At 44.4% G+C, this 52,622-nt stretch carries 50 protein-coding genes and 4 riboswitches (1 of these 54 only partly in view); of the genes, 32 read left to right on the top strand and 18 right to left on the bottom strand.

Going from position 1 to position 52,622, the window contains the following annotated elements; genetic code table 11:
- Positions 1-681 precede the first annotated feature (681 nt).
- The 5 genes from glgB to SLH55_RS17840 are packed head-to-tail and all read left to right on the top strand — an operon-like array spanning position 682 to position 8,614.
- Entirely contained in the window at positions 682-2,532 is a 1,851-nt protein-coding gene (gene glgB / locus SLH55_RS17860) for a 1,4-alpha-glucan branching enzyme (RefSeq protein WP_257475219.1), read from the top strand.
- Between the two features lie 16 nt (positions 2,533-2,548).
- Positions 2,549-3,706 carry a glucose-1-phosphate adenylyltransferase gene (locus tag SLH55_RS17855; protein ID WP_257475218.1) on the top strand — a complete coding sequence of 386 codons (1,158 nt, stop codon included), beginning with the start codon at positions 2,549-2,551 and terminating at the stop codon, positions 3,704-3,706.
- A gap of 42 nt (positions 3,707-3,748) precedes the next feature.
- Positions 3,749-4,777 (top strand): sugar phosphate nucleotidyltransferase, encoded by a 1,029-nt coding sequence (locus tag SLH55_RS17850; RefSeq protein WP_320324154.1) that lies wholly within the window; start codon positions 3,749-3,751, stop codon positions 4,775-4,777.
- Positions 4,774-6,219 carry a glycogen synthase GlgA gene (gene glgA, locus SLH55_RS17845; RefSeq protein ID WP_219170583.1) on the top strand — a complete coding sequence of 482 codons (1,446 nt, stop codon included), beginning with the start codon at positions 4,774-4,776 and terminating at the stop codon, positions 6,217-6,219. The genes SLH55_RS17850 and glgA overlap by 4 nt, the downstream gene beginning before the upstream one ends.
- Entirely contained in the window at positions 6,209-8,614 is a 2,406-nt protein-coding gene (locus SLH55_RS17840; protein ID WP_219170581.1) for a glycogen/starch/alpha-glucan phosphorylase, read from the top strand. Before glgA ends, SLH55_RS17840 begins: the two co-directional genes overlap by 11 nt.
- A 37-nt stretch (positions 8,615-8,651) precedes the next feature.
- Here the strand turns inward: SLH55_RS17840 and SLH55_RS17835 are convergent, their stop codons facing one another.
- On the bottom strand, positions 8,652-9,413 hold the full coding sequence (locus SLH55_RS17835) for a TraR/DksA C4-type zinc finger protein (protein ID WP_320324153.1): 762 nt from the start codon (positions 9,411-9,413) through the stop codon (positions 8,652-8,654).
- A 288-nt stretch (positions 9,414-9,701) separates the two neighbouring features.
- Positions 9,702-10,625 (bottom strand): 1,4-dihydroxy-2-naphthoate polyprenyltransferase, encoded by a 924-nt coding sequence (locus tag SLH55_RS17830; RefSeq protein WP_219170577.1) that lies wholly within the window; start codon positions 10,623-10,625, stop codon positions 9,702-9,704.
- 303 nt (positions 10,626-10,928) lie between these two features.
- Here SLH55_RS17830 and SLH55_RS17825 point away from each other — a divergent pair, with 303 nt between their 5' ends.
- The 7 genes from SLH55_RS17825 to SLH55_RS17795 all read left to right on the top strand — a co-directional run bounded on the left by SLH55_RS17825 (position 10,929) and on the right by SLH55_RS17795 (position 18,896).
- Entirely contained in the window at positions 10,929-12,335 is a 1,407-nt protein-coding gene (locus SLH55_RS17825) for an isochorismate synthase MenF (RefSeq protein ID WP_257475217.1), read from the top strand.
- Positions 12,328-14,082, top strand: coding sequence for a 2-succinyl-5-enolpyruvyl-6-hydroxy-3-cyclohexene-1-carboxylic-acid synthase (menD, locus tag SLH55_RS17820; protein WP_219170575.1), 1,755 nt, complete (start codon positions 12,328-12,330; stop codon positions 14,080-14,082). Before SLH55_RS17825 ends, menD begins: the two co-directional genes overlap by 8 nt.
- Positions 14,063-14,872 (top strand): 2-succinyl-6-hydroxy-2,4-cyclohexadiene-1-carboxylate synthase, encoded by an 810-nt coding sequence (menH, locus tag SLH55_RS17815; protein WP_219170573.1) that lies wholly within the window; start codon positions 14,063-14,065, stop codon positions 14,870-14,872. Before menD ends, menH begins: the two co-directional genes overlap by 20 nt.
- A gap of 15 nt (positions 14,873-14,887) precedes the next feature.
- On the top strand, positions 14,888-15,706 hold the full coding sequence (gene menB / locus SLH55_RS17810; RefSeq protein WP_044340358.1) for a 1,4-dihydroxy-2-naphthoyl-CoA synthase: 819 nt from the start codon (positions 14,888-14,890) through the stop codon (positions 15,704-15,706).
- Positions 15,707-15,878: 172 nt separating this feature from the next.
- Positions 15,879-17,369, top strand: a complete 1,491-nt coding sequence (locus tag SLH55_RS17805; protein ID WP_320324152.1) for an o-succinylbenzoate--CoA ligase — start codon at positions 15,879-15,881, stop codon at positions 17,367-17,369.
- The gene (gene menC, locus SLH55_RS17800; RefSeq protein ID WP_219170569.1) at positions 17,359-18,468 is read left to right on the top strand and encodes an o-succinylbenzoate synthase; all 1,110 of its coding nucleotides are present in this window, start codon (positions 17,359-17,361) and stop codon (positions 18,466-18,468) included. Before SLH55_RS17805 ends, menC begins: the two co-directional genes overlap by 11 nt.
- A 56-nt stretch (positions 18,469-18,524) precedes the next feature.
- The gene (locus SLH55_RS17795; protein WP_320324151.1) at positions 18,525-18,896 is read left to right on the top strand and encodes a VOC family protein; all 372 of its coding nucleotides are present in this window, start codon (positions 18,525-18,527) and stop codon (positions 18,894-18,896) included.
- A 467-nt stretch (positions 18,897-19,363) separates the two neighbouring features.
- Here the strand turns inward: SLH55_RS17795 and SLH55_RS17790 are convergent, their stop codons facing one another.
- The 5 genes from SLH55_RS17790 to yidD form a co-directional block, all read right to left on the bottom strand.
- On the bottom strand, positions 19,364-20,083 hold the full coding sequence (locus tag SLH55_RS17790; RefSeq protein WP_320324150.1) for a 3-ketoacyl-ACP reductase: 720 nt from the start codon (positions 20,081-20,083) through the stop codon (positions 19,364-19,366).
- Between the two features lie 115 nt (positions 20,084-20,198).
- Entirely contained in the window at positions 20,199-21,230 is a 1,032-nt protein-coding gene (locus SLH55_RS17785; protein WP_320324149.1) for a cytochrome d ubiquinol oxidase subunit II, read from the bottom strand.
- A 24-nt stretch (positions 21,231-21,254) separates the two neighbouring features.
- Positions 21,255-22,613, bottom strand: a complete 1,359-nt coding sequence (locus tag SLH55_RS17780; RefSeq protein WP_219170561.1) for a cytochrome ubiquinol oxidase subunit I — start codon at positions 22,611-22,613, stop codon at positions 21,255-21,257.
- Between the two features lie 198 nt (positions 22,614-22,811).
- Positions 22,812-23,747 carry a metal ABC transporter substrate-binding protein gene (locus tag SLH55_RS17775; protein WP_320324148.1) on the bottom strand — a complete coding sequence of 312 codons (936 nt, stop codon included), beginning with the start codon at positions 23,745-23,747 and terminating at the stop codon, positions 22,812-22,814.
- A 150-nt stretch (positions 23,748-23,897) separates the two neighbouring features.
- Entirely contained in the window at positions 23,898-24,137 is a 240-nt protein-coding gene (gene yidD, locus SLH55_RS17770; RefSeq protein WP_219170559.1) for a membrane protein insertion efficiency factor YidD, read from the bottom strand.
- Between the two features lie 191 nt (positions 24,138-24,328).
- Between yidD and SLH55_RS17765 the strand changes: the two genes are divergently transcribed.
- Complete coding sequence (locus SLH55_RS17765) at positions 24,329-24,802, top strand: S-ribosylhomocysteine lyase (RefSeq protein WP_219170557.1); 474 nt, start codon at positions 24,329-24,331, stop codon at positions 24,800-24,802.
- 41 nt (positions 24,803-24,843) lie between these two features.
- On the opposite strand, the gene ytzI is transcribed toward SLH55_RS17765, so the two are convergent.
- A complete protein-coding gene (ytzI, locus tag SLH55_RS17760) occupies positions 24,844-25,017 on the bottom strand; it encodes a YtzI protein (RefSeq protein WP_320324147.1) in 174 nt (57 codons plus the stop codon).
- 180 nt (positions 25,018-25,197) lie between these two features.
- Between ytzI and SLH55_RS17755 the strand changes: the two genes are divergently transcribed.
- On the top strand, positions 25,198-25,371 hold the full coding sequence (locus SLH55_RS17755; RefSeq protein ID WP_219170555.1) for a hypothetical protein: 174 nt from the start codon (positions 25,198-25,200) through the stop codon (positions 25,369-25,371).
- A 67-nt stretch (positions 25,372-25,438) separates the two neighbouring features.
- Here SLH55_RS17755 and SLH55_RS17750 read toward each other — a convergent pair whose 3' ends face one another.
- Positions 25,439-25,684, bottom strand: coding sequence for a DUF6154 family protein (locus tag SLH55_RS17750; RefSeq protein ID WP_044340349.1), 246 nt, complete (start codon positions 25,682-25,684; stop codon positions 25,439-25,441).
- A gap of 217 nt (positions 25,685-25,901) precedes the next feature.
- Between SLH55_RS17750 and SLH55_RS17745 the strand changes: the two genes are divergently transcribed.
- From SLH55_RS17745 to ytkD, 3 genes are all read left to right on the top strand, one after another.
- Positions 25,902-26,291, top strand: coding sequence for a holin family protein (locus tag SLH55_RS17745; RefSeq protein WP_257475215.1), 390 nt, complete (start codon positions 25,902-25,904; stop codon positions 26,289-26,291).
- Between the two features lie 56 nt (positions 26,292-26,347).
- The gene (locus SLH55_RS17740; protein ID WP_206851787.1) at positions 26,348-26,686 is read left to right on the top strand and encodes a hydrolase; all 339 of its coding nucleotides are present in this window, start codon (positions 26,348-26,350) and stop codon (positions 26,684-26,686) included.
- A gap of 96 nt (positions 26,687-26,782) precedes the next feature.
- On the top strand, positions 26,783-27,256 hold the full coding sequence (ytkD, locus tag SLH55_RS17735; RefSeq protein ID WP_308807588.1) for an RNA deprotection pyrophosphohydrolase: 474 nt from the start codon (positions 26,783-26,785) through the stop codon (positions 27,254-27,256).
- Here ytkD and SLH55_RS17730 read toward each other — a convergent pair.
- The 3 genes from SLH55_RS17730 to SLH55_RS17720 all read right to left on the bottom strand — a co-directional run bounded on the left by SLH55_RS17730 (position 27,246) and on the right by SLH55_RS17720 (position 29,842).
- Positions 27,246-28,046 (bottom strand): ABC transporter permease, encoded by an 801-nt coding sequence (locus tag SLH55_RS17730; protein WP_320324146.1) that lies wholly within the window; start codon positions 28,044-28,046, stop codon positions 27,246-27,248. The two genes, ytkD and SLH55_RS17730, sit on opposite strands and share 11 nt — an antisense overlap.
- Positions 28,027-28,803 carry an ABC transporter ATP-binding protein gene (locus SLH55_RS17725; RefSeq protein WP_226673638.1) on the bottom strand — a complete coding sequence of 259 codons (777 nt, stop codon included), beginning with the start codon at positions 28,801-28,803 and terminating at the stop codon, positions 28,027-28,029. Before SLH55_RS17725 ends, SLH55_RS17730 begins: the two co-directional genes overlap by 20 nt.
- 67 nt (positions 28,804-28,870) lie before the next feature.
- Positions 28,871-29,842: an ABC transporter substrate-binding protein gene (locus tag SLH55_RS17720; RefSeq protein ID WP_413787116.1), complete on the bottom strand. Its 972-nt coding sequence runs from the start codon at positions 29,840-29,842 to the stop codon at positions 28,871-28,873.
- Positions 29,843-30,072: 230 nt separating this feature from the next.
- Here SLH55_RS17720 and SLH55_RS17715 point away from each other — a divergent pair, with 230 nt between their 5' ends.
- Entirely contained in the window at positions 30,073-30,855 is a 783-nt protein-coding gene (locus SLH55_RS17715; protein ID WP_219170545.1) for an alpha/beta hydrolase family protein, read from the top strand.
- A gap of 44 nt (positions 30,856-30,899) precedes the next feature.
- A complete protein-coding gene (locus tag SLH55_RS17710) occupies positions 30,900-31,142 on the top strand; it encodes a DUF2584 domain-containing protein (protein WP_219170544.1) in 243 nt (80 codons plus the stop codon).
- 32 nt (positions 31,143-31,174) lie between these two features.
- Here SLH55_RS17710 and SLH55_RS17705 read toward each other — a convergent pair whose 3' ends face one another.
- Positions 31,175-31,507 (bottom strand): hypothetical protein, encoded by a 333-nt coding sequence (locus SLH55_RS17705; protein ID WP_219170542.1) that lies wholly within the window; start codon positions 31,505-31,507, stop codon positions 31,175-31,177.
- A 138-nt stretch (positions 31,508-31,645) separates the two neighbouring features.
- Here SLH55_RS17705 and SLH55_RS17700 point away from each other — a divergent pair, with 138 nt between their 5' ends.
- The 4 genes from SLH55_RS17700 (at position 31,646) to SLH55_RS17685 (ending at position 38,393) form a co-directional block, all read left to right on the top strand.
- Positions 31,646-32,338 carry a copper homeostasis protein CutC gene (locus SLH55_RS17700; RefSeq protein WP_219170541.1) on the top strand — a complete coding sequence of 231 codons (693 nt, stop codon included), beginning with the start codon at positions 31,646-31,648 and terminating at the stop codon, positions 32,336-32,338.
- 71 nt (positions 32,339-32,409) lie between these two features.
- Positions 32,410-32,525, top strand: a riboswitch (TPP riboswitch).
- A 150-nt stretch (positions 32,526-32,675) separates the two neighbouring features.
- Positions 32,676-34,430 (top strand): phosphomethylpyrimidine synthase ThiC, encoded by a 1,755-nt coding sequence (gene thiC, locus SLH55_RS17695; RefSeq protein ID WP_219170540.1) that lies wholly within the window; start codon positions 32,676-32,678, stop codon positions 34,428-34,430.
- 271 nt (positions 34,431-34,701) lie between these two features.
- Positions 34,702-34,809, top strand: a riboswitch (SAM riboswitch).
- A gap of 74 nt (positions 34,810-34,883) precedes the next feature.
- Positions 34,884-35,069, top strand: a riboswitch (cobalamin riboswitch).
- A gap of 157 nt (positions 35,070-35,226) precedes the next feature.
- On the top strand, positions 35,227-37,500 hold the full coding sequence (gene metE / locus SLH55_RS17690) for a 5-methyltetrahydropteroyltriglutamate--homocysteine S-methyltransferase (protein ID WP_307514256.1): 2,274 nt from the start codon (positions 35,227-35,229) through the stop codon (positions 37,498-37,500).
- Between the two features lie 332 nt (positions 37,501-37,832).
- A complete protein-coding gene (locus SLH55_RS17685) occupies positions 37,833-38,393 on the top strand; it encodes a biotin transporter BioY (RefSeq protein WP_320324145.1) in 561 nt (186 codons plus the stop codon).
- 42 nt (positions 38,394-38,435) lie between these two features.
- Here SLH55_RS17685 and SLH55_RS17680 read toward each other — a convergent pair whose 3' ends face one another.
- Positions 38,436-39,224 (bottom strand): GNAT family N-acetyltransferase, encoded by a 789-nt coding sequence (locus tag SLH55_RS17680; RefSeq protein WP_219170535.1) that lies wholly within the window; start codon positions 39,222-39,224, stop codon positions 38,436-38,438.
- 167 nt (positions 39,225-39,391) lie between these two features.
- On the opposite strand from SLH55_RS17680, the gene SLH55_RS17675 reads away from it, so the two are divergent.
- The gene (locus tag SLH55_RS17675; RefSeq protein ID WP_106298475.1) at positions 39,392-39,541 is read left to right on the top strand and encodes a lmo0937 family membrane protein; all 150 of its coding nucleotides are present in this window, start codon (positions 39,392-39,394) and stop codon (positions 39,539-39,541) included.
- A 58-nt stretch (positions 39,542-39,599) separates the two neighbouring features.
- Here SLH55_RS17675 and pckA read toward each other — a convergent pair whose 3' ends face one another.
- Entirely contained in the window at positions 39,600-41,189 is a 1,590-nt protein-coding gene (gene pckA / locus SLH55_RS17670; protein ID WP_219170533.1) for a phosphoenolpyruvate carboxykinase (ATP), read from the bottom strand.
- 322 nt (positions 41,190-41,511) lie between these two features.
- Positions 41,512-41,658, top strand: a riboswitch (SAM riboswitch).
- Between the two features lie 211 nt (positions 41,659-41,869).
- Between pckA and metK the strand changes: the two genes are divergently transcribed.
- Positions 41,870-43,072: a methionine adenosyltransferase gene (metK, locus tag SLH55_RS17665; protein WP_320324144.1), complete on the top strand. Its 1,203-nt coding sequence runs from the start codon at positions 41,870-41,872 to the stop codon at positions 43,070-43,072.
- A 231-nt stretch (positions 43,073-43,303) separates the two neighbouring features.
- Here metK and SLH55_RS17660 read toward each other — a convergent pair whose 3' ends face one another.
- Positions 43,304-43,819, bottom strand: a complete 516-nt coding sequence (locus SLH55_RS17660; RefSeq protein ID WP_206851767.1) for a gamma carbonic anhydrase family protein — start codon at positions 43,817-43,819, stop codon at positions 43,304-43,306.
- A gap of 84 nt (positions 43,820-43,903) precedes the next feature.
- On the opposite strand from SLH55_RS17660, the gene SLH55_RS17655 reads away from it, so the two are divergent.
- The 4 genes from SLH55_RS17655 to SLH55_RS17640 all read left to right on the top strand — a co-directional run bounded on the left by SLH55_RS17655 (position 43,904) and on the right by SLH55_RS17640 (position 49,649).
- Positions 43,904-44,707 carry an alpha/beta hydrolase gene (locus SLH55_RS17655; protein WP_320324143.1) on the top strand — a complete coding sequence of 268 codons (804 nt, stop codon included), beginning with the start codon at positions 43,904-43,906 and terminating at the stop codon, positions 44,705-44,707.
- A gap of 14 nt (positions 44,708-44,721) precedes the next feature.
- On the top strand, positions 44,722-45,795 hold the full coding sequence (locus SLH55_RS17650; RefSeq protein WP_320324142.1) for a tetraprenyl-beta-curcumene synthase family protein: 1,074 nt from the start codon (positions 44,722-44,724) through the stop codon (positions 45,793-45,795).
- 326 nt (positions 45,796-46,121) lie between these two features.
- Positions 46,122-48,539, top strand: coding sequence for an immune inhibitor A domain-containing protein (locus SLH55_RS17645; RefSeq protein ID WP_413787115.1), 2,418 nt, complete (start codon positions 46,122-46,124; stop codon positions 48,537-48,539).
- 105 nt (positions 48,540-48,644) lie between these two features.
- Positions 48,645-49,649, top strand: a complete 1,005-nt coding sequence (locus SLH55_RS17640) for an LLM class flavin-dependent oxidoreductase (protein WP_320324141.1) — start codon at positions 48,645-48,647, stop codon at positions 49,647-49,649.
- 40 nt (positions 49,650-49,689) lie between these two features.
- Here the strand turns inward: SLH55_RS17640 and SLH55_RS17635 are convergent, their stop codons facing one another.
- Entirely contained in the window at positions 49,690-50,262 is a 573-nt protein-coding gene (locus SLH55_RS17635; RefSeq protein ID WP_320324140.1) for a class I SAM-dependent methyltransferase, read from the bottom strand.
- Entirely contained in the window at positions 50,259-51,212 is a 954-nt protein-coding gene (locus tag SLH55_RS17630) for a TIGR01212 family radical SAM protein (RefSeq protein ID WP_413787114.1), read from the bottom strand. The genes SLH55_RS17635 and SLH55_RS17630 overlap by 4 nt, the downstream gene beginning before the upstream one ends.
- Positions 51,213-51,430: 218 nt before the next feature.
- Between SLH55_RS17630 and SLH55_RS17625 the strand changes: the two genes are divergently transcribed.
- The 3 genes from SLH55_RS17625 to SLH55_RS17615 all read left to right on the top strand — a co-directional run.
- Positions 51,431-51,724: a YtzC family protein gene (locus tag SLH55_RS17625; protein ID WP_219170521.1), complete on the top strand. Its 294-nt coding sequence runs from the start codon at positions 51,431-51,433 to the stop codon at positions 51,722-51,724.
- Positions 51,721-51,885 (top strand): hypothetical protein, encoded by a 165-nt coding sequence (locus SLH55_RS17620; RefSeq protein ID WP_060672924.1) that lies wholly within the window; start codon positions 51,721-51,723, stop codon positions 51,883-51,885. The genes SLH55_RS17625 and SLH55_RS17620 overlap by 4 nt, the downstream gene beginning before the upstream one ends.
- A 135-nt stretch (positions 51,886-52,020) precedes the next feature.
- Positions 52,021-52,622, top strand: partial view of an MFS transporter gene (locus tag SLH55_RS17615; RefSeq protein WP_320324138.1) — the 5' portion only. The gene runs 586 nt beyond the window's last position; the window shows 602 of its 1,188 coding nt (coding positions 1-602); the start codon lies at positions 52,021-52,023; its stop codon lies beyond the right edge, outside the window.

The raw sequence follows: 52,622 nt of genomic DNA, 5'->3' as shown, positions 1-52,622 counted from the left end.
GTCAAGCGGTTAAGACACCGCCCTTTCACGGCGGTAACACGGGTTCGAATCCCGTATGGGTCATTATGAAAAGACTATCATTGTTGATAGTCTTTTTTTTGTATTAAATTAAATAGTCTATTTGAAGAGATATCTTTGAATATGGAGCGAGAACGGGATCATCATGGCAGGTTTTATATTGATAAGTCTTTTCCTTAGGGATGACTGTGTTATCGCTTTCTCTACTTTATTATTGACCTTGAGCAGTTTATTATGGACTTACCCCATTTTATTATCAACTTCTGTACTTTTCTCTTCATTTTCATTTTCCATTCATAAGAACAGATTAAAAGAAATCCAAAATCAGATATCCATCTTTAACACCTCCATTCGACATCACCATCCCCTTTCGCAGCCAGCCATGAACCATACAAAATCCCGTAATCCTTCTGTATTTTTTGCAAAATTCATTAACTATTATTAAAAAAAATTCGACAAATTCCGCTATGAATTCTTCATGATTCCCCTATGTTTTTACAATGTAAACCTTATCATTTTGAATAAATTCCCAAATAAGCTATTTATTCATCTATGGATGTAGTAAATTGTCGTAATTGAGCGACGATTATAAGGAGGATTTTAGTGTTCTTGTTAGAAAATAGTTAAGTAGATTGAAAAAATGTAGGTGAGATGATGAACGCAATGACCATAACAGATTATGATGTTTTTTTGTTTCATGAGGGTAATTTACAGCAGGCCTATCAGTTTATGGGTTCCCATGTTAGAAGGGATTCGACAGGGACCTATACAGAATTTTGCGTTTGGGCACCGAAAGCAAGGCATGTTTCATTGGTGGGATCCTTTAATCAGTGGAACGGGAGTGGGTATGACCTGAAAAGAAGAAATAGGGAAGGTTTGTGGACGATTCGTGTGGATAAGGATTTATCGAACGAAACGTATAAGTATGAAATCACCACACCATCAGGTTCAAAGAAACTGAAGGCGGATCCTTATGGATTTGCCTCTGAACAGCGCCCTCATACGGCAAGCATCGTGTATGAGCTGGATGGCTTTTCCTGGGAAGATGAGAAGTGGATTGAGGATCGTTCAGCTAACACGATCTACGACAAGCCTATGTCGATTTATGAAGTGCATTTGGGCACATGGAAGAAGAAATCGGGAAAGTTCCTTTCTTACAAGGAATTGGCGGAACAGTTGATCCCTCATGTGAAAGAGCAGGGTTTCACTCATATAGAACTGCTGCCAGTCACGGAGCATCCTTTTGACCGGTCCTGGGGATATCAGGGGACGGGGTATTATTCACCGACCAGCAGGTATGGCTCGCCACATGAGTTGATGGCATTTGTGAATGAATGTCATTTACACAATATCGGCGTCATTTTGGATTGGGTCCCTGGACATTTTTGTAAGGATTCACATGGATTATATGAGTTTGATGGTTCGTTTGCCTATGAATATAGTCAGGAAAGGGATCGCGAGAATTATACGTGGGGAACGGCGAATTTTGATTTAGGGAAAGGTGAAGTGAGAAGCTTCCTTATTTCCAATGCCCGTTTCTGGATGGATAAGTATCATATCGATGGCTTCCGGATCGATGCAGTGGCAAATATCATTTATTGGGCAAATCAGGGACAGATGGCTCCCAATGAAGGTGCCATACAGTTCTTGAGAAACTTGAATAAGGCTGTGTTTGAATACGATTCTTCAATTTTGATGATTGCAGAGGATTCTACGGACTGGCCACAGGTGACATCTCCTGTTCATTATGGGGGTCTTGGATTTAATTATAAGTGGAATATGGGATGGATGAATGACGTCCTTAAATATATGGAAACCGATACGACTGAACGAAGGCATGTACATTCGCTCATAACATTTTCTTTGTTATATGCCTATTCAGAGAACTATGTACTTCCTTTTTCACATGATGAGGTGGTACATGGGAAGAAGTCACTATTGAACAAAATGCCGGGGGATTACTGGCAGAAATTCGCACAATATCGTTTGCTCCTGAGCTATATGATGGCTCATCCGGGGAAAAAGCTTCTGTTCATGGGAAGTGAGCTTGCCCCGTTTTCAGAGTGGAAAGATCTTGAGGAATTAGATTGGCATTTACTGGATTACGAATATCATCACAAATTCAATTCATATTTTAAAGAGCTCATGCATTTATATAAAGGTGCTGAACCATTATTCCAGATGGATCATCGTTCAGAGGGCTTCGAGTGGGTGGATGTGAATAATGCTGAACAGCAGATTTTTTCCTTTATCCGTTATGGGATTGAAAAAGAGGAGCATCTGGTGGTGATCTGCAATTTCAGTCCACATGTGTATCACCGGTATAAGGTGGGAGTAAATAAGGTTTCTTCTTATGAAGAGATTTGGAATAGTGATGATGAGCGATTTGGTGGTTCACACCAGGTCAACCCCGAGCCGCTTACCGTACACAATGAAATGTACCATGGAAGAGAAGGATATGTGGAAATGACGATTCCACCGTATGCAGCCGTTTATTTAAAACCAATCGATTGAAAGGGGAGAGAAAGTGATGGCAAAAGGTAGATGTGTGGCCATGTTATTAGCAGGTGGAAAGGGGAGCAGATTAAGTTCATTGACGAAAAGTCTGGCGAAACCCGCCGTACCATTTGGAGGGAAATACCGTATCATTGATTTTACACTGAGCAACTGTACGAATTCAGGTATCGATACGGTAGGGGTCCTTACCCAATATCAGCCACTTGTATTGAATTCTTATATTGGAATTGGGAGTGCGTGGGATCTTGACCGTAAAAACGGTGGTGTGACCGTGCTGCCACCATATGCTGAATCCTCTGAAATGCGCTGGTATACAGGGACGGCAAGTGCCATCTATCAAAATATGAATTATCTCGAGCAATATGATCCTGAGTACGTTCTGATCCTGTCTGGTGATCATATTTACAAGATGGACTATAGTAAAATGCTTGATTATCATATCGAGAAAAAAGCAGACGTATCGATCTCAGTCATTGAAGTGGGATGGGACGAAGCGAGCCGTTTCGGGCTGATGAATACGAACGAAGAGATGAGAGTCACAGAGTTTGAAGAAAAGCCGCCTTTCCCTAAGAGTAATCTTGCTTCGATGGGTATCTATATTTTCAACTATTCCGTGCTGAAGGATTATCTCGAGATGGATGAACGCAATCCTGATTCCAGCCATGACTTTGGAAAGGATGTCATCCCGCTCCTGCTTGATGAGAAGAAGAAATTGATGGCATACCCATTCGAGGGCTATTGGAAGGATGTCGGTACGGTCAAGAGTTTGTGGGAAGCGAATATGGATCTGATCGACGAGAAAAATGAATTGAACCTGTTTGATCATGATTGGAGGGTGTATTCCGTTAATCCGAACGAGCCGCCTCAATATATTGCAGGTGATGCCCTTGTAGAAGGATCACTTGTGAATGAGGGATGCACGATTGAAGGAACGATTCAGAAGTCAGTACTCTTCCAGGGCACGACAGTGAAAAAAGGGGCGCACGTCAACCGATCAGTCATTATGCCGGATGCAGTCATTGGAGAGAACGCGTATATCGAGCAAGCGATCGTGCCTTCGGATGTGAAAGTACCGAGCGGGCTGTGCATCATGCCGGAAGAGGGATCCGATGAAGTCATCCTCGTGACGGAATCATTCATTGAAACACTGCTGGAACAAGAAAGAGTGTAAGATTCAAGACCAACATTACAACATTAGAGGAGGAGAAGTGTTTTGAAAAATACAATGCTTGGTGTTATTGATGCTACGAGTTACTATGATTCGTTGGAGGATTTATTGTTGCATCGCTCATTAGCCGCACTTCCGATTGCAGGTAGATACCGTCTGATTGATTTTGTCCTTTCCAATATGGTGAATTCAGATATCGGTTCCGTTGCCATTTTTCCGAAGTTTCAATACAGATCCCTGATGGATCATCTGGGATCGGGAAAGAACTGGGATCTGAACCGGAAACGGGACGGCTTGTTTTTCTTTCCTGCACCGGGACTGGAAGCGAATGAGGAAGGGGTGGGTTCCTTTAACCACTTTGCCCATCATATGGACTATTTAAAACGCAGTACACAGGAATATGCACTGATCAGCAATTGCTTTACGTTATGTAATATCGATTATCAACCCGTACTCGAACGTCATATCCGTATAGGTTGTGATATCACGGAAATGAGACACAATGGGAACTCTCTAGACATGTACTTAGTCAAAACGACTATGCTCATAGATTTGATCGCTAAGCGCCGTGAAACGGGCTACACCTGCATGCAGGATGTCGTAGAGGACATGGACAGCGGTTTTAAGATATGCGGTTATGAACATGATGGATTTGTTCAGAAGATTGATTCCATTGAAGAATACTATGATGCCAGCATGAAGCTGATGAATCTATCATACTGGAAAGAGCTGTTCAAGAAGGAAATGCCTATCTATACGAAGGTGAAGGATGAACCGCCGACACGCTACACGTCATTGGCAAGCGTGAAGAATAGTATCATCGCCAATGGATGTTACATTGAGGGCCAAGTGAATAATTCTACGATGTTCAGAGCCGTGAAGGTTGGAAAAAACACGAAGATATCAGGCAGCATCATTATGCAGAAGAGCCAAATTGGAGATAACTGTGTACTAGAGAATGTGATCTTAGATAAAGATGTGCGAGTAGAGGATGGCGTCAAGCTTATCGGAGATCCAAACAATCCAATTGTCATTCGCAAAGGGATGATTCAAGGAGCGCTGATGAATTCGTGAAAGTGTTATTTGTCGTATCGGAGTGTGTCCCATTCATTAAATCCGGAGGCCTGGCTGACGTGGCAGGTGCTCTGCCTAAGGAGTTAAGAAGCTTAGGAACCGATGTCAGGGTGATCCTGCCCAAATACGGCGGGATCCCTCATGAGTTCCATTCTAAAATGAAGCGGAAGAAAGAATTTTTCGTATCAGTCGGGTGGCGCAATCAATATTGTGGCATTGAAGAGTACACAGAAAATGGCGTAACGTATTATTTTGTCGACAATGAATATTATTTTAACAGGGACCGGCTGTATGGATACTTTGATGACGGGGAGCGCTTTGCTTATTTTACCAGGGCTGTACTGGAAAGCATCGCTGTCCTTGATTACTTCCCTGATGTGATTCACTGTCATGATTGGCACACAGGAATGGTTCCGTTCTTACTTCGAAGCGAGTATCAGGAGAGACCGGGTTATGCATTTATCCGCAGTGTGTTCACCATTCACAATCTGCAATTTCAAGGGATTTACCCTAAACAGGTGATGACGGATTTATTAGGTATACCCGATAAGTATTTTCATCATGAATATCTAGAGTTTTATGGAAATATCAATTTCATGAAAGCCGCTCTCATTTCTTCGGATTTTGTCACAACGGTGAGTCCGACATATAAAGAGGAAATCCTTACGCCTTACTATGGGGAAAAGCTACATAATATCCTGGGTCAACGATACAACCAACTATTGGGCATCGTCAATGGGATCGATGATGAAGTGTACAACCCTGATGAGGGAGAGTTTCCATACTTCAGCGGCAATCTTCATGGGAAGAAGCAGGCGAAGCGTCATCTGCAAAAAAGTCTGGGGCTGGAGGAGAACGAAGGGATTCCTCTTGTGTCCATCATCTCAAGGCTTACAAACCAGAAGGGGCTCGAACTTGTCAGGGGCGTCTTTCATGAAATGATGCAGGAAAATGTTCAATTCGTACTGTTGGGAACGGGTGATTGGGAATTTGAGCAATTCTTCAGGGAGATGGAATGGACGTACCCCGATAAAGTGAGGGTTCAGATCGGCTTTAATGAGGAGCTGGCCAAGGAGATCTATTCCGCCAGTGATTTGTTCCTGATGCCTTCCAAGTTTGAACCTTGTGGCCTCGGGCAACTGATTGCGATGAGATATGGTGCCCTGCCGCTTGTCCGTGAAACCGGTGGATTAAATGATACGGTTCAATCCTACAATGAAGAAACGAAGACTGGCAACGGCTTCTCATTCAGGAACTTTAATGCTCACGACATGCTCTATACCTATAGAAGGGCCCTGACCTATTTCTACGAAGATCCGGAAACATGGAATCATATTGTACGAACCGCAATGAATAAAGATTATAGTTGGGCTCAATCGGCCTTTAAATATAATCAACTATATGCTGACCTGGTATCAAGGAGTGAAAGTCATGTTTTCTGATCCGATAGAATTTAAAGAGATGTTTCTAAAGAAGCTTGAGATGATGTATGGAAAGACATTTCCTGAGTCGACCAGTCAGGATCAGTTCTTCACATTGGGTCACCTGGTCCGGGAATATATCTCGATGAACTGGATCCATACGAACGAGCAGTACCGTTTCAATAAACAAAAGCAGGTATATTATTTATCCATTGAATTCCTTCTCGGGCGCCTGCTTCGCCAGAATCTGATGAATTTAGGGATTTACGATATCGTGGAAAAAGGACTCCAGGATCTTGGTATCGACCTTGCCGATATGGAAGATGTCGAGCACGATGCCGGTCTTGGGAACGGTGGTCTTGGCCGCTTGGCCGCCTGTTTCCTGGATTCACTGGCTTCCCTGAATTTACCCGGGCACGGATATGGAATCCGATACAAGCATGGGTTATTCGAACAAAAGATCGTAAACGGCTTTCAGATGGAGCTTCCTGAACAATGGCTGCGTCACGGTCACGTATGGGAGGTCCGAAAGTCGGACCTGACAGTGGAGGTGCCTTTCTGGGGGAAAGTGGAGTCGTATACGGAAAAGGACGTCTTACGGTTTCGCCATGTCGATGCAGAAGTGGTAGCCGCTGTCCCTTATGATATGCCAGTTGTGGGGTATGAAACGTCCACTGTTAATACACTTCGTCTGTGGAGTGCCGAGCCTGCTGCTTATAAAGCAGGTAAGGATATGATGAAATATAAACGTGATACGGAAGCCATTACTGAATTTCTTTATCCTGACGATACCCATGAAGAAGGTAAGATTCTGCGCCTGAAGCAGCAGTATTTCCTGGTATCCGCAAGCATCCGCTCGATTCTGGACTCCTATTTATATCGGAACGGGGACCTGAAGGAGCTGCATGAACATATATCCATTCATATCAACGATACCCACCCGGTTCTTGCCATACCGGAACTGATGAGAGTGCTTCTGGATGAATATTCATTTGATTGGGAAGAAGCCTGGGAAATCACGACGAACACATTTGCTTACACGAATCACACAACTCTATCAGAAGCTTTGGAAAGATGGCCGATCCGGATATTCCAGCCGCTCCTTCCCCGCATCCATATGATTGTCAATGAAATCAATGAGCGGTTCTGCAGGGAATTATGGAAAGAGTATCCTGGTGAATGGAAAAGAATAGAGGATATGGCGATCATCTCTCATGATGAAGTCAAAATGGCTCATCTGGCGATCGTAGGAAGCTTCAGTGTGAATGGGGTCGCAAAGATCCACACGGAAATTTTGAAGCAAAGGGAAATGAACTTATTCTATCAATATTATCCGGATAAATTTAATAGCAAAACGAATGGAATTACTCATAGAAGGTGGCTCCTGAATAGTAATCCATCCTTGGCGAACCTGATTACATCATCGATCGGGGATGAGTGGATTAAAGATCCTTCGAAGCTTGTGAAGCTGAAGGAGTATCATCACGATACAGCTTTCCTGAAGGACTTGTATGATGTAAAGCAGGAGAATAAATTGAAGCTTGCCGAACGGATCTTTGAAAGCAATGGGATCGTAGTGGATCCTTCTTCTATCTTTGACATCCAGGTGAAGCGGCTTCATGCCTATAAACGTCAACTGATGAATGTGTTGCACATTCTCCATTTGTATAATCGCTGTGTCGAGGACCCGGCGTTTGATTTCCATCCTCGGACGTTCATCTTCGGGGCAAAGGCGTCACCGGGTTACTTTTATGCTAAGAAAATCATAAAATTGATCCACTCTGTTGCTGATCTCGTCAATGATCATCCACTGGTGAAAGGGCGCATCAAAGTTGTATTCCTTGAAAATTACCGCGTGTCCCTGGCGGAAGAAATCATTCCGGCGGCTGACTTGTCCGAGCAGATTTCAACGGCCAGTAAAGAAGCGTCCGGTACAGGGAATATGAAGTTCATGATGAACGGCGCACTGACCCTTGGAACCCTGGATGGAGCCAATATCGAGATCCTGGAACAAGTCGGGAATGATAACATCTTCATATTCGGCTTGACCGCGGAGGAAGTAATGAAATACCAGCATCATGGCGGCTATTATGCCATGGAGTACTTCCACTATGATACAAGGATCAAAAAGGTGTTGAACCAATTGATCGATGATACCCTGCCGGATGCAGGTGATCATTTCGAAACCATTTATGATTCGTTATTGACGGAGAACGATCAATTCTTTGTCCTCCGGGATTTCGATTCCTACGTAAGGGTTCATGAGCAGGCCGGAAAGGCTTACGAAAACAAAGAACATTGGTCCCGGATGTGTCTTCAGAATATTGCCAATTCCGGCTACTTCTCGAGTGACCGTACCATTGAGCAATACGCGAAGGATATTTGGGGCATTGCACAGGGAAGTTTGACCAAATAAAAAAACCGTCTGGGAAAGTGATCCCAGGCGGTTTTTTCTATTTCTTCTTATCGGAGATGTAGCTGTCCCCGTCTTTATAGGGGATGTCCCCTATTGTTGATTCGATATCATTCTCATCTAGCATATCTTCATACTCTTCATGGGTCTTCGATGGATAGGCTTTACGGTTCGATCCTTCCATATCAGTGCCGACGAATGACTCGAAATCCTCGGTGAAGCCTTCTGACGTATCCTCATCCTGATACAGGTCGGAATAATCCTCGTGATCGCCTTCAAAGTCGGATGGGGTTTCGGATGTACCGAACCTGCCGACTTCCTGGAAGCTGTCCTGATCATCACGTACATTTCCGTCTGTTTCATGTCTGAATTCATTATCTACAGGAGGCTGCAGTACTTCTTCCTCCACAGGTCGATCCTGAGGGGTCGACTGCTTCGGTGTATGGTCCCGGCAATAAAGGGTCGTCGGGATGACTTCCAGACGCTCATATGGGATCTCCTTCCCGCATTCCTTACACTGACCATACGTACCGTTTTCCATTGCGTGAAGAGCCTGTTGAATCTTATCAAGCTCTAGCTTTGAATGGTCATCAATGGCGAAGTCCTTTTCCCGCTCGTATAATTCGGTTCCCATATCGGCCGGGTGATTATCGTAAAGGGAAAGTTCTCCTGAGTTATCACGTTCGTTTGTATGGTGAAGATTATCTAAATCCTGATGTAAATGTTCTTTTAACTGCTTTTCCTGTTGAACCAATTCTTGTTTGAGTGTCTGTTTTTGGCTGTCTGTTAGCAATTTCTTCACATCCTTTGTTATGTTCGCAAAAAATTTATCCTAACCATACTTTATCCGAAAGTGGGGATGTTAAAACATAAAAGGTTTATTTCGTAAATATGGCGCTGACCAACTAGTGAGTGCTGGTTGATTTCCGCTTCAATCAACAGTAGCTTTTAATTTTTAAATAATACCTAAAGTTTTAACTACCTTTTTTATGTATGTAATTTTAAAGATCATCCGATTTATTGTGAGTTATATCATCTCAAAACAAAAAAAGAGTCGACCCGTAAATGAAAGGGTCGACTCTTTGTCTTTCTATAGTATATAAGCAAGTAATAATCCAATGGATATGAGGAATCCAAAGATGGTATTGGTCTGGGCAGTGGCTTTCATGGCAGGCATCATTTCGATCGGTTGTGATTTGCCGATGAATCCTGTTGTGGCCTTGACCGCTTTCGGGATACTCAGAAAGGCTACGAACAGCCAAGGTGAAGAGATACCCGTGACGACCAACCCGATGATCCAGGCGTAGGATACGACAAACATTCCGCCTAAAAGGATGATGGCACCCTTCTTACCCAATAGGATGGCTATGGTTTTGCGGCCGTTTTCTTTATCGCCGTCCAGATCCCGGATGTTGTTGGCCAGTAGGATTGAGCCTACTAAAATGGAAACCGGAATGGAAATGAGGATGCTGTCATCGTTGATGTAGCCGGTCTGAATGTAAAAGGAAATCAGGATGATCACAAATCCCATGAAAAATCCTGCTACGATTTCACCGAACGGAGTGTATGCAATTGGCATTGGTCCGCCAGTATAAAAGTACCCGGCTGCCATGCAAACTAAGCCTATCAGTGCCAGCCACCATGTACTGCTGAGGCAAATATAAATCCCTAATAGCAGGGAGATGCCGTACAGTGAAAAGGCAAGGTTGATGACCGTTGATGGTTTGACGCCGTTACGGACGATCGCTCCGCCGATTCCGATAGAGTGTTCTGTATCAAGACCTCTTTTAAAATCATAATATTCGTTGAACATATTTGTAGCAGCCTGGATGAGCAGGCAGGCAACCAGCATTGCCAAAAATAGCATAATGTTAACGTCTGTAAATTGCAGCGCAAGTACCGTACCAAGCAATACAGGCACAAATGCAGCTGTAAGAGTGTGTGGCCTTGTGAGCTGCCACCAGATTCTCCACCCTTTATCTGATTCCAACACGTTGGATGCTTGTTGTTCCATCAATCTCTCTCCCTTACACAATAAGGAATTTTCAGATAACATTACAATTCCTTTACAGATTAAAGTGTAGGTAAAGGGAGGGGGACTGTCAATCATTTTTTACAAATCAGTGAAGGTGCTATTTTCCAGTAAATGAGGACTTTTACAACGCTTTTGGTTTCTCAAAAGGCGAAAAAGGGTTTATTATATATAATAAGGATAAATATTGTAAACATGGCTCGAACTTCGTTGACACACCATAAAGACAGGTGTATCTTATAGTAAGTTTGACTATTGTACGTGATTTTGTTTGGGGGAATTCAATTGGTTACCATCCATAAAACCAATATTGAAAAAGCATATGATTCAGCCAAAATGAAGGCTAAACAAATAGATCGTCCCGTTCTTCTGAGCATAGTGGAGGAAGTCGATGCAGTAGATCCTCTTTCCTTTTACTATGGAGGCAGTTCTTTTATTGGAGAGCGCTTTTTATGGAAGGACCGTGATCACACCATCACGCTTGTAGGACTCGGAGCGGCCCATATCGTTTCCACGGATGAGATGGAAGAGCGCTTTTTTACAATTGAGAATGAGTGGAAGCGCTTAATTGGAGAGTCCGTAGTCGTGACAGAGGACAAGTGGCCAGGAACAGGGCCATTACTATTCGGTGGTTTTAGCTTCGACCCGTTAAACGCCAGGGGAGACGAGTGGAGTCATTTCTCTGAAGGTTCGTTTCAGCTCCCGATGTTCATGTTGACCAAGCCGGGGAAAACGAATTATTTGACGATGAACGTCATCTGTCATCCGGAAGAAGATGAAAGTATATTCCATGAACGCATCCGCATAAAGGAAAGCCTTCTTGCTAACGCCCGGAAGACCATTATTCCTGAGATTGCCCATTGGCTCCGTAACCGTGATGTGAAGCCTGAAGAATGGAAGGACTCTGTTCAGAGTGTCGTGAATCGGTTACAGCAGGGGGAAATGGATAAGGTCGTTCTTGCAAGAAAATGTGAAATTTCCTTTGAAAAGCACGTGTCATCTGATTTTGTATTGGATAATCTTTGGAAGCAGCAGCCCGATAGCTTTGTGTTCAGCTTTGAAAGGGAAGAAAGCTGCTTCATCGGAGCAACTCCAGAACGACTTGTAAAAAAAACGGGAGAAGAAATCCTGTCTACCTGTTTAGCGGGATCGATTGCCCGTGGGGATACCCTTGAAAGGGATGAAAAACTGGGGGAAGAGCTCCTGGGGGATGAAAAGAACCGTTATGAGCATCAGCTTGTCGTGGACAGCATCCAGGATGCCTTGAACCCTTTTTGTAACGAGCTGTCGATCCCGACTTCCCCGCAGCTTATGAAGTTGAAGGACATCCAGCACTTATACACTCCCGTTATTGGACAGGCATCTGAGAATACATCGATTCTAAATCTTGTGGAAAAATTACACCCGACTCCTGCACTCGGCGGGGTACCAAGAGATAAGGCATTGCACGTGATCAGGCAGGAAGAACAAATGGATCGTGGACTATACGCAGGTCCTATCGGCTGGATGGATGCCTACGGGAATGGGGAGTACGCCGTCGCCCTCCGTTCCGGCCTCCTGCAAAGGGATAAAGCATACTTATATGCAGGCTGCGGAATCGTAGCCGATTCACAGCCTGAAAGTGAGTTTAAAGAAACACAAATGAAATTTCGACCAATGCTCCGTGCATTAGGGGGAACCGTACATGATTGATGAACATCAGGAGAAATTAACTCATTATTTAGCGGCCTTCATTGAAGAATTGGTTGGAAATGGAGTAGACGAAGTCGTCATCAGTCCCGGCTCTCGTTCTACTCCTTTGGCATTGTTATTTGCCCATCATCCAGGAGTCAAAACGTATACAAACGTGGATGAACGTTCAGCAGCATTCTTTGGATTGGGTATTTCCAAGGCAAAAAAGAAACCCGTAGCCATCTTGTGCAGTTCAGGGACTGCAGGAGCAAATTACTACCCTGCTGTCATTGAGGCACGCTACGGAAAGGTGCCGCTCATTGTCTTGACGGCCGATCGTCCTCATGAGCTGAGAGAAGTAGGTGCGCCTCAAGCGATCAATCAAATTGATTTATATGGAAAGCACGTGAAATGGTCCGTTGATATGGCATTGCCGGAAAGCATCCCTTCCATGGTGCAATATGCACGATCATCTGCCGCCAGGGGCGTGTCCATCTCTACGGGGTATCCACAAGGGCCGGTTCATTACAATTTTCCATTCAGGGAACCCCTTATCCCAAATCTACAGCAGGTGGAATTCACACCGTACCAATCGGGAAAGACCGTCATTCAGGGGGATCGTCAATTGCCTTCAGGATATCAGCATGACCTTCTGGACCAATTAAAGAAATCAAATCGGGGCATCGTTGTGTGTGGACCCGGAATAGGTGAAGAGGCGGTGCAGTCCATTATCGCATTTTCCGAGGGATATGGCCTGCCGATTCTGGCAGACCCGTTATCCTTTGTGAGGAATGGTAGCCACTCCAAGGAAAATATCATGGATTGCTACGACACATTCATCAGGATCGATGAGCTTAAAGAATCTTTACAGCCTGACCTTGTCATCCGGTTCGGTGCTATGCCGGTATCGAAAGCACTGATGTTGTTCCTGAAAAGCATGCCGGATATTCCGACATGGGTTGTGAGTAATGGAGAAGAATGGCAGGACCCGACTGCACGGGGAACCCACTACATCCAATGTGAGGAGAACCTTTTCTGTCAGGCCTTCATTGGGAAAAACGATAAGCCTGATAGGGAATGGCTCGAGTATTGGGTGGGTGTCAATGACAAGACAAAAGACTTGCTCGACGATGGTCATGAATCCTGGGATGAAGGAAAGGCTGTCCATCATCTGATCAGGCATCTGCCTGACGGGGCAACCCTGTTTTCAAGTAATAGCATGCCCATCAGGGATTTGGATACCTTTTTATTTACCGATGACCGTTCGATTCGGATTTTTGCCAATCGAGGAGCGAATGGAATAGACGGAGTGGTATCCACGGCCCTTGGCATGAGTACAGGGTCACAGTCCATGTATCTCCTGATTGGGGATCTTGCCTTTTTCCATGATTTAAACGGACTATTGACCGCCAGGAAATATCAATTGGATATGACCATCATCGTCATGAATAATAATGGTGGAGGCATCTTTTCATACCTGCCGCAAGCATCTGATCAGACACACTTTGAAGACCTGTTCGGTACCCCGATGGACCTGGATTTTGCTCATGCAGCAAGGCTGTACGGAGCGGGTTATTCCAAGGTATCGGAGGAGGAGGAATTTATCCCTGCCCTTTTGGAAGCCGATCAATACAAAGGGATAAGCATCATTGAAGTGATGACCAATCGAGAGGAAAATGTAGCAAATCATCGTAAATTGTGGAATTTTGTTTCCCGGGAAATGACGCGGAAAATAAAGGGTGGATATCGTGATTCTTCAAGTGAATGATATTCGGTATTTTGTAGAAGTTAAAGGGGAAGGGCAGCCTCTGGTTTTCCTCCATGGCTTCACGGGTGACACGACAACATGGTCGTCTGTCACTGATTCATTATCCGAATCCTACCAGTGCATCAGCATTGATTTGATTGGCCATGGACGCACGGATTCCCCTGAAGATGACAGCAGGTATACGATGGATCGCGTTTCCGAGGATATTTGCTGTATTCTTGATGAGCTTGACGTTGGGCCTGCCGTACTGATCGGTTATTCCATGGGTGGACGTACTGCTCTGCACTTTAGTCTGAACTATCCTGAAAAGGTGAAGGCGTTGATACTTGAAAGCTCTTCACCTGGTTTGAAGGCGGTTGAAGCAAGAGCGGAGCGAAAGAAGAAGGATGAGGTGCTTGCCGATAGAATTGAAAAAGGTGGAATCGAAGCCTTTGTCGATTTTTGGCAGGAGATCCCCTTATTTGCCTCTCAGAAAAGACTTTCGGATAAAGAGCGCTCGGAAATCCGGAAGCAGCGTCTGAGTCAATCTGTCACAGGCTTGTCCAATAGCTTGAGAGGGATGGGGACAGGCGCACAGGACTCTTTATGGGAAGAGCTTGAAGAGCTCTCTGTACCTGTCCACGTACTTGTCGGTGAGCTCGATCAAAAGTTCGTAGGGATTGCAGAAAACATGAAAAAGATCAATCCAATGTTCAATATTGTGACATTTTCCAACACTGGTCATGCAATTCATGTGGAAGAACCGCGAAAGTTTGGTACAATAATAGAGGATCTACTGTTAACTACATAAAGGAGGAACAACTAAATGGCTTTTGAATGGGTTTCAGAAAGAAACTACGAAGATATTTTGTACGAAACTTACAATGGGATCGCTAAGATTACGATCAATCGACCAGAAGTACGTAACGCATTCCGTCCTAAAACGGTTATGGAATTAATCGATGCATTTGCTTATGCACGCGACGATTCCAAAGTCGGTGTCATCGTTTTAACAGGTGCGGGTGAAAAAGCATTCTGTTCAGGTGGAGACCAACGTGTCCGCGGGCACGGCGGATATGTCGGGGAAGATGAAATTCCTCGCTTGAACGTATTGGACCTTCAGCGTCTGATCCGTGTGATTCCGAAACCTGTCATCGCAATGGTAGCAGGTTACGCGATCGGTGGAGGGCACGTCCTTCATGTCGTTTGTGATATTACGATTGCTGCTGATAATGCGATCTTCGGACAAACAGGTCCTAAAGTAGGAAGCTTTGACGCAGGATACGGTGCAGGATACCTTGCACGCATCGTCGGTCACAAGAAAGCGAAAGAAATCTGGTACCTGTGCCGTCAGTACAACGCACAGGAAGCGCTTGAAATGGGCCTTGTCAATACAGTGGTTCCATACGAGCAGCTTGAAGCAGAAACGGTTCAGTGGGCTTCAGAAATGCTTGAAAAGAGTCCGACTGCCCTTCGTTTCCTAAAAGCTTCATTCAACGCAGATACAGATGGACTGGCAGGACTGCAGCAACTTGCAGGTGACGCTACCCTTCTATACTACACGACGGAAGAAGCGAAAGAAGGCCGTGACGCATTCAAAGAAAAGCGTAAGCCGGACTTCGGACAATTCCCTCGTTTCCCTTGATTTGAGGCGGCCTGATGAATCTGATATGGATTCATCGGGCTTTTTTTTAGATGATGGTTTAGCGGGAAGTGGCACGAGTTTCAAAAAAGTGCCGCAACAAACAACCAACCATACATGAAAAAATAACAAATTCATTCAATTGAACCAACAAGAAAGGAATGGACTAGACAGGATGACAACACAGCAATTGCCCAACTGGCTGAAACAAAGAGCATTTTTAACCCCTGACCGGATGGCGTTAAGTAATGGTGATGTTGAATACACATTCAAAGAATTATGGATGAAAGCCATTTCCATTGCCGAACAGCTGCAAACGATCGTTCAATCATCATCGCATCCGTTTGTGGGTCTCATGATTAAGAATAAAGTGGAATCTGTGTTGCTTGTTCACGCCATCCAACAGCTTGGTTTCACGACTGTCTTATTGAACAATAAATTAAGTGAAAATGAATTGTCTTTCCAAATCAGAGATATGGCGTTATCAACGGTTCTGTATGATGATGAGTTTGAGGGAAAGCTTTCTTTTTTAGGAGATGACGTTGACGGGATTTCCTTCTCTCGCTTATTCAATACATCACCCACACGTTTTGAGGTGAAGGATCATTTTCATTTAGACCAAGCATGCTCGGTCATGTACACGTCGGGCACGACGGGAGCTCCTAAAGGGGTTTTACAATCGTACGGAAATCACTGGTGGAGTGCCATTGGTTCTTCGTTGAATCTCGGTATAAATGAAAATGATACATGGCTTTGTTCCGTGCCCCTTTTTCATATCAGCGGATATTCAATCCTGATGAGAAGCGTCATATATGGGATGAATGTACGCCTGTTTGAAAGCTTTGATGTGGAAGGAATCAATCGGGAATTGATATCGGGAGATGTTACGATTATGTCTGTTGTCAGTAATATGCTCACGCGTCTGATGAAAGACTTGGACGACAGGACCTATCACCCGAATTTCCGCTGTATGCTGCTCGGCGGCGGACCCGCGCCACTTCCATTACTGAAGGAGTGTAAAGAAAAAGGTGTACCCGTCTTTCAAACGTATGGGATGACGGAAACGGCTTCTCAGATCGTGACGTTATCACCTGAATACAGTTTTTCAAAGCTGGGGTCTGCCGGAAAGCCACTCTTTCCTTCTGAATTAATGATCCTGGGCAAGAATGGGAAAGCCCATGAGAATCAAGAAGGGGAGATCCTTGTGAAAGGACCGAATGTGACCAGCGGTTATTACCGGAGAGAGGAAGCGAACGCTAAAAGCTTTGATTCCGGCTGGTTTCATACGGGGGATATCGGGTACGTGGATGAAGAAGGATTCTTATTTGTATTGGACCGGCGATCAGATTTGATAATTTCAGGTGGGGAAAATGTGTACCCTGCAGAAATAGAAAGTGTACTGTTAGGCTGTAAAGGCGTGGAGGATGCAGGAGTGACAGGAATCACAAGTGACGAATGGGGGCAGATTCCCTGTGCCTTTATTGTGAGAAAGAATCATCTTCCAAAAGAAGAAATCTTAGAGCACTGTAAAAAGAATCTTGCGTCTTATAAATGTCCGAAAAAAATCATCTTTATGGATGAACTGCCACGGAATGCTTCAAATAAACTGCTGAGAAGAGTGCTCAGAGATCAGTGGGAAAAAGGAATGGTTACAGATGAAGATTAGGTCCATCACCCTGAATGTCATTTCAATGCCTTTAAAGAAACCGTTTGTGACCCATCTCCAAACCGTTGATGAACGGGAAGGGATCATTGTCGAAGTCGAGGATGATGAAGGACTGCGGGGACTTGGGGAAGGTGTCGCCTTTTCTACTCCATGGTATACAGAAGAAACAGTGAAAACATCCTACCATATCCTAAAGGATGTGTTGATTCCCCTTGTAAACAGCAAATCGTTCCATCATCCTGAAGAGATCGGGAAGCGGTTCGAAGCCGTTCGAGGAAATGCCATGGCAAAGGCCGCACTTGAAATGGCAATATGGGATCTTTATGCCAGGCGGCAACAAATGCCTCTGTGGAATTTGATAGGCGGTGTACGAGAAGAAATCCTGGCGGGAGCTGTTGTCGGTGCCGACAACGCTCAAATGATGGTCAAGCAGACGGAAGAGCTGGTGGAAGAAGGGTATCAACGAATAAAGCTGAAGATCTCACCATTGGCAGATGTAGAGATTGTCAAAGAATTGCGAAGGCATTTTCCAGCACTTTCCCTCTTAGCCGATGCCAATTCTGCGTATTCTCTCGAAGACAAAGCGCAACTCCAGGCATTGGACGAATATGATTTGGAGATGATTGAGCAGCCTCTGGGAATAGACGATCTGGTCGAACACTCTTTATTGCAAAAGGAGATCACCACCCCCATCTGCCTTGATGAAAGCATCATTACCCCTCACAATATGAAGAGTGCGATTCATTTAGGAAGCTGTGGAGTGGTCAACATCAAGCTTGGCAGAGTAGGTGGATATTCGAGTGCCCTCGAAATTTACCGGCTGTGCCAGGAGCATCATATTAAGGTATGGTGCGGTGGGATGATCGAATTTGGAGTTTCTCGTGCCCATAATCTGGCTCTGGCCACATTGAAAGGCTTCTCCATTCCCGGTGATATTTCATCTTCCTCGAAGTATTGGGAGGAGGATATTATCACTTCCCCGATCGTGGTGGAAAATGGTGTGGTGAAAAGGTTGGATGGTGCGGGAATCGGCGTGGAATTAAATCGAAAGCGTTTGAATTCAGTGACTTTGAGGAAGGAGACATTTTCGTCTGATTGATTGTTTTCCCAATCCTGTCCATATATACTTAAAGAAAAAGTCTTAGAGGAGGAACTATGAAACTAGGTGCATTTTCTGTAAGTTTAAGCGTAAAGGATATTACTGTATCTAAATCCTTTTATGAGAAACTTGGCTTTGAAGTCATGGGTGGAGATCTCAGTCAGAATTGGTTAATAATGAAAAATGAAAGTTGCATCATCGGGTTATTTCAGGGTATGTTCGAAAACAACATCCTGACCTATAATCCGGGCTGGAACCAGAATGCAGAAGAGCTCGATTCCTTTACGGATGTGCGGGATTTACAGAAGCAGCTGAAAGAAAAAGGGATTGCCATGCTGTCTGAAGCGGATGAATCGAGCGAGGGACCAGCCAGCTTTACGATTAAAGACCCAGACGGCAATATGATTCTTGTTGATCAGCACAGGTAAGAAGCTGCTGATCACAGAATCTGGGTTTAAGAGGGGTCGCACTTTTGTTTGGGGTGGGAGACCAGGTTAAGGACCAAGGCAGATCAATAGACGGAGAAATTCCGCTTAATGAGTTAATTATTATAAAAAATGACTGAAATAGGGGGAAAGATTCCGCCTATTGACTCGAAAATACAAAAAATGGATGATTTTTCAGTGCCTAAGCGGAAAATCTCCGCTTATTCACCCTCAGAACAAGTTTCGTTCAGACTTTAACAGGAGAATCTCCGCTTATTTTCCGTTTGCTGATTTTTTATATAAACGACAAGACACCTTATTTCCGCATCACTAGCATTCTAATAATGATGAAAAAAACTCGCCCACATGACTACGGCGAGTTTTACTTTTTTATATACAAATGTCATGTTTAAAAAAAGCACCTTAAAAGGGAACAGTATCCTTAAGTCCCTCTAAGATGTTTATTCCGTCTAAAAAGGGTTTGTCGCCCATTGAAGAGACTGCTTGATGAAGATTCTCGGGTGGAGCTTCAGTTGTGATACCATATGCTCCGCCAGGTCCTCCGGCTGCATGTATTTCTCCTTGTCAGCTTCATCCACGTGATCAAAAGTCAGATCCGTCGCCACCAGGCTTGGGTTCAAGGTCATGACACGGATATTATGTTTTCGGACTTCCTGCATGAGTGCTTCTGTCATCCCTTGGATGGCAAATTTGGACCCACTATACGCTGTGCTCCCTGCTGTCCCTTTCAATCCGCTGCTTGATGAAATATTGATGATATCCCCACGGTCTTTCTCGATCAATTGGGGCAGGACGGCACGGGTGACATAATATGTTACGAATACATTCACCTCAAAGGTCCGTTTCCAATCCTGGGGATCGATTTCAAGAAATGATCCGTACGTTCCGATACCGGCATTATTGATCAAGATGTCGGCAGGTCCCAATTCTTTACTGAGTTTCGCGACTGCTTGATTGACCTGGTCCATATCGGAAATATCCGCAACAGCCACACTCGCTTTCACGCCAAGCGATCTCGCTTCATCCGCCACTTTTTTAAGAGTGCTTTCTGTACGGGCGATCAACCCGACATGGACGCCTTCCCGGGCAAACTCCAATGCCGTCGCTTTTCCGATTCCCCTCGCTGCACCTGTAATATAAGCCGTTTTGCCATTGATCGGTTGTGCCATTTTAATCATCCTTTCAATTGGTTCTAAGGTAAGTGTAAAGTGATGGAGAGTGGTAGGCAACTAATATACCTGATGTGGTGGAATAAAAAAACGCTCCGGGAGTCCCGGAGCGTTCTCACTCACTTTTTTGCCTCAAGTACCGTTTGTCGTTCATGAATAAGCTCCAGAAGTAGACAAACCCCGGGAACAGGATGATGAACCCGACGATATAGGTGATGAAGACGGCCTTAAATGAATTGGGATCTGTAAATCCCGACTGAATCGTCACTTCTGGATAGATGATATAGGGCAAGTGTGCTTTACCGTATACATAACTTGCCAAAACATATTGAAAGGTTACGGCAATGACCGCGACCCGCGGCATCCCTTTCATTCCCTCTTTATTCGTAGGGAGGAACAAAGCACCTCCCGCAACGAGGAATCCGAGAAGGGAAATCAGTAAGATAGGCAGGTCTTCCATCATCTTGTCATACATCCATCCTGCCTCATTTTTCATGGTGAACATGATGAGGAAGGCCATGACAACCGAAATGGGACCAATGATCAGAGCGTCACGCCTATACACCTTGAATGCTTCGAATTCTTTTGAAGCTTTCGAGTAATCGGCAAGAAGCAGGGATGACAGAAACAATGTACTTGCGACGGCGAACCCGAAGAAAGCATATTCATGGGGACTACTGAACAGTTTCCCTAGGAGAAGGGTCTGGCCGTCTTCGAAATCGATATAAGGTCCGTGAGAGATAGGCAGAACACTGATAAGGAGGCCCGGGATCAACAAGCCGGTGATCCCCGTTACGTAAGTGAGCGGCTTCCTGTAATCATCCGCCACATGGGAGAATACAAGAAAGGCACTCCTCAGGGCCAGAAGCAATAGAATCAAGCTTCCCGGAACGAGTAATACCGTTCCTAAAGAATAGGCAGCACCAGGGAACATGCTGTATACGGCGACAACTAAGGCGACGATGAATGTGTTCGTAACCTCCCAGGTAGGAGACAGATACCGATTGGCAATATTCGTTGCTTTCGTTTTGTCATGGTTGATATAGATCATTGACCAGAAACCGGCACCGAAGTCCATTGTTGCCATGACGGCATAGATAAAGACGAATCCCCAAAGGATTGTGATGGCAATCAAAGCTTGTGTCATATCTTCACCTCCAATTCCTGCTGTTTAAGTTGACAGGGGAATATCCTTCTGATTTGATTCCGCTTTGTTAATATCCTTTTCAGGAGGATTCCGCTTAAAGTAATACAGGAGTACCAGAACGACGGAAACGGCCAAAATCGCATATACTGAGACGAAGAGAATGAAAAGAGTCCCTAGGTTACCTGAAGTGGTAACCGAATCTTCCGTACTCAGGATGCGGTAAATCGTCCATGGTTGTCGGCCAGTGCAGGCGAAGATCCATCCAAACTCGATGGAAAGGATCGACAAAGGCCCACCAGCCACGAATGCCCACATCAGCCATTTCGGGAAACGGTCCTTTTTCAGTAGCTTGTTCCACACGTAGGCGACGAGGGAAAGAAGAATGAGCAGTGATCCAATCCCAACCATTGCGTTAAATAGAGTATGAACGAATAGGGGTGGCCAGTATTCTTCAGGGAAGTCATTCAACCCGATTACCTCTGTATCAAAGCTGTTCCCGGCCAGGAAACTGAGGGCCCATGGAACTTCAATCCCCCACTTTACTTCTTTTGTAACAGGATCGGTGAATCCACCGATGGAAAGTGGAGCATGAGTCTGGGTTTCAAATAATCCCTCCGCCGCAGCCAATTTCTCAGGCTGATACTCATGGAGCTTTTGTGCGGATTCATGTCCATTGATCGCTGTGAGAAAGGCGAAGACCCCACCGACCAATAAGCAAATCATGAGCGACTTTCGATGAAAAGCATAGATTCTCGAACCGAAAGAAGATCGAAGCATTTTAAAGGCCGATACGGTCGCAATCGTAAAGGAGCCCGCTACATAAGCAGATAATGCCACGTGTCCGGCCGTCACGAAGAAGCTTGGATTAAAGAATGCTTTCCAAGGATCCACATTGGTGATTTCCCCATTGATGATTTCAAATCCGGCCGGCGTCCCTTCAAAGGCGTGTACATTGGTAATCAGAACGGCAGAAGCCAGGCCGCCGATTGCAACAAGCACCAGGCTCACAATCCGCATCCAAGGAGCGATCCGATTCGCTGCATACACATAAATGGACATAAATAACGCTTCCACAAAGAAGGCGTAGATTTCAATTTGAAACGGCAGGGCCATGACGCGCCCGATGACCTCCATGAATCCCGGCCAAAGGAGTGACAGCTGCACACCGGCGATTGTCCCAGTCGGGATGCCCACTCCTAACAAGACTGCGAACGCCTTGGTCCAGCGCTTCGCCATCACGGAATAATCAAGGTCATTGGTCCGTTGAAACATGATTTCTGCAACAAGGATCATTAACGGTATACCCACTCCAAGTGTGGCAAAAATGATATGAAACCCCATTGTAACCCCAAACATGGAACGAGCAATTACTAATTCATCCATTCTCAAATCTCCCTTACTAGTCTTTAACATTTCCTTATTGTCCACTTAATGGAAAATAATATTCATGATTTTAGGAGAAATGGATTGTATTTAGGGAGTCAAATGGCGAAGTCGATAATATAACCTGTTTTTTAAATTAGTGGGTCTGCCATGGCACCGCATCTCATCCAGAAAAAAAAAGCAGCCCCGGAGGCTGCTCTACTGTAATGCTTGTTTCAGTGTATCAATATTCCTCTTCATCAAAGAAAAATAATCCTCATCCTTTTTGCGATCTTCTGCTGTGAGGACGGATAAGTTGTGAAGAGTGAGTGATTTTGTTCCCAATTCATTTTGGACGACTTCTGTCAGGCGTGAAGAGACGTTTTGTTCAAAAAGGATGTATTGGACATTGTCGCTTTTCCCTTTTTCTATGATTTTCTTCAACTCCTGCTGGGACGGTTCGTCTGCTGAATTCAACCCGGCGATGGCTTCCTGATGGAGTCCGTAACGTTCTTCCCAATAGCTGTAGGCTGCGTGGGAAACGTAGAAGGTTTTCTTGGGCGCATTGTCCGCCATGCTTTTGAACTCAGTGTTCAGTTCGTCTAAATCACTGTTCACCGTTTCAAGATTCGCTTGGAATTCATCTTTATGCTCGGGCATTTTTTTTGAAAGAGTGTCGGCGATGTTCTTTGCCATTTCTTTCGAATAAACGGGATCTAACCAAATGTGGGGATTCACATCATGGTTATGCCCATCTTCATGATCGTGGCCATCCTCATCATTGTTTTCGTGATGAACTTCGATTCCTTTACTTGCCGCTACTACTTCAACGTCTTCATTTTCCAGTAATGATTTAGACTTTTCAACAAATCCTTCAAGACCCATTCCGACGTAGAAGAAAACATCTCCATCAGCCATCTTCATCATATCTTTCTGGGAAGGTTCAAAGGTATGTTCATCCGCACCGGGAGGATAGATGCTTTCAACCTCCACATACTTCCCGCCGATTTTTTTCGTGAAGTCCTCCAGTGGATAGACCGTCGTGTATACCTCTAGTGTATCTTTCTTTTTGTCCCCATCCTGGGCGGAATCGGTTCCACAAGCAGACAAGACGAGAATCAATAATAATAGCAAACTCATGCGAATATAGTTCAAGAGGAAGCCTCCTTTTAACGGTTTTGTTTCATAACTGTAATGATTACGATTTAGCACAAAGGTTATTTTACTACCGATATGGGGAATAAGCAAGATAAATGGGACGATTTTATTAAAAAAGACTACCTCCCGAGTTGGAGCTAGTCTGAATCAGTCTTCTTTTTCCTTGCTTGGCCATTGTTCCGGCACGTGATCGATGCCCCCGGGATGGAATGGGTGACATTTGACAATCCTCTTGATCGTCAGCCAGCCGCCTTTGAGTGCACCGAAACGGCTTACTGCCTCGACCCCGTAATGGGAACATGTAGGGTAAAACCGGCATGTAGGAGGCTTAAGGGGAGAGATGACGCGCTGGTAGAACTTGAACAGTAATAATAAAACCCTTTTCATAATCCGTCTCCTAAAAGAGATTTTCTTTTACTATATCAGAACCTGTACGGGTATTGAAAGGGATTGGCATTTAGAAGATGGTGGATAGGAGTGGAAAAACTGGTTTTTTACCTAATTCAGATTAAGTTGATGAAATAACTATGAATTTACGTTATACTATGAAGTAGAAACTAAATGGGAGTGATTTTTTAATGCCTTCAGTAGAAAGCTTTGAATTAGATCATAATGCAGTGAAAGCACCATATGTCAGACATTGCGGTGTGCATAAAGTAGGAAGCGACGGACTTGTGAATAAGTTTGATATCCGTTTCTGTCAGCCGAACAAGCAAGCGATGAAGCCTGATTCCATTCATACACTAGAGCATTTATTAGCCTTCACGATCCGTAAATATGCTGAGCCATATGCTCATTTTGATATCATTGATATTTCACCGATGGGCTGCCAAACGGGCTACTATTTAGTCGTAAGCGGGGAGCCGAAAGTAGAAGAAATCATCGACCTGTTGAATGCTACCATGGAAGAAGCGGTAGAAATCGAAGAAATCCCGGCAGCAAATGAAAAACAGTGCGGGCAGGCGAAGCTGCATGATTTAGAAGGTGCCAAGAAACTCATGCGTTTCTGGCTCAGCCAAAGCAAAGAAGAATTGAAACAAGTATTTGCATAAAAACAAGAAAATCCACCGGGAGCCGGTGGATTTCTTTATGTTTATTCTTTCTTTTCCTCTTCTTCTTGTTTCATCTTTTCAAGGTGAGGATTATTTTCAAGTGGATCGACTGTATGCTTAACGGTTGTATAGGCTTTGGAAGTCGTTAGGGCACTTAAGAAAATCACCAGAATACAAATGACAACCGCAATAATCAGAACAAGAGTCACTGACATCATGCAACCCCCTTTTTTTTCACTATTTTACCATAGAACGTTCCAGCGTTCATGGAGTAAAAATAACAATATTATGTCATTTCCTATGATTTCCAATGGATGTTTGTTATTCTGAATATAAGGAATGAATAGATTTTAGTATGCACCATTCTTAACAGTCGAAGCGAGGGGGAAGTTCCCATGGAAATCTCTTCTATGATGGGGAAACAGGTTGCTGAGCTTCAAAGGACGCTCAGTATGAATTTGCTGAAGAGCCAGATGGCCACTCAAGCGGCACAAGTCACGGTGATGATGAAGGATATGCAGCCCGCTCCGCATCCAAGTAAAGGACATGCAGTGGATGTAAAAGGATGAAAAAAAAGGCGTTCCTCCGGGTAATCGGAGCAACGCCTTTTTTTATTGTCCAGCTCCGGAGCATTTCTTAATGAAGACTTTTCTTCTCGAGTCTTACCCTTTCCTCACTATTGGACCATTTTTCTTTCAATGTTTCGAATATGTATAGGCGGAAGAAGTATTGTAATTCTTCTGTTTCCATTTCCTGTATGAGTTCTAATAATTCGTTCCTGGATGTATCTTCTAAGATTGTAAGGGCAATGAGGTCTAAGTCTTCGTCGGTACCTTTGATTCTTCCACGGTACATTTCATAAATCTCTTCGATCAACTTCATGCGCTTCACCTCCCTTTCGTTTCATTTTAACATGAACGTTTATGAATTTCTCTACATATTATGCTAGGACAACTCTTATTTGCCTTTACCCGTTACCGTCCTTTTTAACCATGGGAAGGTGTTCCGGGATGTTTTTGATTTAATCAGCCAGTTGTTCAGATACCGAGGAAAGGATTGTCAAATTCATACCAACCATTAGGAAAAGGAGATGCTTTATTTGGAGAAAAGTACGCTGTTCGTTGGGTCGGGTCTTAGTGCCATTATTCTTAACCTATTCGGTGAGTGGGACATGCTGATCACATTTCTGTTGATTGCCGTGACCCTCGATTATGTAACAGGGTTGATTGCGAGTGGTATAGAAGGGAAGCTGTCCAGTAAATTCGGAGTGAAAGGGATCGGCAGGAAAGTGCTGATTTTTTCCCTCGTCACGGTTGCCCACCTTATTGATACTATACTAACAAATCAACACTTTATTCGTAATGCCACGATTATTTTTTATTTATGTAATGAAATGATTTCGATCATTGAGAATGTCGGTCGGGCGGGAGTTCCTGTTCCGGAATTTTTAAAGAGAGCGGTTGAAGTATTGAAGAAAAAATCGAAGTGAATAGAATTCCGTCAATTGAGGAAAATGAAGGGTAAGTACATTGAAGGAGTGGGAAGATGAGCGAAGAACGTCACGATTATTATATAGAAGTAGCGACAGGAGAAATCTCAAGAAGCTCGACTGATTCCGAATGGAATTTCAAAATATCTGCAACGGATGAAGAAATCACCCAGCTTCGGGAAGTGTTCGATTCCAATCATTCCGTCGATTGGCAGAATTTCTACAGGGCTCATGTCCCGTATGTTCAATATCATTTTGACCGGGAGAATGATGCCTATGATGAAAATCTGCAGCAGGTGTACGGCATGCTGCATCGACTCGGGGATGAAGAGGTGAAGAAGTTCATTGAAAGTATCGGCATCCTGAATGATCATCCTCATGAAAACAGCGAGTAAGGACGAAAAGTGTTGGTTCAGAAGTGATTTCTGTGGACCAACGCTTTTTATTTATGGTTAGATGGAGGAAAGAACGTACGCATGGGGGGAAGTCAGGTGGAACGGTTTGTAGATGAAAACGGAAAGAAAGTGGAGATGTCGTTTGAGAAAGGACGGTTTCGAGAGGCGTCCAATCACGTCCTTGTGCTGTGCCGCTATGATGGTCATTGGCTGTTGACCCGGCATAAGAAGAGGGGCCTTGAGTTTCCCGGCGGAAAGCGGGAAGAGGGGGAGACCCTAACGGATGCTGCGAAACGAGAAACGTATGAAGAGACGGGCGGGATCATCAGGGAACTGGTATTCATTGGAGAATATAAGGTCTATGATGACCCACCGTTTGTTAAAACGATATACTTCGCTGAGGCAGAAGAGCTCATCCCCAAAGACGATTATATGGAGACGGATGGATCGGTCCTTTGGAGAGGGAATTTTAACGAAATTCAGGATGATCCTTCTTTTAGCTTTATCATGAAGGATCAAGTGGTGGAGCTGGCAGTAGACAGGTTGGCTGATCTCGATGTTACGATTTGATCCATTTCTTCTCAAGCATCTCTACCAGTTTATACATAATCGTTGCGAATACGGCAATCACGAGAAGTGAGAGCAGGACAAGGGTGAAGTTAAAGACCTGGAAGCCGTAGATGATCATATAGCCAAGACCTTTGGCGGAAACAAGGAACTCACCTACGATGACCCCTACCCAAGACAGCCCTACATTGACTTTTAATGTTGAAATGATCGTAGGGAAGGAGGCGGGAAGAATGACCTCTTTGAACATCTGTCCCCTTTTCGCCCCGAAGGTCTGCATCACCTTTAAGTAATTGGGATCAACTTCCCGAAAGGATGTATACACGACGATGGTGGTGATGATGACAGAAATGACGGTCCCCATTGCGATGATCGAGGTGAAGCCCGGTCCGAGTCCCACGATCAATATCGGGCCGAGTGCCACCTTGGGCATGGCGTTCAGGATCACGAGATACGGATCCAGTACTTTTGAGAGAAAAGGTGACCACCATAATAAGGCGGCAAGCATGGTACCAAGAAGGGTTCCTAGGATGAATCCAATGACGGTTTCCCCAAGGGTCACAGACAGATTGGCTAAAAGGCTCCCGTCTCCCACCTTTACAACGAATAATTTCCATATTTTTGAAGGTGAACTGAAGATGAGGGGATCCACCCAGCTGTTGCGACTGGCTATTTCCCATAATGAGAAAAACACGGTGAATATGAGGGCTTGATAAAACCAAACCCATCGCTGTTCTTTTTTCAGTGATAGAATATATTCCCGATGCTTTTGTTTAATGTGTTCGTGATTCAAGTTTTTCAAGCTCCTTCCATATGGATTGGAAAAATTCCGGGTATGCTGCATGGTTCCTGACTTCAAAGGGCATCAATTCTTTTAATTGTACAGGTACTTCGAAAATGGTGTGGATATGACCCGGTTTCGTCCCGAATAAGATGATTCTGTCACTCATGGAGATGGCTTCCCCGATATCATGGGTGACGAGGATGGCTGTTTTACCGAAAGATTTCAAGGTGGAAAACACCAGGTCCTCCAATTTTAATTTCGTTTGATAATCAAGGGCGGAGAAGGGTTCATCCAGGAGAAGCAGCTGAGGTTCGGTGATCAGTGTACGGATCAGCGCGACCCGCTGTCTCATCCCTCCAGAGAGTTCCCTGGGATAGGATGATCCCACTCCTTCAAGCCCCATTTCGTTCAATAGCGAGTGAGCCTCTCTTCGCTTTTCCTCAGTCAGGGTGCCCATGATGGTCAACCCCAACAATATATTCTCTTCGATTGTTTTCCAGGGAAACAGATAATCCTGCTGCAGCATATAGCCCAGTTTCTTTTTCATCGTTCTTATGGGCTTATTCAATAATGTTACCGTTCCTTCCGTCGGCTTAATGAGTCCTGCGACGATGGAAAGTAAAGTCGTTTTGCCGCATCCCGATGGACCGATGAAAGAGACGAATTCACCTTCTTCTACTTGTAATGTGATATCTCTGAGGGCATGGGTCGCGGTTTTCGGTGAAAAATAGGTGTGGTGGACAGTATCAATTTTTAGAAAATTCACTGTGGCAAGCCTCCGTTTTTCTTTTTTTACAAGGGAAGGGCTGACGTTTGAAGTCAGCCCCCGGATATTACTTTGCCGCTTTTTCAGCGATGGATGTGTTTACAAGCGTCTTATGGTCGACTGTTTGAGGGAGTTCTCCTGCTTCATCCATGATGGTTTGGAGATTATTCCACTCTTCTTCGTCCAGGATAGGATCCGTCGCATAGGAACCTTGTGATTTATAGCGGTCCACAACGGTTTCAATCAGGTCCAGTTCCGTATCTTCAAAATAAGGTTCGATCACTTTGGCGATGTCGGCTGCTGAATTTTCTTCCACCCATTGCTGCGCTTTGTATAAGGCTTTTGTAAACTTTTCTACGGCCTCTTTGTTTTCTTTCATATAGCTGTCCTTGGACATGAAGGTCGTGTATGGCACGTGTCCGGATTCCGTTCCAAAGGAAGCGACGATATGTCCTTTGCCTTCTTGTTCAAAGATGGAAGCTGTCGGTTCGAATAATTGGACATAATCTCCTGTATCGGATGCGAAGGCGTTGGCTATATTGGCAAAATCGATGTTCTGGATGAGATTTAAATCGTTTTGAGGATCGATGTCGTGATTCTTTAACACGAACTCACCGACCATTTGCGGCATTCCGCCTTTACGCTGACCTAGGAAGGTAGAACCCTTCAGCTGATCCCATTCAAAGTTCTCTACCTTTTCCCTTGAGACAAGAAACGTTCCGTCTGTTTGGGTCAATTGTGCAAAGTTGATGACGGGATCATCGGACCCTTGTGCATGGACATAGATGGACGTTTCAGAGCCGACCAAAGCGACATCCGCACCGCCGGATAATAATGTGGTCATGGTTTTATCCCCGCCCCACGTGGTGGTCAGTTCAATGTCGAGCCCCTCGTCTTTGAAAAACCCTTTTTCAATTGCGACATATTCAGGTGCGTAGAAGATCGAGCGGGTCACTTCTGCCACCCGGACCTTTTGAACTGCTTCTTCTTTTTCTCCGCATGCGGTCAAGCCGATCGTCAACGTGAGAATGAGGAGTATACCTAAACCGGTTTGAAGCCATTTTCTCAATTTAATCTTCCTCCTTTACTTATTAAGGGTGATCGATAGTTGGGATGAGTGCAGTTGTCGCCTAGTTTTATCTATAAGGCAATAGGGTAGGATGATCATAAAGCTTTTTGGGACTTTGCCTATTTCAATTAGCTAAAGTATTCTATGTAAAGTACGAAAAATGTGTGATTACCCAGTGCACGTTTTGAAAGGAAGAGAATATGAAAGACGGAAGTGTTATACAAAAAGTATTGTTTCCATCACCTAATCCACATGTGGTGTTGTTTGAAGTCACTTATATATCCTCTGGGCTCAGGGTGAAGGGGCTGCTCGCGGAACCTGTCCTGAAGGGGAAGTATGATGCTTTCTTATATTTAAGAGGGGGGATCAAAGGGGTCGGAATGGTGAGACCCGCACGGATCGCCCAGTTCGCCTCACACGGATTTATCGTCTTTGCTCCCTATTACAGAGGAAATCTAGGGGGAGAGGGGAATGAAGACTTTGCCGGGGATGACCGGGAAGATGCTCTTTCCGGAGTGGAATTGCTTAAGAACCATCCACGAACAACCCGGAATCGGATCCATGTATTCGGCTTTTCCAGGGGTGGTGTCATGGCCCTCATGACGGGTATCGAGTACACGGAGGTGACGTCCGTGGTCACGTGGGGGGGCGTGTCTGATATGTTCCTTACATATGAGGAGCGAAAGGATCTCCGCAGGATGATGAAGAGAGTGATCGGGGGGAGCCCCAATAAAGTTCCTGAAAGGTATGAATGGCGAACCCCCCTTTATTCACTCCAGAAGTTAGAGGCACCGGTTTTGATCATTCATGGTGAAAAAGACCAGAACGTTTCCGTGGAGCATGCATATAGATTAGAAAAAAGATTGAAGGAACTCGGGAAACCGGTCACGTCCCATTATTACAAAGAGTTCACCCACTATTTTCCGCCCCGAAAGAACCAACAGATCGTTTCCCTGCTCTGTTCCTGGATGAAGGACCAATAGTCAGTGGTGTATGATGAGATTAAAAAGGATTGAGGTCATACAAAATGGGCATGGGCTTAGAACTTAACACGATGATCGTGACAAAAGGGAAAGAAGAAAGAAAAGAAGGGAATCTCTTTCACCTTCAAAAATCTGGATATCGTCTATTTCCGATGCATATCCCCATTGATGTGAGAAAGTCGAAACACAGTGATCCGATTGGTTTCGGAACAATTGAGAAGATGGAGTGGAAGGATGGGGTCACGACGATCTTCTACCGGTTGATCTCCCTGAACAGGACAAATTAAATAAAACGAGTGGCTGCAGGCAGCCACTCGTTTTATTTGATTTCCTCATACAACAGATAACGGTTATCCTTCGTTTGAGCGATAAGATAATTCTTATGATCTTTCACACTATAAATGGGTGTCCCTTTTGCCAATGTATTTGCCGTAAAGTCATTCACTGGATGATACTTGGTTTCGATCTTTTCTTTGATGGAACCGATCTTTTCATTTAGGGTCAGCTTCTTCTCTACGGATACCTTCACATATTCCTTGTCGTTCACCACCATCATATCCCCATATCCGCATAACTCATAGGATGCAGGCTTTTTCTCCCCGCATGCACTCAATACAAATACGCATAATAGCAAGACAATCAGACGCTTCATATTTCTCCTCCTTCACCATAATGCACATATTCAAAAGATATTCAGGCTTGTACGTGAACATGTTTCTTTTTTTTTTTGAAGGGGTTGATTTTCCTTATGTGGTACAGTAAAGGAAATAATGAATGATTGGAGGACACCATGAGTAAACTTGAAATCATTGTCTTAAATGAAGAAGATGCAAGGGCAGCAGAAGCTTCCGGAGCAGATCGTCTTGAATTAGTATCCGCCATACATACGGGAGGATTGACACCAGGGTACCATGTCATAGAAAAGGTATTGGAAGCAGTCTCTATTCCTGTTCAGATCATGATCCGTCTGCATTCCTCATCCTTTCGGTATTCCATGGACGAGGTTAAAGTCATGGCAGACCAGGTTCGGACCATTAAGGAAATCGGTGGTGAGGGGATCGTATTTGGTGCTCTAACACATGAGGGAAAACTGGATGTGAATGCGTTAAAGGAAATTGTTCAAGCCGCGGATGGGCAATCGATCACATTTCACAGGGCAATCGACGAGGCTTTGGATCCGGTAGTCCTTTGTAAAGAAATACATCGATCGGAACTGGCAGTAGAGAGGATTCTTACATCAGGAGGTAGATCCGTGGTGAGAGAAGGGCTCGAAAACATTAAAAGCATGATAAAAGTAGAGAAGGCTGGCGGACCTCTTATCATGCCCGGTTCAGGGTTAACGCTTGATAACATCGACGAAATACACAGTGTGCTACATGCGAAGGAATACCATGTAGGGTCAGGTGTACGCCACCAGGGAAGATACGATAGGGCAATAGACCAGGAAAAAGTAGCAGCATTCAAAAAAGTGATCATGTCCTGAATTGATTCTTTCAACCTATATGAAACGGAATTCCGGTATGGTAAAAATAGTATGTAACAACTGAATATTCTTATTTCTACTGGGGGAGTCCGATACAAGCTTGGACTGAGAGAAGAACGCAGGAGTTCTTTGACCCTTTGAACCTGATCTGGATGATACCAGCGGAGGGAAGTAGTGGAGAAGTGCCAAATGTTTTTATTTAAGGCGCTTACTACTTTTTGACATGTCGGGTTCTGATCATTCAGGACCCTTTTTTGTGTCTTCATTTTCACTTAAGGATAAGTGAACTGCCTGACGAGGTAACCTTCCGGACCCAATCACAAGGAGGAGAAGGTAGATGGCAATCGAGTTAAAATCTCAATTTACAAACAGTAAAAAAGTGTACGTCAGAGGATCACGGCCGGACATAAACGTTCCGATGAGAGAAATTGAACAGAGTAAGACGAAGGCAGCCTTTGGGGAAGAAGAGAATGCTCCTGTTTGTGTTTACGATACGAGTGGGCCGTATACAGATCCACAATATCGTGTGGATATCAATAAAGGATTGCCTTCGGTGCGGAAGAAATGGATTATGGAACGAGGAGACGTGGAAGTCTACGAAGGACGTGAAGTCGTTCCGGAAGATAACGGTTATAGAAGTAAAGACCCCGGTGCCGGGCTGAAATGGTTCCCTCATGCAAACCGAAATCCTTTACGGGCAAAAAAGGGTGGTAACATCACTCAAATGCACTACGCAAAGAAAGGAATCATTACACCAGAAATGGAGTTCATCTCAATCCGGGAAAATGTGGATCCGGCTTTTGTAAGAGATGAGGTGGCAAGCGGAAGGGCAATCATACCTTCTAATATCAATCATCCTGAATGTGAGCCCATGATCATCGGCCGACACTTCCATGTGAAGATCAATGCGAATATCGGCAATTCTGCTGTATCATCCTCGATTGAAGAAGAAGTGGAGAAAATGACATGGGCAACCAGGTGGGGCGCAGATACCATCATGGACTTATCGACAGGGAAAGACATTCATACTACACGTGAGTGGGTGATTCGGAACTCTCCCGTCCCTGTAGGTACTGTACCGATCTATCAAGCTCTGGAAAAGGTAAACGGGATAGCAGAAGATCTTACGTGGGAGGTGTACCGGGATACGCTGATCGAGCAGGCAGAGCAGGGTGTTGATTACTTTACCATCCATTCCGGGGTATTGTTGAGATATATTCATTTAACCGTTGATCGTACCACAGGTATCGTGTCACGGGGAGGTTCGATCATGGCACAGTGGTGTCTGGCCCATCATAAGGAGAACTTTCTTTATACCCATTTTGAAGAAATTTGTGAAATTGCAGAGGCTTATGATATTTCGATTTCACTAGGGGATGGATTAAGACCGGGGTCGATCGCAGATGCCAATGACGAAGCCCAATTTGCTGAGCTTGAAACACTGGGCGAGTTAACGAAAATCGCTTGGAGGCATGATGTCCAGGTGATGATTGAAGGGCCTGGTCATGTCCCGATGCATATGATTAAAGAAAACGTGGATAAGCAAATGGAAATCTGTCATGAAGCCCCTTTCTATACATTGGGACCATTAACGACAGATATTGCACCAGGATACGATCATATCACTTCTGCCATTGGGGCTGCGATGATCGGCTGGTTCGGGACGGCGATGCTCTGTTATGTAACACCAAAGGAACATCTCGGGCTTCCGAATAAAGACGATGTCCGGGAAGGCGTCATTGCATACAAGATTGCCGCCCATGCAGCTGATTTAGCGAAGGGGCATCCAGGTGCACGCATAAGGGACAACGCCCTTTCCAAAGCACGATTCGAGTTTAGATGGAATGATCAATTCAATCTCTCCCTGGATCCTGAACGGGCAAGGGAGTATCATGATGAAACCCTCCCTGCCGAAGGGGCAAAGACCGCCCACTTCTGTTCCATGTGCGGACCCAAGTTTTGTTCTATGAGAATCTCACATGATATCAGGGGGATGAAGGGCAGTACTGTAGAGTCACAGTTTGAGAGGGACAAAGGGTTGAAAGAAAAGGCGAAGGAGTTTGTTGAAAATGGATCCAACCTCTACCGGTAATCAAGGTTCTCATATACTTTTGTTGCAGAAAGAAATGCTGATTCTGCACCAAAGGATCATGGACCTTGAGAAAGAAGTGAAGGGCATCCAGGCCAGGTGCAAACATGTCTTTTATGAAACTCCCGCCTCACGGAATTGCATCAAGTGCCATTATGCAGAAAGTACGTACTATTAAGGAGATTGAAAAAGGATGAAATTTTCTTTTGACAGTCAATTGTTCCCGTGCTACGATAAGTACTAATTTCCGAATAGTAAAAATATAAGCATAAAACTCTTATGTAGAGAGGTGGAGGGACTGGCCCTGTGAAACCCGGCAACCGTTCAATTTTTATTGAAAAGGTGCTAATTCCTGCAAAGCCTTGGCTTTGGAAAATAAGAGGGGATTCCACTAAATATGAAGCCCTCTCTTTCATTGATGGAGAGGGCTTTTCGTTATCTGGTAAAAGGACAATTGAATAGACAAATGCAATAGGTGCTGAGTTTTACTCAGCTAAGAGGGAAGACCGGTGAAAATCCGGCGCGGTCCCGCCACTGTATAGGGGAGCAACTTATCATTTAACCACTATTTCATCCGAAATGGGAAGGGGTAAGAAGCGACGATCCTGAGTCAGGAGACCTGCCTGTTGTATGCACTTATGCTCTACGGGGATATAGAGAGGGGTGAGGAATGCGTGTTGAGAATACCGATTGGTCTCGACTCTAGTTAAGTATGCGTATGAATCTCTCTTTCTTTTGAAAGAGAGATTTTTTTGTTGGGGCTATAATCACAATTCTGAAAAGATGGGGAGTGTGTTATTTGAGTAAGGTCATGAGTTCGAATTTAGGGTATCCGAGAATAGGGGAAAATCGTGAATGGAAAAAGGTATTGGAGAAATATTGGTCCAATAAGGTGGACGAAGAGACGTTCCAAAAACAAATGGAAGTTATACGTCTCGCGCATGTGAAGAAACAGAGGGATCAGGGAGTGGATTTGATTCCCCTTGGGGACTTCTCGCTTTATGATCATGTACTGGATACTGCCGTGATGTTTGGAGTCGTTCCGGAAAGATTTGACTATCAAGGTGGGAAAGTACCTCTCGATACGTATTTTGATATTGCAAGGGGGACGAAGGATTCCCCAGCATCGGAAATGACGAAATGGTTTAATACCAACTATCATTATATCGTCCCGGAATTTTCCGGCTCGGAACCTAAGCTGGTGGAAAATCGACCGCTGGCTTTTTACCGAGAAGCGAAAGAAAAGCTTGGTATCAAGGGGAAGCCTGTGATCATTGGGCCATTCACATTTGTGAAATTGTCTAAAGGGTATGATGATGGGGATGGAAACGCACTTGTGGAAAAATTGGTCCCTCTATACGCCAGAGTCTTAAAGGAATTACAGGAGGAGGGAGTAGAATGGGTGCAAATGGACGAGCCGATCTTATGTACCTCCATCTCCAGACAGGAGGTGGAACGCTTTAAAGAGGTCTATGGGGTATTAAAGCAATCTGCTCCCCATGTGAAGGTTATTCTTCAAACCTATTTCGATCGATTGGAGCATTATCAAGAGGTGATGGCCATACCTGTGGACGGGATAGGAATGGATTTTATTCATGATCGGGGAGAGAATTTGGATGCCATCAGAAGGAACGGGTTCCCTGCAGATAAGATACTCGCTGCCGGGGTGGTGGACGGCAGGAATATTTGGAGAAGGAATCTTGTTGACGCCCATTCATTTGTATCTTCATTGACTGATCTAGTATCGAAGGACCAATTAATCATTCAACCATCCTCCAGCTTGCTTCACGTACCGGTGACCGTGCGGAGGGAAGATGCTTTGGATCAAACCCTTAGAGAACGCTTGTCTTTTGCTGATGAGAAATTGAAGGAGGTGGTCATTCTTGCGAAAGCGATCGGGAAAGAAACGGGGATCTTACAGAAGGAGTTGGATGGAAGTGTGAAATCCATCGCTGCCCGGCATGAATCAGTCGGTAGCAGCAGAGAAGCATATGAAGAAAACCGATTGACTGTCAGGAGGTTGTCCCCCTATTCCATTCGCCGAAAGGTACAATCCGAGCTCCCCCTTCTTCCCACTACTACAATCGGGAGCTTTCCTCAGACCAGTGAGGTAAGGAGACAGAGATTGAAGTGGCGTAAGGGTGAGATTGGTGACGACGCATATCGGGAATTCATTCGTGGAGAAATAAAACGGTGGATCACCATCCAGGAAGAAGTCGGATTGGATGTGTTGGTACACGGTGAGTTTGAACGGACGGATATGGTCGAATTTTTCGGCGGAAAATTGGAGGGCTTTCAGTTCACAAGATTCGGATGGGTCCAGTCCTATGGATCGCGATGTGTGAAGCCGCCAATCATATATAGAGATGTGAAATTTATACAACCGATGACAGTGGATGAGACGGTATATGCCCAGTCGCTAACCAAAAAGCCGGTTAAAGGGATGTTAACAGGGCCGATCACCATTCTGAACTGGTCATTCGTGAGGGAGGATCTATCACGCAACACAGTAGCTAACCAGATTGCCTGCTCTCTCTGCAAAGAAATTGAATCACTTGAAGAACAGGGAATTCGGATGATCCAGGTTGATGAACCCGCTCTCAGAGAGGGATTACCATTGAAGAAGGAACGGTGGGATGACTATTTACAAGCTGCTGTTCATTCATTTAAGTTAGCCACTTCGTCAGTTCGGGATGAAACGCAAATTCATACCCATATGTGTTATGCCGATTTTGAAGATATCATGGAAGCCATCAGTGAACTTGATGCAGATGTCATCTCAATCGAGACGTCGAGGAGTCATGGTCAACTGATCAACATTTTTGAGGAAAGCATATACGACAAAGGGATAGGCTTGGGTGTGTATGATATTCACAGTCCCCGGATACCTGAGAGTGAGGAAATCATCAAGCATATTAAGCGTTCTTTAAAAGTGTTGAATCCTACACAGTTTTGGATTAATCCTGATTGTGGTTTGAAAACCAGGGGAATTGCTGAAACCATTTCATCCCTAAAAGTGATGGTGGAATCAGCGAAGCATGTCCGTTCAGAACTTCTCGTGAAGAATGAGTAAGAACATGCGTCATAGAATGAACATCATGAAAGGAGCAACAAATGTCCTACGTAGCCATCGGGAGAATTATACAGGTATACAATGAGCGATACCCTCAGCATACTTGCCTATATATGATCAGTGATAAGAGAGAAGATGAGTTGGAGAAGGGGAGAATATCTTTAAAATCTGAGGTGAAGCTTATGGCAAGTGAGAAGGTATGTAATATATATGCTCCCCAGTAATAGAGAACCTTGGGTCTACTCAACAGATGAAAATTTTCTTCCCCAATACACGTGATATGTGTTAACTTATACTTATATAGAGTTTACATACACAAGGGGGATTCACACATGAATGGAGAAAAACTGAGGATGATCATCCACTGTGCGATCTTTGCAGCGATGACGGGGATCTTCGCACAGATTGAAATACCATTGCCACTCGTTCCCATCAGCGGGCAAACACTGGCAGTCGGAATCACGGCTACGATCCTTGGAAGCAGATATGGGGCATTGTCGCTGATTTGTTATGCGGCACTAGGTGCTGTCGGGGTACCCGTGTTCGCAGGGTTCAGCGGGGGTGCGCAAGTGCTTGTCGGTCCGACCGGCGGCTATATTTTTGGCTTTATCGTAGCGGCTTTCTTTACAGGTTATATTCTTGAAAAAACGAAGTTCACCATTCCGATGGCGATGATCGCCAATACGGTTGGGATGATCATTACATTGATCCTGGGGACCATTCAACTGAAATTTGTAGCGGACCTGGGCTGGAATCAGGCGATGGCAGCGGGAGTTTATCCGTTTATCGTAGTCGGTCTGATCAAAGCGTTCCTGGCAAGCTGGATAGGTATTACGGTAAGAAAGCGTTTGGTTCAGGCAAAATTGATCCAGAGTCGGAAAGTGGCCGCATAAGTAAAAGTGGACTCCTATTTTTAGGAATCCACTTTTTTTTATTTAGAATTTATACATTGACCAGTAACCAATATCCTTAAATCCAATCCGTTTATATATCTTTCCTGCTTCAGGATTATCATAGAAAAGGCAAAGCTCTTTTCCTTCGTTTAGAACGTCACGGCAAAGCTTCGTCATGCACTCTGTGGCATATCCCTTTTTCTTATACTGGGGGTGGGTGCATACAGCGACGATCATGGCGGACATGCTATTTTCCGCCGTAGTGGACGCGGAAGAAACAAACTGTCCATCCTGTTCCACGAAGTAGCTGCGGGCAACCCCTTTTTCCATCCCGTGCTTTCTTTTCTCCACTGTAAAACTTCCTCCGCTGAACTCAGGGATAGCGTTCAACAGCTCTACAAGCTTCGGTAAATCATCGAAATTGGCCTCTTTCACATGGGGCAGATCGTGGTCATCCATGGCCGAGGTACTGTCGCATTTGGCATAATACATATGTCTCTTCGAATCGATCTTCCTTGATAAGTAGGGTTCAACTTCAGTGACAATTCGTTTCAAACCTGAAACGATGCTGTAGTCTTCCGTCCCGTTGATAATAGCGGCGAACCCTTCCGCATCGAATTCCCCCATGGAAAACGGAATGAAGTTTTCCCGGTACTTAAGGAGGATCCCCCTTAAGTTTCCTTCATCATCGAAATCGCCCCAGATTCTCTGGAAATCCTGCTCATATCCGAAGGCTTCAATGTCCCCGATGATGAATAAATTCTCAGCAGGTTGTTGTTGAATAAGCTGCTGGCAACTATCGTGATCTTTTTCTGTAAGCTGTCTGATCATCTTGATTCCCCCTGTAAAATTTAATCATAATCATACCAAAATTAGTAATATTTAGTAAAGTTTTATTTTTAGGTGAAATCAGAAAAAGAATGGGGAATTGGTAATGGTTTTAAAATCCGAGTATTAGGGAAACTTATGAGCAAGAACAGTTTTAAGGAGGAGCACAAATGCTTTGGACCATCATCGGAATTTTATTAGTTCTTTGGTTACTAGGATTGATCTTTAAAATCGGTGGAGCCGTCATCCATGTTCTACTGATCATCGCCGTTGTTGTATTCTTATTCAACAGAATCACCGGCCGGAAAAAAGGGCTATAACGATAACAAAGGTCCGTCCCTCAAATGTGAGGGACGGACCTTTGTATGTCAGGATGATTTATTTAACGGACGGGCCGCCTTTTTGTTCGATGTCAGAAGGGACGTTTGAGAATTTCTTGAAGTTCTCGTTGAACTTGTGAGCAAGTTCTTTTGCCTTCGCTTCATAAGCGGATTCATTGGACCAGGTCTTCTTAGGCTGAAGGACTTCGTCTGGAACACCAGGAACGTGGACCGGGATGTTCAGACCGAAGATTTCATCTGTCGCCGTTTCAACATTCGTCAGTTCGCCTTCAAGAGCGGCTTGAATCATGGCACGGGTGTAAGAAAGCTTCATGCGGTTTCCGACACCGTATTCTCCACCGGTCCAACCAGTGTTCACTAAGAATACCTGTGCATTGTGCTCATCGATCTTCTTACCAAGCATTTCTGCATAACGAGTGGCAGGAAGCGGAAGGAATGGAGATCCAAAGCAAGTTGAGAATGTAGCTTGCGGTGACGTGATTCCGCGCTCAGTACCTGCAAGCTTTGATGTATATCCGCTTAAGAAATGGTACATTGCCTGTTCTTTTGTCAGCTTGCTGATCGGAGGTAATACGCCGAATGCATCAGCTGTCAGGAATACAATCGTATTTGGGTGTCCTGCTATACTTGGCTCCACGATGTTTTCCATCGCTTGAAGGGGGTAGGCAGCACGCGTGTTTTCTGTTAAAGTGTTATCATCATAATCCGGGAGGCGGGACATGTCATCAAGAACGACATTTTCAAGTACTGAACCGAAACGGATTGCATCAAAAATCTGTGGCTCCTTCTCACGCGTTAACCCGATACATTTCGCATAGCAGCCGCCTTCGATATTGAATACACCGTTCGGGGACCATCCGTGCTCATCATCACCGATCAAACGGCGGTTAGGATCTGCGGATAAAGTCGTTTTACCAGTACCGGATAATCCGAAGAACAATGCGACATCGCCTTCGCGTCCAACGTTTGAAGAACAGTGCATGGACAGGATATCGGATTCAGGAAGTACATAGTTCATCACGGAGAAGATCGACTTCTTCATTTCACCGGCATATTCCGTTCCGCCGATCAATACGATTCTTTTTTCAAATGAAACGATGATAAACGTTTCAGAGTGAGTGCCATCCACTTCCGGATCAGCTTTGAAGTTCGGCGCTGAAATGACGGTGAACTCTGATTGATGATCTTTTAACTCATCTGTTTCCGGGCGGATGAATAATTGGTGGGCAAAAAGATTATGCCACGCAAATTCATTGATTACCTGGATCGGCAGTCTATGTTTCGGGTCGGCGCCTGCGAACCCTTTAAATGAAAATACTTCTTCTTTTTCTTTTAAGTATTCGATGACTTTCGTATATAATTTATCGAATGATTCCGAAGAGATCGGCTGATTGACAGAACCCCATTCGATTTTATCTTTCGTCGTTGGTTCTTCTACAATAAATTTATCCTTAGGAGAGCGTCCTGTGTATTTACCAGTTTCTGCTCTGATTGCACCTGATGAAGTTAAAACTCCTTCATTTCGTTGAAGGACCTTTTCGACTAGTTGAGAAACAGATAATTGTTCCTGGATGTTTTGACCGTTAAGTAATTCCGTTAATTCATTAGACATGCTCACTGAATTCATTAGAACCCTTCCTTTATATAAATTTATTTAAATGGAATCGTTTACTTTACAAAAATAGTATAACACAATCAAGCTATTAGTCTATACTATTTATTTAATTTTATAATGTGTCTTCATTTTGTCACATTTTTCTCCCTGATATAGCTTGTTTCTTCTTATATATATGAAAATGTGAAAAGAATGTTTAGCCTCATGGATGAATTAGGCTATTTTAGACAGACTGTGACTTCCAGTGGCATGCTCTAAAGCTGGTTAAACCTGTCATTCGAAAAAAAGTTGACACCCTTTGTCCTAAACGTTATCATTGTTCCTTGAACGGATACTCTTATCCTGAGCTGGTGGAGGGAGCAGACCCTATGAAACCCAGCAACCTGCTAAATAGTGTAAGGATCTTCTTCTTTATGAATCGATCCGATTAAGCGAAGGTGCTAAACTGAGGCAAGGTCTCTAAAACCTTGAACGATAAGAGAGAAAAGGCGCGGCTATGATCTGAAACCTTTCCTCTGAAGCTTTTCCCCGAGGAAGGGTTTTTTCTGTTTATAGTGGACCACATGCACATAAATCATGATTGTTTGATAAAAGAATCATGTTTACTTCATACTACTTAGGGAAATGAGTACCGTATCTGTTTACTTTTTGTCGGAACTGTTTCTGACAAATATGCTTAAGGAGGAACCTTGATGTCAACTAAACGTCGTCTGTTTACATCTGAGTCCGTAACCGAAGGACATCCAGATAAAATTTGTGACCAAATCTCTGATTCAATTCTTGATGCAATTCTTACCAATGATCCGAATGCACGTGTAGCGTGTGAAACATCTGTTACAACGGGTCTTGTGCTGGTTGCAGGTGAAATCACTACAAATACGTATGTCGATATTCCGAAAATCGTTCGTGAAACGATCCGTGAAATCGGTTATACTCGCGCGAAATACGGCTTTGATGCTGAAACATGTGCTGTTCTGACTTCCATCGATGAGCAGTCTGCCGATATCGCTCAAGGTGTGGACCAGGCACTTGAAGCTCGCGAAGGTCAAATGTCCGATGAAGAAATCGATGCCATCGGTGCCGGGGACCAGGGGTTAATGTTCGGATTTGCTTGTAATGAAACGAAAGAGCTTATGCCTCTTCCGATTTCTCTTGCACACAAAATCTCTCGTCGTCTGACAGAGGTTCGTAAAGAAGAAATTCTTCCTTACCTTCGTCCGGATGGAAAAACGCAAGTAACCGTTGAATACGATGAAAACGACAAGCCGGTTCGCATCGACACAATCGTTATCTCTACTCAGCATCATCCTGAAGTGACGCTTGAGCAAATTCAGCGCAACCTGAAAGAATATGTCATTGACCCAGTTGTACCGAAAGAACTGATCGATGAAGAAACGAAATACTTCATCAACCCGACTGGCCGCTTCGTAATCGGTGGACCACAAGGTGATGCAGGATTAACAGGACGTAAAATCATCGTTGACACATATGGCGGATACGCGCGTCACGGTGGAGGTGCATTCTCTGGTAAGGATGCAACGAAAGTGGACCGTTCAGCGGCTTACGCAGCGCGTTATGTAGCGAAAAACATAGTAGCAGCAGGACTTGCTGAAAAATGTGAAGTTCAATTGGCGTATGCAATCGGGGTTGCACAACCGGTGTCCATCTCCGTTGATACATTCGGAACAGGTAAAGTATCAGAAGACGTTCTAATTGACGTGGTTCGTAATAACTTTGATCTGCGCCCGGCTGGAATCATCAAAATGTTAGACCTTCGTCGTCCGATCTACAAGCAGACAGCTGCTTACGGACACTTCGGCCGTAACGATCTTGATCTTCCTTGGGAACGCACGAACAAAGCAGAAGCTTTGAAAGCAGAAGCTTTAGGCGAATAAGGAAAGATAAAAAAGACCAACACTCAAGAGGTGTTGGTCTTTTTTTGGTGATGAAAAGGCTTGTATTGTCGGTTTACTCCTATAGCAGGTATATCGTCATTTTGACAGATGAAAATTTATATATGGCAGATAACTTCGTGAAATGGAAGGGAACTTCATGCCCGTTCCTCTTTACAAGAAAATATTCCATGAGTAATCTAAGGATGGATGGGGTATCCCAAGTATAGGTAGTTAAAACGGTTTGATATTTTTATAATACTGACCTTTTTCTGCGTATTCCCTTGAAATGCGCTTCATTTCACTAATATCATGTTCGTTCAGTTCCCTCACGACTTTTGCCGGCCGTCCGAAAGCAAGGGTATTAGGCGGTATGACCTTTCCCTGGGGTACGAGGCTCCCTGCGCCGATAAAAGCCCCTTCGCCAATTTCAGCATTATCGAGGATGATTGATCCCATTCCGATCAATGCCTTTTTTCTGATCTTGCAGCTATGTAAAATCACCCCATGACCGACAGTGACTTCATCTTCAAGGATAAGAGGGTTATTTGGACTCTGATGAAGGATGGAGTTATCCTGTATATTTACTTTATCACCGATCTTAGTGGGCGCAACATCCCCCCTGATGACGGTATTGAACCAAATACTTGATTCTTCACCAATCTCCACGTCTCCGGAGATGGTTACATAATCGGCAATGAAAGCCGACTGTGCGATGACAGGTTTTTTATCGTAATATGGATAGAGCATTTTTTACTACCCCTTTCAATAATATTTATTATAATAATGGTAGCAGAATTCATTCATGGAGAGAACTACAAAGGAGGATTTGCCATGTGGAAATGGGAATCAGATCAAGAGGCAAAGGCAGTCATCGTCATCATACATGGTGCGATGGAGCATCACGGCAGGTACGGTTGGCTCATTGAAATGTGGCGTGCATCGGGATTCCACGTCGTCATGGGTGACCTGCCAGGTCAGGGTATGACGTCCCGAAGCCAGAGGGGACATATCGATTCCTTTGATGAGTATATTGTAGAAGTGAAGGATTGGATCCAGGCGGCCTATCAGTTCGAATTGCCTGTCTTTGTAATCGGTCATAGTATGGGCGGTCTCATTGCTGTTCGTTTGCTGCAGGAATCCCATGTGAACCTAGCCGGTGTCATATTATCCTCACCATGTTTGGGATTGGTGACAACGCCTGCTAAACCTGTTGAATTATTGTCACACGCTTTAAACAAAATCGCTCCAATGGTGAAGTTCCCTTCTGGACTCACCGTCGATATGGCGACCAGGAATGCGGATGTCCGTGAAATCGACAGCAACGATACTCTTTATATTACAAAAGTGTCAGTCCGCTGGTACAGAGAACTTTCCCAGGCGATTAAAGCGGCTTTTACAAACCTGGAGAAAATGCCTGACGTCCCATTATTGACGCTGCAGGCAGGTGACGATCAAATCGTTGATAAAAGGGCGGTGAAAAAGTGGTTCAATGAACTATCTCTATCCGAAATGCATTACAAAGAATGGCCAAAGTGCTATCATGAAATTTATAACGAACCTGAGAGAGAAGAAATCTTTGAATACTCAAAGAACTTCATAGAAAGTCGCTTGAAAGCGCTGGGCTACATTTTGTAAATGAGGTGATGAAATTGTCGATACCGAGTGATCCCTTTTCATTGATGACAAGAGTATACCGCAATGTTTTTCCAATCGTGCACCAGGAATTGAACGGCTGGAAGAAGCGGGCCGAAGAAATACCCAATCAGGAGCTGAGAAACCAGGCCCTTGCCAGCATCGAGCATAAAACGTTCCACTGCGAGGGAGGGGCAATCCTGTCCCTTTTGGCACTGGATAAGAAGCCTGAGACGATCCGCTTCATCGTTGCCTATCAGACAATCAGCGATTATTTGGATAATTTATGCGACCGGAGTGTATCACTGGATCCGGAAGACTTTGCCTTACTTCACCGGTCCATGAGAGATTCATTGACAGTAGGGGCGGAACCTGTAAATTATTATGCGTTGAGAAGCGATCAGGATGATGGAGGGTATCTAATGGATCTGGTCCTGACCTGTCAATCCGTTCTCGCTGATGTAAATCACTATGACAACATCAAAAAAGATCTCCTGGAACTGTGTGAATACTATTGTGATCTTCAAATACATAAGCACGTGAAGGAAGAAGAAAGAGTAGGGAGGCTGCAGGACTGGTTTGAAATCCATCGTCCCAATCTGCCAGAAATGAATTGGTATGAATTCTCCGCCTGCTCAGGTTCTACCCTGGGTATCTTTTGTTTAGTATCATACGCTTGCAGGCGGGACTTCCAGCTGTTCTATACAGAAAAGATAAAACGGGGTTATTTTCCCTATATCCAGGGTTTACATATCCTTCTCGATTACTTCATCGATCAGGATGAAGACCGGCAGGGAGGGGATCTGAATTTCTGCTTCTACTATGAGGATGATGAGCATCTGAAAGAACGCCTGCTCCATTTTCTGGCCAAAGCAGATGAACATACCCGTGAACTTCCCCACGCTCACTTCCATCGCCTGATCAATAAAGGACTCATAGGAGTCTATCTATCAGATGATAAAGCTTTACAACAAGCAAACGTCCAATCCTTCTCCAAACAATTCATCGGACAAGCAGGCTGGATCACCCGATTCTTCTACATGAACGGTAAAATCTATCGAAAATGGAGAAACCGGAAAAAAACGTCATGAATAGAGTAAAAAAGAGGGACGGACCTTCGAAATGGTTTTCGAGGTCCGTCCCTCTTTTTGTCTTTTTTCACAACTATAGTTGGACAAAATTTTTCTAAATACGACCGTTAATACCATTTTTATACATTAATAATTTGTTGATTTTTAATTTTATATGTCGATAGTCCTTACATTTTCTTTGATGAATATAGGTACATACAATCATATTAACAATATTTCGTAATACTAAATAACTAATGCTTTCTGAATATATTTACTTTTCAGAATAGTAGAGTATATTTTAATTAGTGTAAATATTTAGTACATATTTAAAGGGGGAAACGCGTTTGAAATCTCGTAAAGTATTATCGATGGCCATGGTTGCGGCTCTGAGTGTAGGGGCATTTGCTGTACCTGCATCAGCTGCAACGGTAGGGCCTGAGAATGTGTTAGCAAAGCCAACGGTGAAATATGATCATAAGCATGGAGGAGCTTTCGATTTAGGTATTGCGAATGATGATCGCCTGATCGAGATGCTGAAGAAAGAAGGAAAAATCAAGAAGAACGCTACTGCTGCAGAAGCACAAAAGGGATTGCAAAAATTCCTGGAAGCCAAAGCAGAATCCGCTGAGAAACAAGCAGATGAAGGTGAAGGCGACCTTCACAGTGAAGAAGCAAAAACGAAAGATAAACTTCAAAAAGCCATGAAAGACAATGGGGTTAAAAACGGTAAAGGAAATAAACTTGGTCATGCCAAGAAGAACTCTCCGGATCCGGTAAAAGAAGAGGCGTATGATGGTGAAAAACGTACCGATGAAGTATTGGTACTTCTTGTAGACTATCCGGACAAGCCTCATAATTCCATGACAGCTGATGAAACGGATATGTATTATGAAGGGGACGATGCCTATTCACGCGAGCATTACCAAGATATGCTATTCGGAACAGGCGGTTGGAAAGGTCCCGATGGCAAGACATATGTTTCAATGAAGCAATACTATGAGCAGCAATCTGGTGGAAGTTATTCAGTTGACGGAAACGTTGCAGGCTGGTACACAGCAAGCAAACCGGCAGCTGCATATGGCGGAAATGATCCTCAGCCGGACGGAAGCGACGTCAATGCACGCGGCCTGATCAAGGAAGCACTTGCTCAAGCAGCAGCTGACCCGGACGTAAATCTTGCTGACTATGACAAATGGGATCGATATGACCTTGATGGTGACGGAAACTACTTAGAGCCGGACGGACTTGTTGACCACCTGATGGTTATACATTCTGGTGTCGGTGAAGAAGCTGGTGGGGGATCATTGGGATCTGACGCTATCTGGTCTCACCGCTGGAACCTTGGTGGAATCTTCCCGATTGCGGGATCTCCTACTCCTGAAGTTGATTACTGGGGTGAAGGAACCATGTATGCATACGACTACACAATTGAACCTGAAGACGGTGCAGTCGGTGTTATGGCCCATGAATTCGGACATGATTTAGGCCTTCCAGATGAATACGATACCCAATACACTGGAACAGGTGAACCGGTGAGCTATTGGTCCATCATGGCAAGCGGAAGCTGGGCAGGGGATATCCCGGGTACAATGCCTTCAGGATTCAGTCCTTATATGAAAGAAATGCTCCAGGCTTCTGCTGTAGTGGACAATGAAGGAACTGAAGGGAACTGGCAATCTGGCGAAGAAATCGATGCAGCAGATGTTACCCGCAAAGGTGAAGAATATCTATTGGATGAAGCAGCAACAAAGGGGACAAATAACGATGTTGCGAAAGTGAATCTTCCTGCCAAAGAGGTACAAGGAATCCTGCCTGAGTTTGGTGAAAAGTACTACTACAGTACAAAAGGTGACGACCTTAATACATCACTGGTTTCTCCTGAATTTGACTTAACGAATGCAACAAACGCTACATTCAGCTTCAAAACGTTATATGATGTCGAGTACGATTACGATTTCCTTCACGTTACGGCTACAACGGACAGCGGTGAGGAAGTTGAATTGGACACAATCGGTGACGACGATACGGATGGAGATACTCGTGCTGAATCAACTAAAGGTGAATGGGTTGATAAGTCATACGATTTAAGCCAATTTGCAGGACAAAAAGTAACCCTTACATTCAATTACGTTACAGATGGCGGCCTGGCTCTTGATGGTTTCGCTTTGGATAACGCCACGTTAACAGTCGATGGAAATGTTGTGTTTGAAGATGGTGCTGAAGGCGAGCCTCAATTTGAAACAAAAGGCTTCGAAGTATCAAACGGAATTTCTTATAAAGAGCATTATTACCTGCTTGAATGGCGCAGTCACAACGGTGTAGATGAAGGTCTTGCCAACATCCGCCGCGGTGCAAGCTTAATGCAATTCGATGATGGTTTGGTTGTATGGTATGTAGATAAATCATACAGCGATAACTGGACAGGTAATCATCCAGGAGACGGTTTCGTCGGGGTTGTCGATGCTGACCAAAAAACAAACTACTGGAGCGACGGATCTGTAGGATCTACACGCTACCAGGTTCACGATGCAGCATTCAGCCTGGACAAATCAGAAAAAATGTTCCTTGATTACACTGAATTACTTGGACTGACGATGAAAGACAACCATACTAAACGTAATCCACTATTCGACGATAGTAAAGATTACAGCAATAAAGGTATGGTAGACGCTGGGCGTAACGTACCTAACTACGGATTGAAATTCCGTGTAATCGGTCAAAGCTCTGACAAATCAGTCGGTAAAGTGTTAATCTACAAATAATAAGCATGCAAAGGGTGACTGCCATTCCGGCCGTCACCCTTTAAGCATGTTAGTGGACATTTTTTTCATCAGAATTGATAATAATACACACATCAATTAAAGGAGATGTCCATTTTGAAGCTAAGTGTCTTAGATCAGTCACCGATTGCCGAAGGAATGAGCCCTCAAGAGGCTTTGAATAATACAGTGAAATTAGCACAACATACAGAGAAATTAGGGTTTGAACGGTTCTGGGTATCAGAGCATCATGATTCCACGAGCCTTGCCGGTTCATCACCGGAAGTATTGATTGCGCATCTTGCACAAAATACGTCAAGAATCCGGGTAGGTTCCGGCGGCGTCATGCTCCCCCATTATTCTTCATACAAAGTAGCCGAAAATTTCCGATTGCTTGAAGGATTGAATCCGAATCGAATCGATTTGGGATTGGGAAGGGCGCCTGGTGGGATGCCGATGGCGACGATGGCCCTACATGACGGGAAACCGAGAGATGTGAATCGGTATCCGGAACAAATAGATGACTTGCTAGGCTATTTGACGGATTCCCTGCCTGATGCCCATCCGTACCAGGGACTCACGGCAGCCCCGATGATCAAAACCATGCCGGAAGTCTGGATGCTCGGTTCAAGTCCATCCAGTGCCATGCTTGCGGCACAGAAAGGACTCCCTTATACATTTGCCCAGTTCATCAATGGAGAAGGCGGACCGCAATACACCCAAGCCTACCGAAATAACTTTGTTCCTTCTGAATACCTGAAAGAACCGAAGAACATCGTTGCCGTATTTGCCATCTGTGCCGAAACGGATGAAGAAGCGGAAAGAGTCGCATCCAGCATTGATTTATCCATCCTGATGATCGAGCAGGGCATGCGCTCAAACGGAACCCCAAGCCCCGAGAAAGCGGCGGCATATCAGTACACGCCATTCGAAGAAATGCGGGTACGTGAAAATCGCAAGCGCATGGTCGTTGGAAGTCCTAAGAAAGTAAAAGAAAAGCTACTCGCACTAAGCGAGCAGTACCAAACCGATGAAATCATGCTCGTGAGCATCACATATGACTTCAACGATAAGCTCAAGTCATTCGAACTGATCGCGAACGAATTATTATAAAAAAGTAGGGACGGACCTCCGCGGAGGTCCGTCCCTATTTTCATCTCTTCTCCAACGCCACGATAAACGGCGGGTTATTGAGTTGGTTCATGAATTGGTACCTGAGGACATGAACGTAGTTTTGATCCAGTCGTTCAACGTAGCGAAGGATGTAATCCCGTTCCACTGCGCCTTCAGGGTGTCCGTGATAAATCACCAGAACAAGGATTCCTTCAGGGGCCATCATTTCAAGGATTTGATTTAAGGCGAGTATCGTCGTTTTCGGACGGGTGACGATATCCTTGTCACCGCCCGGTAAGTATCCAAGATTAAAGACTGCACCCGTCACTTTCCCGTGATGCAATGGAGGGATGACGTTCATGACAGTTTCATGTCCCTGATGAAAAAGGGTCACCCGATGGGCCAAATCATGGGTGCTGAGCTGTTCCCTGGTGTTTTCGATGGCTTCTTCTTGAATATCAAACCCATATACACGTCCGTTTTCTCCAACCAAGCGAGCAAGGAACAGGGTATCATGCCCATTCCCAAGGGTTGCGTCTATGGTGATATCTCCCGGCTTGACAGCCCGTTCCAGAAGCTGTCTTGCAAAAGGTAAGATTCGATCTAATTTCATGCTTTCACATCCACTTTGTAAAATTTTCCCTGCCAGCTGTCCCGGCTCTTCAGTTCATCGTCAATGGCGTTCAGTACGCTCCATTTGTTCACACTCCACATAGGTCCGATCATCAAGTCGATAGGTCCGTCCCCGGTGATGCGGTGGACGATCATTTCAGGGGGGATCACTTCCAGTTGATCGCAGACGAGTTTGACGTAGTTGTCGAAGTCCATAAATTCCACTAATCCTTTTTCGTATTGCTTGACCATTGGAGTACCTTTTAATAAATGTAGGAGGTGTATCTTGATTCCTTGAACGTCTAATTTCGCTACTTCACGTGCTGTTTCCATCATCATTTCCTCATTTTCCTTAGGAAGACCGTTAATAATATGGGAACATACACGAATTCCATGCTTTCGCAATTTATTGACGCCATCAATATAACACTGGTAATCATGAGCTCTGTTGATCAGCCCCGCCGTTTTTTCATGAACGGTTTGAAGTCCCAGCTCCACCCATAAATACGTTCTTTGATTTAATTCAGCCAAGTATTCAACGACGTCGTCCGGAAGGCAATCAGGGCGAGTGGCGATGGAAATCCCTACGACATCTTCTTGTTTAAGAACGGACTCATATTTTTCCCTGAGCACTTCTACGGGTGCATGAGTGTTCGTGAATGCCTGGAAATACGCCATATATTTTCCGTCTTTCCACTTCTTATGCATTTTTTCTTTGATGTCATTGAATTGCTTCTCTAATGGATCGACCCTGCTTCCGGCGAAGTCCCCAGAGCCTGCAGCACTGCAAAACGTACAGCCCCCGTGAGCAACCGTGCCATCTCTATTCGGGCAATCAAAGCCGCCGTCTAAAGCAACCTTAAACACTTTATGACCAAAATGATTCCTCAAATGGTAGTTCCACGTATGATATCGTTTTGAATCTGTGGCATATGGAAATGGGTTTGTCACGATGACAAACACCTCCTATATTTCAATGTGTAAAATCGTATGTATTCAGGACGTTCAAAAAGATTTTATCATGAACAAGGGGTCAAATGTATCCTGCAGTGAGAAATAGGCGAAGATTACCACTTTTGAAACAGGGAATCAAGCTCAAACTAAGATGGAGAAGAGTAAGGATAGGGACCTTTCTCTTCTTGATTCCATATGTCAGGGAGGTAGTCGAAATGGCAACAAGAAATTCAATGGATGAATGCATTCAAAAGTGTGAAGATGCCATTCGTTACGCTCAAGAACAATATAAATCAGGGTCGCAGCAGGAGCATTATCATGATGTGGAGTACACTCAGGCCATGCAGCAGCTTGAAGAGGCAGTGAACGACGTAGCTCACATGGCGAACAGCGCCAACTCTCAACAGCGTGAGCAATTGCATCGCATGCGACTTCAGCTACAGACTCTTCAAAATGAGATGATCTTGTTAGATCATGATCCGAATGTCGTAGGAGGTAAATTACATTGAGTACACGTTCTGATCAAAACAACCCTGAACAAAAGACCCGAAGTGATTTCCGTAAACTGGATACTGAATTCGGCGCTGAAAACAATCCGGTGAAAGAAGCCAAAAAGCGTTACGAAAAACAGGGTCAACCTGTTAAATCCAATCATCATAACGGGAAATAACCGTCACAAGCCAGGTGCTCATCTTGAGTGCCTGGTTATTTTTATGAATCTAAGAAATAATTCTTGCCCCCTAACCCCAAAAGGAGTAAAATCCTTTTGGGACTCGAAATAAAAGGATGGAAAGGGGGCAAAAATATGCCCAAATCATTATGGTTGCTTGTTATAGGAATGATGGTAAATGTGACGGGTGCCTCTTTCTTATGGCCGCTAAATACCATTTACCTTCATGAAAATTTAGGAAAGTCACTGTCCGTGGCAGGTATCGTGCTGATGCTGAATGCAGGCGCGAGTGTCATCGGTAATCTGATCGGAGGAAGCTTATTCGATCGTTTTGGTGGTTATCGTTCTATCCTTACAGGAATATCGATTACATTATCGGCCCTGATCGGTATGAATATCTGGCATGGTTTTTCTTTCTATGTTGTTTTCTTGACGATTGTTGGATTTGGCTCAGGAATCGTATTTCCTTCCATGTATGCCATGGCAGGTTCTGTTTGGCCGGAAGGTGGGAGGAAGGCATTCAATTCTGTCTATGTCGCTCAAAACATTGGAGTGGCCGTTGGAGCAGCATTGGGTGGATTCGTTGCCTCGTTTTCCTTTAACTATATATTCCTGGCTAATCTCAGTATGTATATCGTCTTTTTCTTCATTGCGTTGTTTGGGTATCGGAATATCTCGGTTGCAGGTCATCAAACATCCGTATTGAATGAATCAAAGGTGATTAAGGATAAATCAAA

The organism is Rossellomorea sp. YZS02 (assembly GCF_033963925.1).
In the GTDB taxonomy this organism is placed as follows: Bacteria; Bacillota; Bacilli; order Bacillales; family Bacillaceae_B; genus Rossellomorea.
This window is presented reverse-complemented; position numbering and strand designations above follow the sequence as displayed.

Bases quoted from the DNA above. Each gene is read 5' to 3' on its own strand.
- glgB (WP_257475219.1), top strand. From the start codon at position 682: ATGACCATAACAGATTATGATGTTTTTTTGTTTCATGAGGGTAATTTA.
- SLH55_RS17855 (WP_257475218.1), top strand. From the start codon at position 2,549: ATGGCAAAAGGTAGATGTGTGGCCATGTTATTAGCAGGTGGAAAGGGG.
- SLH55_RS17840 (WP_219170581.1), top strand. From the start codon at position 6,209: ATGTTTTCTGATCCGATAGAATTTAAAGAGATGTTTCTAAAGAAGCTT.
- SLH55_RS17830 (WP_219170577.1), bottom strand. From the start codon at position 10,625: ATGGAACAACAAGCATCCAACGTGTTGGAATCAGATAAAGGGTGGAGA.
- menD (WP_219170575.1), top strand. From the start codon at position 12,328: ATGATTGATGAACATCAGGAGAAATTAACTCATTATTTAGCGGCCTTC.
- menB (WP_044340358.1), top strand. From the start codon at position 14,888: ATGGCTTTTGAATGGGTTTCAGAAAGAAACTACGAAGATATTTTGTAC.
- SLH55_RS17805 (WP_320324152.1), top strand. From the start codon at position 15,879: ATGACAACACAGCAATTGCCCAACTGGCTGAAACAAAGAGCATTTTTA.
- menC (WP_219170569.1), top strand. From the start codon at position 17,359: ATGAAGATTAGGTCCATCACCCTGAATGTCATTTCAATGCCTTTAAAG.
- SLH55_RS17795 (WP_320324151.1), top strand. From the start codon at position 18,525: ATGAAACTAGGTGCATTTTCTGTAAGTTTAAGCGTAAAGGATATTACT.
- SLH55_RS17790 (WP_320324150.1), bottom strand. From the start codon at position 20,083: ATGGCACAACCGATCAATGGCAAAACGGCTTATATTACAGGTGCAGCG.
- SLH55_RS17785 (WP_320324149.1), bottom strand. From the start codon at position 21,230: ATGACACAAGCTTTGATTGCCATCACAATCCTTTGGGGATTCGTCTTT.
- SLH55_RS17780 (WP_219170561.1), bottom strand. From the start codon at position 22,613: ATGGATGAATTAGTAATTGCTCGTTCCATGTTTGGGGTTACAATGGGG.
- yidD (WP_219170559.1), bottom strand. From the start codon at position 24,137: ATGAAAAGGGTTTTATTATTACTGTTCAAGTTCTACCAGCGCGTCATC.
- SLH55_RS17765 (WP_219170557.1), top strand. From the start codon at position 24,329: ATGCCTTCAGTAGAAAGCTTTGAATTAGATCATAATGCAGTGAAAGCA.
- ytzI (WP_320324147.1), bottom strand. From the start codon at position 25,017: ATGTCAGTGACTCTTGTTCTGATTATTGCGGTTGTCATTTGTATTCTG.
- SLH55_RS17755 (WP_219170555.1), top strand. From the start codon at position 25,198: ATGGAAATCTCTTCTATGATGGGGAAACAGGTTGCTGAGCTTCAAAGG.
- SLH55_RS17750 (WP_044340349.1), bottom strand. From the start codon at position 25,684: ATGAAGTTGATCGAAGAGATTTATGAAATGTACCGTGGAAGAATCAAA.
- SLH55_RS17740 (WP_206851787.1), top strand. From the start codon at position 26,348: ATGAGCGAAGAACGTCACGATTATTATATAGAAGTAGCGACAGGAGAA.
- SLH55_RS17715 (WP_219170545.1), top strand. From the start codon at position 30,073: ATGAAAGACGGAAGTGTTATACAAAAAGTATTGTTTCCATCACCTAAT.
- SLH55_RS17710 (WP_219170544.1), top strand. From the start codon at position 30,900: ATGGGCATGGGCTTAGAACTTAACACGATGATCGTGACAAAAGGGAAA.
- SLH55_RS17705 (WP_219170542.1), bottom strand. From the start codon at position 31,507: ATGAAGCGTCTGATTGTCTTGCTATTATGCGTATTTGTATTGAGTGCA.
- SLH55_RS17700 (WP_219170541.1), top strand. From the start codon at position 31,646: ATGAGTAAACTTGAAATCATTGTCTTAAATGAAGAAGATGCAAGGGCA.
- thiC (WP_219170540.1), top strand. From the start codon at position 32,676: ATGGCAATCGAGTTAAAATCTCAATTTACAAACAGTAAAAAAGTGTAC.
- SLH55_RS17685 (WP_320324145.1), top strand. From the start codon at position 37,833: ATGAATGGAGAAAAACTGAGGATGATCATCCACTGTGCGATCTTTGCA.
- SLH55_RS17680 (WP_219170535.1), bottom strand. From the start codon at position 39,224: ATGATCAGACAGCTTACAGAAAAAGATCACGATAGTTGCCAGCAGCTT.
- SLH55_RS17675 (WP_106298475.1), top strand. From the start codon at position 39,392: ATGCTTTGGACCATCATCGGAATTTTATTAGTTCTTTGGTTACTAGGA.
- pckA (WP_219170533.1), bottom strand. From the start codon at position 41,189: ATGAATTCAGTGAGCATGTCTAATGAATTAACGGAATTACTTAACGGT.
- metK (WP_320324144.1), top strand. From the start codon at position 41,870: ATGTCAACTAAACGTCGTCTGTTTACATCTGAGTCCGTAACCGAAGGA.
- SLH55_RS17660 (WP_206851767.1), bottom strand. From the start codon at position 43,819: ATGCTCTATCCATATTACGATAAAAAACCTGTCATCGCACAGTCGGCT.
- SLH55_RS17655 (WP_320324143.1), top strand. From the start codon at position 43,904: ATGTGGAAATGGGAATCAGATCAAGAGGCAAAGGCAGTCATCGTCATC.
- SLH55_RS17640 (WP_320324141.1), top strand. From the start codon at position 48,645: ATGTCCATTTTGAAGCTAAGTGTCTTAGATCAGTCACCGATTGCCGAA.
- SLH55_RS17635 (WP_320324140.1), bottom strand. From the start codon at position 50,262: ATGAAATTAGATCGAATCTTACCTTTTGCAAGACAGCTTCTGGAACGG.
- SLH55_RS17625 (WP_219170521.1), top strand. From the start codon at position 51,431: ATGGCAACAAGAAATTCAATGGATGAATGCATTCAAAAGTGTGAAGAT.